This window comes from Nitrospirillum bahiense, assembly GCF_007828025.1.
GTDB classification, from domain to species: domain Bacteria; phylum Pseudomonadota; class Alphaproteobacteria; order Azospirillales; family Azospirillaceae; genus Nitrospirillum; species Nitrospirillum amazonense.
On record NZ_VITO01000019.1, the window covers coordinates 57672 to 114542 of the forward strand.

Genomic DNA, 56871 nt, shown 5'->3' on the forward strand with positions numbered 1-56871 from the left:
TCGGCAATGCCGTCACGGGCCTGGGCACCGGTCTGTCGATGGCCCTGCTGGGCGCCGGCTACCTGGTGGGTGCCACCGTGGGCTTCGCCATGTTCGTGGGCGTGGCCATCGCCTGGTTCGGCGCCGTGCCCATCCTGACCTGGCTGCACCCGCCGATCGACGGCATGGACCTTATCAAGTACGCCAACAGCGTCGTCTGGCGCCAGCAGGTCCGCCTGATCGGTGCCGGCGCCATCGCCGCCGCCGCCATCTGGACCCTGATCGTCCTGGCCAAGCCGATGACGGACGGCATCCGCGCCTCGCTGAACGCCATGAAGACCGTGCGCGCCGGCAACGCCCACTCCGTCCCCCGGGTGGAGCAGGACATCCCCTTCCACTACGTCATGGCCATCGCCGCCGTGCTGCTGGTGCCGCTGGCGGGCCTGTTCATCTCCTTCATCCTGGGCACGCCGCTGTCCACCCACCTGGTGGTGCTGGTCCTGGCCGGCGTCGTCTTCGCCGCCGTCATGGGCTTCATCGTCGCCGCCGCCTCGGGCTATATGGCGGGCCTGATCGGCAGTTCCAACAGCCCCATTTCCAGCATCGGCATCCTGGCGGCCATCGCCTCGTCCCTGCTGCTGGTCACCCTGCTGGGCAAGGACGGGGTGGCCGATCCGGTCATCCGCGGCGCCGCCGTGGCGCTGGCGCTGTTCACCACCTCGGTCGTGCTGACCATCGCCACCATCGCCAACGACAACCTGCAGGACCTGAAGACCGGCCAGCTGGTGGGTGCCACGCCCTGGCGCCAGCAGGTGGCCCTGGTGCTGGGCTGCATCGTCGGCGCCGCCGTCATCCCGCCGGTGTTGAACCTGCTGCAGCACGCCTACGGCTTCGCCGGGGCGCCGCTTGACCCCGGCATGGATCCGGCCAAGACCCTGGGCGCCCCGCAGGCGACGCTGATGGCCACCCTGGCCACCGGCATCCTCAGCGGCAAGCTGGACTGGTCCATGCTGGGCATCGGCGCCGTGGTCGGCATCTGCCTGGTGGTGGTGGACGAGGTGCTGAAGGCCACCACCCGCCGCTTCCGCCTGCCGCCGCTGGCCGTGGCCCTGGGCATCTACCTGCCCATGACGGTCACCGTGCCCGTCAGCCTGGGCGCCCTGCTGGCCTACATCGTCGACCGCGTGCTGGCCCAGCGGGCCAAGGCGGCCGGCGTGCCGTTCGGGAAGTTCGCCGACGTGCCCCAGCGCCGCGCCATGCTGCTGGCCTCGGGCATGATCGTGGGTGAAAGCCTGTTCGGCGTGGCCCAGGCGGCCATCATCTCGCTGACCGGCAACCAGGAACCGCTGGCGGTCATGGGCGACAGCTTCGCCGGGGCGGCCGAATGGCTGGGCGGCGCCGTCTTTCTGGTGGCCTGCCTGTGGAGCGTCCGCTGGGTGCTGGCCGAACGGAAGTAACCGGCACCCGATATCAAGTGGGGCGAAAAGTCCCATCCCGAAAGGGTTAGAAAGGGGGTCCCATTAGGGCCCCCTTTTTCTATCCATAGTTCCTACCGCTACTGGCGGACGCCGGGTTGGGACCGGAAATAGAGTAGCATGGGGGTCGGATCGATTGATCAAGGAGGGCCGGGAATGGTCGTCCCCACCCCAGTTGCGGCCGTTGGCGCCGCCCCGTCGCAGGAATGGATATTCCTGAACCGCTTCGCCTACGGCCCCCGGCCCGGCGACGCCCAGGCCCTGAAGCAGCAGGGTATTTCCCATTGGCTGGATGAACAGTTGCGCCTGGCCACCGCCGGCACCGGCCCGGGGCCGGAATGCCAGCAGAAGCTGGACAGCGCGGTCATGCGCATCAAGTACGATGCCGGCGAAGGCTGGGCCGCGCTGGATGAGATGCGGCCCTTGCGCACCCTGAACCAGCCGGTGGACGCGCTGTGGTCGCTGAACGATCCGAACCATAAAGCGCCTTACCAGGAACGGATACGCCCGCGTCTGGAGATGGCGGCGGCCACCGTTATCCACGCGGTCTACGACCCGGCCCAACTGCGCCAGGTCATGACCCTGTTCTGGCACGACCATTTCTCCGTAAACGCTGGCGACAGCTACACCGCCCCAGCCCTGCCGGCCTATGACGCCCTCCTGCGCACCCATGCGCTGGGCAATTTCCGCGATCTGCTGGAGGCGGTGGCGACCAGCCCTGCCATGCTGATCTACCTGAACAACCGCTCCTCGCGCGGCGGGGCGGCCAACGAGAACTACGCCCGCGAGCTGTTCGAACTGCACACCCTGGGCCGCGACGCTTATCTCAACACCCAGTACGACCGCTGGCGCGACGTGCCCGGCGCCCTGAAGGGCGCGCCCGAGGGCTACATCGACCAGGACGTCTACGAGGCCAGCCGCGCCTTCACGGGATGGAGCATCCAGAGCGGTCAGGATCTGGGCGGTTACAAGGCGCCCAACGACGGCCGCTTCACCTACATCGAATCCTGGCACGACAACTATCAGAAGCGCGTGCTGGCGACGGAGTTCGACAGCTATCAGCCGCCGCAGAACGACGGCCGCAAGGTGCTGGACCTGGTGGCCAACCACCCTGCCACCGCCCGCTTCGTCTGCGCCAAGCTGATCCGGTCGCTGGTGGGTGGCGACCCGTCGCCCGACCTGCTGAAGGCTGCCGCCGCGACCTGGCTGGACAACCGCCAGCGCCCGGACCAGATCGCCCGCGTGGTGCGGCTGATCGCCCTGTCGCCCCAGGCCACGGCCAACTGGGGCGCCCGGCCCAAGCGGCCGCTGGAGTTGGTGGCCAGCTTCGCGCGCGCCACCGGCATCCCCGTCACCGCCAGCGAGCCGCTGGTGGGGACCATGGATAGCGCCGGGCAGCGGCTGTATGCCTGGCCGAGCCCGGATGGCCACCCGGTAGCAGACGACTATTGGCTGGGCGCGCAGAACATGCGGATCCGCTGGACCCTGGTGCTGGGCCTGGCGGAGGGCTATTGGATGCCCCCCGGCCTGTCCGCCATGGCCCAGATGGGGCCGGCCGCCGCCCACAGCGGCCAGGCGGTGGCCTTTTGGTCCGACCGCCTGCTGGGCAGCCCCACGGCCATCGACGCCGCAGCACTGCTGGGCGGCCTGTCACTGGCCGCCGACGCGCCGCCCATGGTGGACAATAAAACCGGCGAATTCGCCAACCGCCGCCTGGCCGCTTACGTGGCCATGAGCCCCGCGTTCCAGCTGCGCTGAGCGGGAGGAGAGACGATCATGGCGTTCAATCGACGCGAGATATTGAAGACCCTAGCCGCCGCCGGCGCCCTGACGGCTGTGCCCGGCCTGGGCCAGCTGGCCTTCAGCACCCCAGGCCTGGCGGCGGATGGCAACGGCAAAATCCTGGTCGTGCTGTTCTTCCGCGGTGGCATGGACGTGTTGAATTTCATCGGTCCGGCCAATGACGCGGTCTATATCGACGCGCGGCCGGCCGACCTGCGCCTGCTGGACAGTGGCGACAAGGCCGGCATCGCGTTGGACAGCGGCCTGGCCCAAGGCGTGGACTTCCGCCTGCACCCCGAGGCCGCCGCCCTGCATGAGCTCTACCGCCAGGGCGACCTGGCCATCGTCCACGCCACCGGCCTGTCCAACGCCACCCGCAGCCATTTCGAGGCACAGGAACTGATGGAGCGCGGCCTGGCGGAGGAACCCAAGGGCAACGGCGTCCTCGGCACGGAGGGTGGCTGGCTCGCCCGCCTGCTTCGCCAGATGGGAAGCAATGGCGAGCTGGTGGCGGTCAGCACCGCCGGGGGCGTGCCCAAGCTGCTGCAAGGCTATCCCGAAGCCCTATCCATTCCCGATCTGCGCGGCGGCTTCGGCCTGCCCGGGGGGCCTAGCACCCAGGCGGTGCTGGAGCGGCTGTACCCCGCCGCCAGTCAGGCGGCGTCCTTCAACCCCAATGTCGCGCGCGGGGGCCGCGTGGCCCTGGACGCGGCCCTGCGCCTGAACGCCGCCCTGCCCAAAGGCCCGGACGGCAAGGTCCTGGCCTACCAGCCGGAGCATGGCGGCGCCTTCGAGGGCGAGATCGGCCGGTCGCTGGAGACGGTGGCCCGCCTGATCCGCATGGACGCCGGCCTGAAAGTCGCCTGCGTCGACATGGGGGGCTGGGACACGCACGAGGGCCAGGCCGGCCGGTTCAAGAATCTGGTGCACCAGCTGTCGGGCTCGCTGAGCACTTTCTGGAACGACCTGTCGGCCTATCACGACCGCATCACCCTGGTGACGGTCAGCGAGTTCGGCCGCCGCCTGCGGGCCAACCGCAGTGGCGGCACCGACCACGGCCATGGCTCGCTGATGATGGTGCTGGGCGGGGGCGTGGCGGGCGGCCGCCTGCTGGGCCGCTGGCCGGGCCTGCAGCCGCAAGATTTGGATGAGCGCGTGGACTTGGCCGTCACCACCGACTATCGCGACGTGCTGACCAGCGTGCTGAAGCATCGCATGGGCGTGGGCCAGGTGGACGCCGTCTTCCCCGGCTTCCATCCGGGCAGTGGCGATCCTGCCCTGTTCAGGGCGTAGTTGGGGCCTACAGCGGCGTGGGGGCACCTCCTCACGCCGCTGACCCCGGATTTCCATTACCGCGCCAGCACGTGCGCGGCCCGCTTGGTGGTGGTGACGGCCTCGCCAACTTGGCCGATGGCCGCGGCGATGCCGCCGAGGTTGTTGGTGACCGTCTCCACCGCCACCGCCGTGCGCTGCATGTTGGAGGACATGTCCCGGGTCACGGCGCTCTGTTCCTCCACGGCGCTGGCGGTGGAGGTCACATATTCCCGCACCGTGCCGATGGATAGGCGGATGGTGCCCAGGGCGCCCACCACCTCGCCGGAGACGGCCTGCATCCCCTCGATCTCATCGGAGATTTGCTGGGTAGCGTTGGCGGACTGGGTGGCCAGGTTCTTCACCTCCGTCGCCACCACGGCGAAGCCCTTGCCGGCGTCGCCGGCCCGCGCGGCCTCGATGGTGGCGTTCAGGGCCAGCAGGTTGATCTGTCCGGCGATGCCGCGGATGACCTCAACCACCCCTTCCATGGAGCGCGCCACCTCAGCCAGCCGCTGGGTGGAGGCATCGGCCTTGTCGGCCAGTTCGGCGGCACTTTCGGCCGCCGTCCGCGATTGCGCCATGCTCTGCGAAATTTCGCGGATGGATGCCGCCAGTTCCTCGGCACTGGACGCCATCATCTGAACGGCGCCGGAGGTTTCACCGGCGGCGGTCAGGGCGTCGGCCGACTGCCGCGTGGTCTGGTCCATGGCGTGGTCTATCTCCCCGAAGTTCTTGTCGATCAAGACCTTCAGGTCGGCCAGCATCTGCACCTGGCGGGTGATGTCGGTGGCGTACTTCACCACCTTGAACGGACGGCCGTTCAGATCGAAGATCGGGTTGTACGACGCCTCGATCCAGACCTCGCGCCCGCCCTTGCCCAGGCGGCGGAACTGGGCCGCCTTGTACTCGCCGCGGCGCAGCGCGTCCCAGAAGGCTCGGTAATCGGCGCTGTCGCGATAGGCCGGGTCCACGAACATGGCGTGCGGCTTGCCCTGCACCTCGGCCAGTGTATAGCCCAGGGTGTTGAGGAAACCGTCGTTGGCGGTCAGCACGGTGCCGTCCATGGTGAATTCGATCACCGCCTGCGACTTGCGGATGGCGTCCATCTGGCCCCGCAGGTCGGCATATTCCGTCTTTTGCGCCGTGACGTCGGTCGCGTACTTCACCACCTTCAGCGGTCGGCCCTTGGTGTCGAGGATGGGGTTGTAGGAGGCTTCGATCCAGACCTCCTTGCCGCCCTTGCCGATGCGCTTGAACTGTGCGGCCTGGTATTCCCCGCGCCGCAACGCCTCCCAGAAGGCCTTGTAGGCGGCGCCGTTCCGCTCCGCCTCTTCCACGAACATGCCGTGGGGCCTGCCCTGGATCTCGGCCAGGGTGTAGCCCATGGCCTTCAGGAAGTTCTTGTTCGCGGTCAGCACAGTGCCGTCCATGGCGAACTCGATCACCGCCTGGGACCGGTCCAGGGCCGTCAACGTGGCTGCCATGACCCGGAACTTCTGAAGGAAACCAGCCAGCATCATTTCATCACTCCAAAAAATCCAATATTCCAAGTCAGCCGTGATGGCAGATTCACAAGATTCAGAAAGGGCGCGCTTGCCAGAGCCAAGACCTGGAAGGCGCAGGAGGATTGGATATTTCATGAAGTATGATGAAAACCTTGCCGGCCTATTAATGTTCGCGCACCGTTAACACCACCAACGGGATATATACGCGAAAGGTCAGGTAGGCACCCAAGCCTCGGGGGACGCGGCGGACGGTAGGTTCAGGCACAGGACCAGGCGCGCCTGGCCGGTGCCGGCGATGGGGGGTGAGCGATGGACGACACCCTCCCCAGAGGCGTCGCCCGGTGTTTCGCCACAGCCCTTGAACAGCGCCACGGCATGGCGCGGCATCTCATACAAGGGTCCCTGGTAGCGCCGCTGCTCCGCCAGCGCATGGGCGGCATCGATGGGTGCGACCACTTGGGTGCCTGGACCCCGATAGGTCGTGATCAGGCGCAGCCGCACATGGTCGCGGTGGAATTTCCAACAGGCATCGCCTTCCACCACCTCCAGCCGAAGGTCCACCCATTCCCCGCCCGCCACATCCAGGAAGCGGCGGCTGAGATCCACGATGTCGGCGGCCAGCGCCAACGGCGCACCGGTTCCATCCAGCAGTGGCGCCAGGGCGGTATCCACGTCACCAAGGCGCGCCAGGAAACGGCCTCGGGGCAGGCGGTCCGCCGGCAGCGCGTCCAGCCAGGGGTCCAACGCGGCGCCAGGGAAGCGGTCCCGCCGCCACAGCGCCAATCCCACCGCCGGATCCGATACACGGCCCAGCACGGCGGGGCTGGCATCCTCGACAATGCCGGCGCCGGTCATTGCCGCGTCCGCCCGGCCACCAGGTCGTCCCCCACCACATCGCCACCGATATGGGCCGCCAGGGTGGCCAGCACATCGGCCACCCCTTCCGCCCCATAGACGGCGATCAGGCGGGGCAGCAGTTCCACCAGGCCGGCGGCCAACGCGCTGTGCGCGGGGATGCCCGCCGCCTCGCATCGCGACAGCGCCCCCTGGAAGGTGAGCAGGGCTTCGGCGAAGCGGGGCGGCACCACGCCGGGGGGCAGTCCAAGGGCGGCGGTGAGGGTGGGCATCGGGCTCGGGCTCCGGTATTGAAAGAGAAGCCCAAGAAATGTAACGTTATAACATTACATTTCAAGCGAGGAATGCCGTCGCGCCTTGGCCGTCACCAGCAGGGCCAGGGCCACCAGGCCGCCCGCCACCAGGAAGGTGACGCGCATGCCGGCGGCGACCGCGCCCGCCGGGGCGGTGGTGATGTCGGGCACGCCGGAGGCCAAGGCGAACACCGCCCCCAGGGCCGAGGCGCCGGTGATCAGGCCCAGGTTGCGGGCAAGGTTCAGGATGCCGGAGACGACACCCCGCCGGCCGGCAGGAACACCCGACATGACGGCGGTGTTGTTGGCCGCCTGGAACAGGGCGTAGCCGGCGGTCAGCACGGCGATGGACCCGACATAAGCGGCAACACCCCAGATGGGCCCTTGTGGACCCAGCCCGGCCAACGCCATCAGCACCGTCCCCGCGACCATGGCGGCCAGGCCGGCGACACTCGCACACGCCGCGCCGAAGCGATCGACCAGCCGGCCCGCCGGCACGCCGGCCAGGGCGGACATCAGAGGACCGGCCGACATCACCAGCCCCACGCCGGCGGGGCTCAGGCCCACGGCGCGGGCCAGGTAGAACGGCCCCACCACGAAGGTGGTCGCCATCACCGTCGCCACAGCGCCACTGCCCGCCAGGCCGGGCCCCACCACCGGGTCGCGCAGCAGGCCCAGGCGCACCAGGGGCGAGACCACTCGCGCCTCCACCAGCGCGAACAGCCCGGCGCCCACGACCGCCGCCGCCAGCAGCGCCAGGTTCAGCACGCCCCAGTGCCCCCGTCCTAACGTCATGGCCAGTGCATACAGCGCCAGGGTGCCGCCCAGCAGCACCGTGCCGGCCGCATCGAAGCGGGGCCGGTCCGAAGATGATGACATCCTATCCGCCGGCTCTCTGTTCGCCGGCCCCCTATCCGCCGGCCCCCTATCCGCCGGCAGGGCCCACCAAGCCAGCAACAGGGCCAGCCCGCCCAGCGGCAGGTTGACCAGGAAGATAGCCCGCCAGCCCCAGGCGGCGATCAGCGCGCCGCCCAAGGACGGGCCCAGCGCAGTGCCCACAGCCGACATGGTGCCCATCAAGCCCATGGCGCGGCCGATGCGATCCTTGGGTACCGTTCCGCCGACGAAGGCCAGGGCCAGCGCCGTCATGGCCGATGCGCCCAGCCCCTGCGCCGCCCGCGCGGCGACCAGGGCACCCAGGCCGGGCGCCAGCCCGCAAAATCCCGAGGCGCCAGTGAACAGGGCCAAGCCGATCAGCAACAGGCGGCGGCGCCCCGTCAGGTCCCCCAGCCGTCCGACGCTGACGATCAGGGTGGTCATGGCCAGCAGATAGGCCAGCACCACCCATTGCACCTGCTGGAAAGGTGCGCCCAGGGCCCGCGCCAGGGTGGGCAGCGCCACGTTGGCCACGCTGGTACCCAGGGAAGACAACAGTACGCACAGCGACAGCGTGGCCAGAACCCACCGGGCCCCCACCGGGGCCGCCTCCGCCACCGTGATTGGTTGATCCACACTCATTGAGGCCATGTCACCCTCCGCTCATTGGTTCGGGCGGACGGTAGCCGGCGCGATGACATGGCGGAACACGCACGGATTGCAGTATATTCGTGCACACCACGCGCTATATCGCGTCGCACCGCATGCTAGGGATACGTCATGGCCACCCTGCCCGACCTGAACCTACTGATCACCCTGGACGTGCTGCTGAGCGAGGGCAGCGTGGCCAAGGCCGCGCGCCGCCTGCGGCTGAGCCCCTCGGCCATGAGCCGGGCGCTGGCCCGCCTGCGGCAGGTAACGGGCGACCCGCTGCTGGTGCGGGCGGGCCGGGGCCTGGTGCCCACGCCCCATGCCCTGGAGCTGCGCGAGCGAGTAGCACCCCTGGTGCGGGAGGCGGAGGCTGTGCTGCGCCCGGCGGAGGGGCTGGATCTGGCGCGCCTCACCCGCACCTTCACCCTGCGCACACGGGAAGGATTCGTGGAAAGCTTCGGCGTTGCGCTCGTCAACCGGGTGGCGCGGGAAGCGCCGGGTGTGCGCCTGCGTTTCGCGCCCAAGCCGGACAAGGGCAGCACGCCCCTGCGCGACGGCGCCGTGGATCTGGAAACCGGGGTGGTGGGCGACAGCATGGGGCCGGAGGTCCGCGCCCAAGCCCTGTTCCGCGACCGCTTCGTCGGCGTGGCGCGGGCCGGGCACTCCTTGGGCCTAGGTACCCTCACCCCCGCCCGCTTCGCCGCCGCCCGCCACATCGCCGTGGCCCGCCGCGACCATGACCCGGACCGCCGCCATGCCCCGGTGGACGCGGCGCTGGAACCGCTGGGCCTGGCGCGCGACGTGGCCGTCATCGTCGGCGACTTCTCCGCCGCATTGACCCTGGCCCGCGCCACCGACCTGGTGGCGACAGTGCCGGAGCGGCATACCCTGACCTTGCGCGAGGGCCTGTTCAGCTTCACCCTGCCGGTCGATGTGCCGGAAATCACCGTGTCGTTGCTCTGGCACCCCCGCCTGGACGCTGACCCCGCCCACCGCTGGCTGCGCGGCTGCGTGCGGGAGGTCTGCGGGGAAAATTAGACCTCCAGCCTGAACCCCACTTCCATCACCTGTTCCGGCGGCAGGTGGAAGTAATCCGACGCCCGCAGGCCCAGGCGCTGCATCAGGTGATAGGCGGTCCAGATGGGGCCGGACAGGGCGGGGTTCCGCTCGGCGCGGATCAGCCGCTCATGCGAGATGTAGTAGGTCACCTCCTCCCGGCAGAAGGCCAGGCCCAGGCGGGCCAGGCCGCGCATGACCGTGGGCACGTCCGGTTTCTGCATGAAGCCGATGCGCACCGTCACCCGCCAGAAGCCGTTGCCCACCTGCTCCACCGAAAGGCGCTCACCGGCCGGCACGCGGGGCCGCTTGGTCGGCACCAGGGTCAGCAGGATGACATGCTCATGCAGCACCCGGTTGTGGGTGACGTGATGCACCAGCATGGGCGACACCCGGTCGGCCGTGCGGGTCACGAACACCGCCGTGCCGGGCAGGCGGTGCACCACCGTCTCCTCCACCTGGCGCATGAAGTCGGCGAAGGTGGTGCCGCCCTCGCTCAGCTTGATCTGCACGATGGCGGTGCCCTTGCGCCAGGCCACCATGAGAAAGGCGATGAAGCCGCCGATCGCCAGCGGCAGCCAGCCGCCCTCCAGCAGCTTGGTGCTGTTGGCCACCAGGAAGGCCAGGTCGATGGCGGCGAAGAAGCCCATCATCAGGTTGGTGGGGATGGCCGGCCAGTTCCACAGCTCGCGCATCACCCGGCGCAGCAGGATGGTGGTGATCAGCATGGTGGCCGACACGGCGATGCCGTAGGCGGCGGCCAGCGCCTCGGAATGGCGGAAGCCCAGCACGATCATCAGGGTGGCGATCATCAGCAGCCAGTTGACCACGCCGACGTAGATCTGGCCGTAGGACTTGCGCGAAGTGGGGGAGATGGACATGCGCGGCAGCAGGCGCAGGGTGATGGCCTGCCGCGTCATGGAAAACACGCCGGAGATCAGCGCCTGGCTGGCGATGACCGTGGCCATGGTCGCCAGGATGACCAAGGGCACCAGCGCCCAGTCCGGCGCCAGGCGGTAGAAGGGATTGTCCACCGCCTCCGGCTTGTCCAGCAGCAGGGCGCCCTGGCCCAAGTAATTCAGGATCAGGGCGGGGAAGACGACCACAAACCAGGCCCGGCGAATGGCGCCGGCGCCGAAGTGGCCCATGTCGGCGTACAGGGCCTCCGCCCCCGTCAGCGCCAGGAAGACGGCGCCGAACACGGCGAAGGCCACGCCCGGCGCATGCACCAGCAGGTGTTCCGCCGACAGCGGATTGAAAGCGATCAGAATGTCCGGCCGCTGCATCACATGGCTGAGGCCAGCCAGGGCCAGCACGCCGAACCACAGCGCCATGATGGGACCGAACAGGCGCCCGATGACGCCGGTGCCGCGGTACTGGATGGCGAACAGGGCCACCAGTACCGCCACGGTCAGAGGCAGGACGAAGGCGCCCAGGTGGCTGTCGGCCACGACCAGTCCTTCCATGGCCGACAGGACGGAGATGGCGGGGGTGATGGCGCCGTCGCCGAACAGCAAGGCGGCGCCGCAGATGCCCAGGAACACCACCATCGGCACCATCTCCTTGGCGCTGGGCGGATGCACCAGGGACAGGAGCGAGAGGATGCCGCCCTCGCCATCGTTGTCGGCACGCAGCACCAGGGCCACGTACTTCACCGCCACGATCAGGATCAGCGCCCAGATGATCAGGCTGACCACCCCCAGCACGTCGCCCTCGCTGGGCACACGGCCGTGATGGGTGACGGCGCCCAGTGCCGTCTGCATGGCATAGAGGGGGGAGGTGCCGATGTCGCCGAAGACCACCCCCAGCGCCCCCAGCATCAGCATGCCGCGGCTGCCGTGAACATGGCCATGGCCATGCTGTTCATGCAGGCCATCGGTCGCCGGGGCGGCACCGCCCTCGTCCTTCGCCATCGGTTCCGCGCTGGTCATCCGTCCGGTCCCCGCCCCAATCCCCGCAAAGAGTCGCCTACCCCAGGTGGGCCTACTGGAGATAAGCCACCCCGTCCGACCTTCTACCGCCGGTGCGGTCGGGGCGGCAATGCGGCGAATGGGGCTTCAAAAACCGGACGCCGGATCAGGAGGCCTTTTTAGTGAGGGGGCAGGCGCCCTTGTCCTGGGCCTGGTAGGCCTCCTCCCCCGGAATGGTGCGCAGCAGCTTGTAATAATCCCAGGGCTTCTTGCTTTCCTCCGGCTTCTTCACCTCGAACAGGTACATGTCGTGCACCATGGTGCCGTCCTCGCGCACCGTGCCCTTGGCGAACATGTCGTCCACCGGAAGCTCGCGCATCTTGGCCGCCACCGCCTTGGCGTCGGTGGTGCCCGCCGCCTTGACCGCCTTCAGGTAATGCAGGACCGAGGAATAGGTTCCGGCCTGGATCATGTTGGGCATGCGTTTCATCTTCTGGAAATAGCGCTCCGCCCACTGCCGGCTGGCGTCGTCGCGGTCCCAATAGAAGGCCTCGGTCAGCACCAGGCCCTGCGCCGTCTTCAGGCCCAGGGCGTGCACGTCGCTGAGGGTGAACAGCAGGCCGGCCAGCTTCTGCCCGCCCTTGGTGATGCCGAATTCCGCGGCCTGCTTGATGGCGTTGGTGGTGTCGGTGCCGGCGTTGGCCAGGCCGATGACCTGGGCCTTGGACGCCTGCGCCTGCAACAGGAAGGAAGAGAAGTCGCTGTTCTGGAAGGGTGCGTTGACCGCCCCCACCACCGTGCCGCCCTTCGCGGTCACGAAGTCGGTGGTGTCCTTTTCCAACTGGTGCCCGAAGGCGTAGTCGGCGGTGATGAAGAACCAGGACTTGCCGCCCGATTCCACCAGCGCCCCGCCCGTGCCCCGCGCCAGGGCATAGGTGTCGTAGGCCCAATGGAAACCGGTGGGCGAGCAGGCCTCATTGGTCAGCTTGGAGGTCGCCGCCCCCACCACGATGTCGATCTTGCCCTTGGCCTTGGCCAGGTCCTGCACCGCCAGGGCCACGGAAGAGGTGGTGAGCTCGCCGATCATGTCGACGGCATCGGCATCGAACCACTGACGGGCGATGGCGACGCCGGTGTCCGGCTTGTTCTGGTGGTCGGCGCTGAGCAGCACGATCTTGCGCCCCAGCACGCTGCCGCCGAAGTCGTCGATGGCCATTTGCGCCGCCACGACCGAACCGCGGCCGCCGAAATCGGCATAGGTGCCGGATTGGTCGTTCAGGATGCCGATGCGCACCGGCTTTGTCGTGTCCGACTCTGGAGCCGCCCGCGCCGCCCCCAGCGCCAGCAAGCCGAGCGCCGCGGCACCCAGCATTGCCCCGAGAACCACGCGGGCGCGCCGTGTCAGAGTTCCGCTCATCCGCTTCCTCCCGATATCGTTATGGTCGGCGCCCGACCCTGCCGATCCCGGCGCCGCTGCCCACCACTATGCCGCATCCCGGGCGATCCGGGAATGCAACACCTTGAAATATCTTGTTGCCCTGGGCCTAATGACCGCGGGAGACCAGATGCCCGGCGGACAATGCCGGCCAGGATGCGCGACAGGGCAGGCCCGATGACCGACCCCGCAATGACGGACACCCCAACGGTGGTTCCGATAACGGACGTGGTCCTGGAAACACGGGGGCTGACCAAGTCCTTCCGGGGCTTCACCGCCGTGCGCGACCTGGACTTCACCGTGCGCCGGGGAACCATCCATGCCCTGATCGGCCCCAATGGCGCCGGCAAGACCACCGTGTTCAACCTGCTGACCAAGTTCCTGGCGCCGACATCCGGCCATATCCTGCATGACGGCGTGGACATCACCGCCGCCAGCCCCGCCGCCATCGCCCGGCGGGGCATAGGCCGGTCCTTCCAGATATCCGCCACCTTCCCCCATCTGACGGCGCTGGAGAATGTGCGCGTGGCGCTGCAGCGGCGCACGCCCGGCCGCTTCCACTTCTGGCGGCCGGAATCCACCCTGGCCGCGCTGAACGACCGGGCATTGGCCCTGCTGGCCGAGGTCGGGCTGGAGGCGCGGGCCCAGGAACCGGCCGGCACCCTGCCCTACGGCGCCAAGAAGGCGCTGGAGATCGCCACCACCCTGGCGCTGGACCCCGACGTGCTGCTGCTGGACGAGCCGCTGGCCGGCATGGGGCGGGAGGATGTGGCGCGCACCGCCGCCCTGATCCGCCGCACGGCGCAAAAGGAAAACGGCCGGCGGACGGTGGTGATGGTGGAGCACAACCTGGGCGTGGTCGCCGACCTGTCGGACCGCATCACCGTGCTGCAGCGGGGGGAAATCCTGGCCGAGGGCAGCTACGCCGATATCGCCGCCGACCGCGCGGTGCGCGAGGCCTACATGGGGACCGGGCATGCCTGAGACGGTGCTGTCGGTCACCGGCCTGGACGGCCATTACGGCGAGAGCCACGTGCTGCACGGCGTGGACTTCAGCATCCGGGCGGGCGAGGTCGTGACCCTGGTGGGCCGCAATGGCGCGGGCAAGACCAGCACCTTGCGCGCCATCATGGGCATGCTGCCCCGCCGCAGCGGCTCCATCGAATTGAGAGGCCGGCAGTTGATCAGCCTGCCGCCGCACCGCATCGCCCGCGCCGGCATCGGCTACGTCCCCGACGACCGGGGCATCTTCGCCAGCCTGTCGGTGGCGGAGAACCTGGCCCTGCCGCCGCGCGCGCGGGCGGGCGCCTTGAGCGATGGTGAGATCGACGCGCTGTTCCCGCGCCTGAAGGAACGCCGCGCCAGCCCCGGCACCAAGCTGTCGGGCGGGGAGCAGCAAATGCTGGCCATCGCCCGCGCCCTTCGCACCGGTGCCGACCTGCTGTTGCTGGACGAACCGACGGAGGGCCTGGCCCCCGTCATCGTGCGGCAGATCGGCGCGATCCTTCGCGACCTGAAGGGCCGGGGCCACACCGTGCTGCTGGTGGAGCAGAACGTGCATTTCGCCGCCACGGTGGCCGACCGCCATATCGTCATGGAAAACGGCCGGGTGGTGGACAGTCTCGACAACGCCGAGCTGGCTGCCGACCCCGGCCGGCTGGACCGCTTCCTGGGGGTGTGAGATGTCCGTTCAGGTCCTGTCGGGACAGCTGCTGCTGGGCCTCATCAACGGCGCCTTCTACGCCCTGCTGAGCCTGGGCCTGGCCGTCATCTTCGGCGTTCTGGGCATCATCAACTTCGCCCATGGCGCCTTCTACATGGTGGGGGCCTTCGCCGCCTGGGGCCTGGCGACATATCTGGACATTGGTTATTGGCCGGCGCTGCTGCTGGTGCCCCTGGCCTTGGGCTTGGTGGGAATGGGGGTGGAGCGGCTGATGCTGAAGCGCCTGGCCGGCCTGGACCCGCTGTACGGCCTGCTGGCCACCTTCGGCCTGGCCCTGGTGCTGGAGGGCACCTTCCGGCAGGTTTACGGCTCCTCCGGCCAGCCTTATCCCGTGCCGGAGGCGCTGCAAGGGGGCGTCAACCTGGGCTTCATGTTCCTGCCGCTCTACCGCGGCTGGGTGGTCGCGGCCTCCATCGTCGTCTGCCTGGCCACCTGGCTGGCGATTGAGCGCACCGCGCTGGGCGCCCGCCTGCGCGCGGCGACGGAACGGCCGGACATGGCCCAGGCCCTGGGCCTGAACGTGCCCCTGCTGGTCACCGTCACCTTCGGCGTGGCGGTGGCGTTGGCGGCCTTCGCCGGTGTCATGGCCGCCCCCGTCTACCAGGCGAACCCCCTGATGGGCAGCAACCTGATCATCGTCGTCTTCGCCGTGGTGGTCATCGGCGGCATGGGGTCCCTGTCCGGCGCCATCCTCAGCGGCTATGGCCTGGGCTTGGCCGAGGGCCTGACCAAGGTGTTCTATCCCCCCGCCGCCAACATCGTGGTGTTCGTCATCATGGCACTGGTGCTGCTGGTCCGCCCCGCCGGGCTGTTTGGGCGGGTGACCTGATGCGCCTCTCTCCCCTGACCTTGCTGACCCTGGTCGCCCTGGCGCTGCTGGTGGCCGCCCCCTGGGTGGTCTATCCCGCCTTCCTGATGAAGGCGCTGTGCTTCGCCCTGTTCGCCGCCGCCTTCAACCTGCTGCTGGGCTATGCTGGCCTTCTGTCCTTTGGGCATGCCGCCTTCTTCGGCGGGGCGGCCTATGTCACCGCCCATGCCGCCAAGGTGTGGGGCTGGCCGCCGGAGCTGGCCATCCTGGGCGGCACGGCCGCCGCCGCCGCGTTGGGCCTGGCCATGGGCGCGCTGGCCATCCGCAGGCAGGGCATCTATTTCGCCATGACCACGCTGGCGCTGGCGCAGATGCTGTTCTTCCTGTACCTGCAAGCCCCCTTCACCGGCGGTGAGGACGGCATCCAGGGGGTACCCCAGGGCCGCTTGTTGGGCCTGGTCGACCTTGGCCAGCCCACCAGCGCCTATTACGCCGTGCTGGCCATCGCGGCCCTGGGCCACCTGGCGCTTTACCGCATCGTCCATTCGCCCTTCGGCCAGGTGCTGAAGGCGGTGCGCGACAACGAGGCCCGCGCCCGGTCGCTGGGCTATGAGGTCGACCGTTACAAGCTGGCCGCCTTCGTGCTGTCGGCCACGCTGGCGGGCCTGGCCGGCGGCACCAAGGCCCTGGTCTTCCAGATCGCCACCCTGACCGACGTCCAGTGGCAGATGTCGGGCGAGGTGGTGCTGATGACCCTGCTGGGCGGCATCGGCACCATGGCCGGCCCCGCCGTGGGCGCCTTCCTGTCCGTGGGCCTGGAAAGCGCGCTCGCCACCAGCGGCCTGCCCGTCCCCGCCGTCATCGGCGCGGTCTTCATCGCCTGCGTCCTCGTCTTCCGCCGGGGCCTGGTGGGGGAGATCGGGGCGCGACTGAAGATCAGGCTTTGACCCCCTCTCGCAAATGCACCCTAAAGCCGGTGGCGCCGCCGCCCAATCCCTCCCGCAGTTCCATGCTGGGGATCCGGTAGTCCCCGCCGTTCTGCTGCCGATAGGGGATGGGAGCCGTCTGCTCCAAGGTGCGCAGGCGTTCCCGCAAACGCTCGGCCTCGCGCTCGAAGCCCACCGCGTCCAGCCGATCCGCCTGGTACAGGACGAAGGGCGGCAGGACGGCGTAGCCCGGGAAGTAGAGGATGCCGTGGTGGATGGGGAACAGCAGGTCGTCGATGGGGCCATTGATGCCGCGCGGGCCATAGTGCGGCGCCCAGCCGCCGGCGGTGGTGATGACCATGGCGCGCTTGCCCTGGAAGACGCCCTCGCCATAGCGGTCGCCCCAGCGCCTGTCGCTATGTTCGCCCACGCCATAGGCGAATCCATAGGCGAACACGCGATCAACCCAGCCCTTCAGGATGGCCGGCATGGTGAACCACCAGAGGGGGAACTGCAGGATCAGCATGTCGGCCCAGCGCAGCTTTTCCTGCTCCGCCAGCACGTCGGCCGTCAGCCGACCGGCGGCGTAGCCGTCGCGCGACGCCAGCACCGGCACCAGGCGATCCTCAGGCTTAAGGTCGGGGAAGTCGGCGCGGTCGACCACGGCCTTCCAGCCCATGGCGTGGAGGTCGGATACCTGGACCGTGTGGCCCTGGGCCTGGAGTTCGGCCACCGCGACGTCACGCAACGCGCCGTTCAGGGACCGGGGATCGGGATGGGCGAAGACGATGAGGACGTTCATTTGGGTCAGTGCTCCGGATTAGCGAACCGACGCCTCAGGTAGACCTGATCCCATCCATGCGCTACAGATAGGCAATGCATAAGATCATGCCGAATTATGGATAAGTCCGGCGTCACGCTAGAGCGCATGCGCACTTTCGTCCGCGTGGCGGAGCGGGGCAATTTGTCGGCCGTGGCGCGGGAGCTGGGGGTGGGCCAGTCCACCGTCACCCGCCAGCTGCGCGAGCTGGAAGAGGCGGTGGGCGTGCCCCTCTTGAGCCGCACCACCCGGCGCGTCACACCGACGGAGGAAGGCGCGCGCTATCACGCCCAGTGCGTCCAGATCCTGCGACTGGTGGATCAGGCGTCGGATGAGGCGCGTGGTGGCCGGCAGGGCGCGGCCGGCACCATCCGCCTATCCTGCACGGCGGCCCTGGGCGTGCGCCATATCAGCCGCCTGCTGTTCGCCTTCCAGGATCGTCACCCGGACATCGGCATCGACCTGAACCTGACGGATGAGCGAGTAGATCTAGTGCGGGAAGGCGTGGACATCGCGCTGCGCCTCGGCCCACTGACCGACAGTACCCTGAAGCTGAAGCCCCTGGGCCGTTCACGCCGATCGCTGATGGCCTCGCCGGGCTATCTGGCGCGGCGGGGCCGGCCCACCCGGCCGCAGGACCTGGCAGGCCATGACATCGTCCGCATGTCCAACGTGTCCGGCAGCGACACCCTGGTGCTGCACGGACCCGATGGCCGCCTGACGGAGGTGCCGGCGGGCGGACGCTTCCGCGTCGACCATGGCCTGGGCGCGCGCGAGGCGCTGGCGGCCGGCCGGGGCATCGGCCCCACCCACCATTGGCTGGTGGATGACCTGCTGGCCGATGGCCGGGTGGAGATCGTCCTGCCCGGCCATAGTCCGCCGCCGGTGCCCTTCAACATGCTGATCGTGCCGGAACGGGCGGGCATCGCCCGCGTCCGCCTGCTGATCGACTTCCTGGCGGACGCCGTGCCGGGCATCCCGGGGATGGAGCATTAGCGCGCAGCCTTCACCAGCTTGGCCACCGCCGGCAGGATGGCGAACTCCAACTCGGCGCCAGGTTCAACCGCCTCCGCCAGCGCCTTGTCCGCCGCGGCGCGGTCGGCCAGGGGCTTGCCCGTGGCCACGGCGTCGGCGGCGGCCAGCCCCGCCGCGGCCAGGCGGGTCAGCTTGGCCGCCGGCCCGGCCAGTTCCGCCAGCAACGGCGTGGCCTGGCGGTAGGGGGCCAGCAATGTCTCCGCCGTCTGCCACCGCTCCAGCAGGCCCCGCACCTGCGTCCGGGCGATGGTGTCGCCGGGCTGGGCGATGAGACGGTCCACTGCCAGCCCAAACTCCCGCGCCACGGCGCTTTCCGCCGGGATCGCGTCCACCAGGCGGTTCAGGGGCGTGGACTGCACGGCGTCCGGCCGCTGGGTGGAGCGGTTATAGTCCTTCAGCGGCTCCACCGCCTGAGCCAGGGGCCACAGGGCGCCACCCCCCGCCGGCCCCGCCACCCGGGCCAGCATGGCCTCATTCGCCGCCCTGTGCCGCGAGCCGGCAAAGGCCAAGTCATCGGCCACACGGTCCAGACGCGCGTACATGGCCGGGACATCGGCCGTCATATCCTTGGGCGACCACAGCTTTTCCGCCACCACGGCGGCGCGGGGCCATAGGCGGATGTCCAGGTTCTCCGGTGACAGCCGCTCGCTCCAGGCGCAGGCCTCACCGCCCAGGATAAGGCCTTCCAACCCCGCCGGCAGGTTCTCCGGCATAGGATCGGCAGCGTAGTGGCGGCCGGCCGGCCAGCTCAAATCCAGGTAATAGGGGGCGGACAGGATGCCGGCGTGGCCGGCCAGCGCCGCCTTCTTCAGCGATTCCGTATCCCGCCAGGACTGCACCACCACGTCCTTGGGCATGTCGCCGTCCATGATCTCATCCCAGCCGATGGCATGTTTGCCGTGGCGGGCGACGATGGCCTGTACCTTGGTGGTGAACAGGGCCTGCAAGGCGGCAGTGTCCGTCAGGCCATGAGCCTTCATATAGGCCTGGACGGCGGGGCTGGCCTTCCACTGTTCGCCGTTCACCTCATCCCCGCCGATGTGGAAGTAAGGATCGGGGAACAACGCGGTCATTTCGCCAACGAGACGATCCAGGAACTGATACGTGCTGTCGCGCGTCGGGTCCAGCGCGGGATCGAAGACGCCCCAGTGCCGCTCGATGGCGTAGGGGCCGGGCGCGCTGGCCAGGTCCGGATAGCCCACCAGCCAGGCGGTGGTGTGGCCGGGCATGTCGAATTCCGGCACCACGCGGATGCCCCGATCGGCGGCGTAGCGGACGACCTGGCGCACCTGGTCCTGGGTGTAGAAGTCGCCGTCCGACCCCAACTGGTGCAGCTTGGGGAAGACCTTGCTTTCCACGCGGAAGCCCTGGTTGTCGCTGAGGTGCCAGTGCAGCACGTTCAGCTTCACCGCCTGCATCAGGTCGATGGTGCGTTCCACCGTGGCGATGGGCACGAAGTGGCGCGATACGTCCAGCAGCAGGCCGCGCCAGGGGAAACGCGGCTGGTCATGGATGGTCACCGCCGGCACGGCCCAGCCCTGGGGCCCGTTGACCACCAGCTGGGCGAAGGTGGCAATGCCCCGGTTGATGCCGATGGATGTCGCGGCCGTGATGCTGGCGCCGGTTGGCGTCACCGTCAGGGTGTAGGCCTCATCCTCCTGGGGCGCCGGCACGGCGGCGCTGACGCCCGTGACGGTCAGCGTCAGGGTGGCGCCTTTCGCCACCGGCGCGCCGGCCAGGAACTGCCCGGTCTTGGCCGACAGGCGCTGGATCAGGGTGTGGGCCGCCACGGTCAAGTGCGGGTCGGCGGGCCCCGCCAGCGCCACGGTGAAGCCGCCATCCACCAACAACTGCCCCGTGCCCGCGCTCATGGCCGCCGGCAGGGGCATGAGCGCCGCCTGCTGGGCGTAGGCGGCGGAACCGACGCTGGCGGCCATCAGGGTCACGCCGGAGACAAGCAAGGCCTTCAATCGCATGGGTAAGTGCCCCTGAGGAAAGCGGAACCGTGGATGGGGTTGGGCCGTCAGCCCCTGGCCATGGCGTGGGTCAGGGCATCAGCCAGCGGGGCGGCGGGGCCCCCCAGCAGCAGGTGCAGGCGGCCGGCGCCGACCCGGGCCACACCGCGCAGGCCCAGGGACAGCAAGCGCCCCTCGTCCACACCGGCGGCGTCGGCGATACCCAGCAACAGGCGGGTGGCGCGGGCCTCCACCGCCTGGACGTTGGCCGTGCCGCCCAGGGCCGCCAGCACGGCGGCGACATCGGGCAAGGGGGCCGGAGCGGCGACCGGCACCGGTTCCTTCACCGCAACGGCGACGGCAAGCGCGCCGCCCGCCGGCAGATGGGTCAGGGCCTTGCGGATCTCGCCCGCCACCTGGTCGGCCACGGGGCCCAGCACCACCTGCAAGGCGGTGGCGTTGGGGCGGACCACACCGCGGGAACCCAGGGCCGTCAGCGCCGCCTCATCCACCGCGCGGTTGTCGGCCAGCACCAGGCGCAGGCGGGTGGTGCAGGCGTCCACGGTGCGGATGTTGCCGGCGCCGCCCAAGGCGACGACGAAGCCGCCGCCCCGGCCCTGCTCGGCCAGCGCTTGGGTGGATACGACCGCCACCGGCGCGTCCTCCCGCCCCAGGGTCTTCAGGTTGAAGCGGCGGATGACGAAGGCGAAGGCGGCGTAATAGACGGCGAAGTAGGCAGCGCCCACGGGCAGCAGCAGCAGGGGCCGCGTCGCCTTGCCGAAATTGACGATGTAGTCGACCAGCCCGGCGGAGAAGGTGAAGCCCAGCTTCACCCCCAGCACGTCCATCACCACCATGGCCAGGCCCGTCAGCACGGCGTGCAGGGCGTACAGCGGCGGCGCCACGAACATAAAGGTGAACTCGATGGGCTCGGTCACGCCGGTCAGGAAGGCGGTCAGCGCCATGGACAGCAGCATGCCGCCGATGGCCGCTCGCCGTTCCGGCTTTGCCGCGCGATACATGGCCAGGCAGGCCGCCGGCAGGCCGAACATCATGACGGGGAAATAGCCGGCCATGAAACCGCCGGCCGTGGGGTCGCCGGCGAAGAAGCGCTTCAGATCGCCCGTGGCCCCGTGATAGTCGCCCAGGATGAACCAGGCGACATTGTTCAGGATGTGGTGCAGGCCGGTGATGATCAGCACCCGGTTCAGCAGGCCATAGAGGAACAGGCCGACGTCGCCGGCCGACAGCACGGCGCGGCTGAGCCCGTCCAGGCCCGCCTCCAGCACCGGCCAGCCGAAACCGAAGATGAGCGCCAGGCCCAGCCCGGCGAAGCCGGTGGCGATGGGCACGAAGCGCCGGCCGCCGAAGAAGGACAGGAACTCCGGCAGCTTCAATTCGCTGTAGCGGTTGTAGAGGCCCCCGGCCAGCAGGCCGGACAGGATGCCGGCCGGAACGCCGATCTTGGCCACCGCCTTGATCTTGTAGCTGGTGGCGGCGGCGTCCAGCGCCGTTCCGGTGAGGCCGGCCACCACCTCCGGCGGCACGCGCACCAGGGCCTGCGCCCCCTGGGTCGCCACCAGGAAGCCCACCACGCCGGCCAGGCCGGCGGCGCCGTTGTTCTCCCGCGCCAGGCCCACCGCCACGCCGATGGCGAAGACCAGGCCCAGGTTGGTGAAGATGGCCTCGCCGGCGGCGGCGATGAAGGGAATGCCCAGCAGATCGGGCTGCCCCATGCGCAGCAGCAGGCCGGCCACCGGCAGCACGGCGATGGGCAGCATGAGGGCGCGGCCCAGTTGCTGTATCAGGGCGAAGCGGTCGCGCATCAGGCGGCTCCCTCGGTGATGGCGACGGTAAGACCGGCGCGGGCCAGCAGGCTGCGCACGGCGGCGGCGGACTCCTGCGCCAGGGCCTCGGTGGCGAGCGCCACGCAGGCGGCCTTGTCCAGCGGGCGCAGGGCCGCCTTGATGTCCGGGATGGTGGGCGGGGTGGCCGACAGCTCCGTCACGCCCAGGCCCACCAGCAGCGGCGCGGCGGCGGGGTCGGAGGCCAGGGCGCCGCACACACCCACCCAGCGGCCATGCTTGGCCGCCCCCTCCGCCGTCTGGCGGATGAGGCGCAGCACGGCGGGGTGCAGGGCGTCCAGCCGGGCGGCCAGGTCGGGGTTGCCCCGGTCCATGGCCAGCACGTACTGCGTCAGGTCGTTGGTGCCGATGGACAGGAAATCGGCCTCGGTGGCCAGCTGGTCGGCAGTCACCGCCGCCGCCGGCGTTTCCACCATGACGCCCAGCTGCACCGGCGGGGCGTGGCCCAGGGCCTCGCGCTCATGGTCCAGCATGTCGCGCACGGCCCGCACCTCATCCAGGGTGGCGACCATGGGCACCATGATGCGGCACTGGCCCACCGGGCGGACACGCAGGATGGCGCGCAACTGGGTGCGCAAAATCTCCGGCCGGCGCAGGCCGATGCGCACGCCGCGCAGGCCCAGGATGGGGTTCTCCTCCCGCGGCAGGGGGAGGTAGGGCAAGGGCTTGTCCCCGCCCACGTCCAGGGTGCGGATGATCAACGGCCGGCCCTGCAGCGCCGTGGCCACCGCCTGGTACTGGGCCGCCTGCTCATCCTCATCGGGCGCCGTCTGCCGGTCCAGGAACAGGAACTCGGTGCGCAGCAGGCCGCAGCCTTCCGCCCCCTTGGCCACCCCCTTCACCGCGTCGGCCACCTTGCCGACATTGGTGTAGACTTCGATGCGGGTGCCATCGGCCATGACGCAGTCGGCGGCCGCCGCCTTCAGGTTGGCCTCGGCCAGCACCTTGCGCCGTGCCGTCTCGCGCTCCAGCTTGGCCAGGTCGTCGGCCGGCGGCTGCACATGCAGCAGGCCGCGATCGGCGTCCAGGATCAGCGGGGCGTCATCGGGGATGCGCAGCACGGCCGCCCCGCCCGCCACCAGGGCCGGCACGCCCATGGAGGCCGCCAGGATGGCCACATGGCTGGTGGGTCCGCCGCGCGCGGTGCAGAAGCCGGCCAGGCGGCCGGCGTCCAGGTTGCTGAGCTGGCTGGGCATCAGCTCTTCCGCCACCAGGATGGCGCCTTGGGGCAGGATCACCGGCTGCGGCTCCCGCCCGGCCAGGGCCAGCATGACCTGGCGGCGCAGGTCGATCAGGTCGGCCGCGCGCTCCGCCATGCGCGGGTTGCCCAGGGCGCGCAGGGCAGCGGCGGACCGGTCGGTGGCACCGCGCCAGGCACTCCCCGCGGCTTCGCCACCGGCAATGGCAGCCTGCGCCTCGTCCAAAAGGTCGGGATCATCCAGGATGGCCAGGTGCGCCTGGAAGATGTCGCGGCGCTGGGTCTGGCGCATCTCTTCCGCGTGGGCCACGGCGGCGGCCAGACGGGCGCGCACGCGATCCAGGGCGTTGGCAAGGGCCTGCCGCTCGGCATCGGCGCCCAGGCCGCTGGCAGGCACCTCCACTTCCTCTTCCTGCAAGCGGAAGGCGCGGCCCAGCGCCAGGCCCGGGGCGGCGGTGACGGCGCGGATGACGGCCGTCTCACCCGGGGCGAAGGGCGGCTGGGCCTCCAGCACCGGCGGTTCGTCGTGCGGCGGCACAGCGGCGCTGGGCAGCGAGGGCACGGGCAGCGCTTCGGCAAGGGGAACCGGTGCCTCGCCCAGGCCGGCGGATATCGCGGCGGCGACGGCGGCGACGGCGGCGGCGGCGTCCTCCCCCTCCGCCAGCACGGTCAGGGCGTCGCCATGGCGCAGGCCCAGCGACATGGCGGCTACGGCACTCTTGGCATTGGCGCGGCGGCCTTGCGCCGCCAGGAAGACGCTGGCGGCATAAGGCTTGGCGGCGGCGGCCAGCACGGCGGAGGGCCGGGCGTGCAGGCCATGCACCAGGGGCAGCACCACTGATTGTTCCGCACTCTGGGTGCGTTCCCCGGTGGCGGCACTGGCAGCGCCGTCGCCCTGCACCAGCAGGGTCAGCAGCACCTCGCCCGCGCGCACCGGCGCGCCGGTCCTGACCTCCACCACCGTGGCGGCGGGGCCGCCGGCGACGATCAGCGGGGTCAGCAGGCTTTTGGCTTCCCTGGCCAGCAGGTCCATGTCGAAGTCGATCAGGGCATCGCCGGCCCGCACCAGCGCGCCCTCGGCCACATGGACGGTGAAGCCCCGGCCGCCCAGGGCCACGGTCTCCAGCCCCACATGCATCAGGATTTCCACGCCGCAGTCGGCGCGCAAGGTCACGGCGTGGCGCGCGCGGTGGACGGTCAGCACCACGCCGTCGCACGGGGCCCGCAGCGTGGCGCCCGTCGGGTCCAGCGCCAGCCCCTCCCCCATCATGCGCTGGGCGAAGACGGGATCGGGCACCTCGTCCAGCGGGGTCGCCCATCCGTCCAGCGGGGCCAGCAAGGTGAGCCGCGTCACGTTTGCCGTTCCCGGCGTCGCACCGGCTGGCGCCCCATTTCCCACCATCGAACCGCCCACGCCTCTTCCTCATTTCCCGGCACCCTGGGGCACCGTTTCGGCATTCAACCCGACTAAAGCACGCCGCCCCCGGTAGCGGGCAAGCGGCGGGACGCCTCATCCCGCGAAACTCCAACCCCGGGAAAAAGGGGCCCGGACGGACGCCCGGGCCTTTCCAAGTTCGGGGAGATCGAGAGCACAATCCAAAGAAAGTACGCCCTCACGGAAACAACCCGCCGTCCGTGACGAACCAGCCGACGGGGCACTGGCGGCGGCCAGGGATCAGGGGAACGTCCCCTGGGCCGGCCGCCACACACTCATGAACCTCAGTACTTGAAGTGGGCGCCGAAGTAGTACTGACGGCCGTTGTCGTAGATGGCACGCGGCTGGTCAGTGTTGTTGGCGTAGTACTTCATCAGCTCGTCCGTGATGTTCAGGGCCGAGAAGGTCAGGCTGAGGTAGTCATTGACCGGTATGTTGACCGACGCGTCCAGGGTGCCGAAGTCATCCTGGTTTTCCAGGGTGCTGCGATCCAAGCCCACCACGAAGTGCGAGCGGAAGGTGTAGGACAGGTGGGCGCTGATCCAGTCGTTCTCGTAATAACCCGTCAGGTTGTAGGTGTGACGGGAGTTGCCGATCATGGGCGCGCCACTCTCCTCGGTGCCGTAGGCGTAGGTGTAGTTGGCCTGGACGCCGAAGCCGCCGTAGATCGGCTGCTGGATCGCCAGTTCAAAGCCGCGGTTCTTGGCCGAGGTGTTGAACGGATGGGTCACCTGGTAGGTGTGGTTGGCCTTGTAGAAGTCGGAATAGAAGGTCTGCGGCGTGACGCCGTAGGTCACGTACGAGTTCATGTCGTTGTAGAACACGGCGAACGACAGCAGGGACTGCGGGCCGTAGTACCATTCCAGCGACGCGTCGTAGTTGGTGGACTCGATGGGCTTCAGGTCGGGGTTGCCACCCGAGCCGGAGGAGGCCACGTCGTTCAGGCTGACCGAACCGCCCAGCGCGCTGTAGTCGGGCCGCGCCATGGTCTTGGCCACCGCCAGGTGGGCCACCACGTCGTCCGTCACCTCCAGCTTCAGATTGGCGCTGGGCAGCACGTTGACGTAGTCGTGGCTGATGTTGGTCGGCACGTAGGGGCCGAAGGCGGAGGTGTTGATGGCCCCCGGCGCCCCGGCGGTGGAGGCGAAGTACACCAGGCTGGTCAGGTTGGTATCGACGAAGCGGACGCCGAAGTTGCCCGACCAGCCGGCGCCGCCGACATTGGCCATGACATAGGCGGCGCTGTCGGTCTCCGACACCTTGAACGAACCCGGCCAGTAATAGCGTGAGGTGCCGTCGGCGCCGTTGATGGGGTCGGCGTTGCCGATGCCGTAGGAATTGAAGAAGGCGGCGATCTGGTCGTTCGACAGGGTCCAGATGTTGGTGAGGACGGGACCGCCCAGGTTGGAACCGAAGCCGGCGGGATAGGTGCCGCTGGACGAGGGCGTGGCCACGCCCCAGCCACCGTTGGCGCAGCAGCCGCCATCGACCTTGAACTGGGTGTTGCGCTGGTGGGCGCTGACGCGCACGCCGGCCTTCACCGAGTCCCATATGCCGGACTTGACGTCGTACTTGGCGTCCAGCTGGCCGTAATACTCCTGGTCCACGGCGGTCAGCACGTCGGTCCAGGCCCAGCCGGTGGCGTAATTGCCGTTCTGGGTGCCGGTGGGAATGCCGAAATTGACGGTGGCGGGGGCCGACAGGCCGTTCAGGGCGTAGCTGGCGGACGAGGCGGCCACCGCCTCATACGCCGGCTCGCTGGGCGTGTCGCCCAGGCCATAGGTGTAGCCGACCTTGCCGGTGAAGCTCAGGCGGTCGGTCGCCTGGTAGGTCACATCGGCGTCGATGTAGGACGTCTCGGCCGAGGCGCCGGGGCGAGAGATCTGGTCGTAGACGATGGCGTTGGTCACCGACGGCGTGGTGGCCGAGGTCAGGGTGTTGTTCTTGACGGTGTAGGCGGTGGGCACCGCCTGCTGCGTCGAGAAGATGCTGGACCCCCAGTACATGAAGTTGCGGTTGGAGTTATCGGCGTCCATGTGCGAGTAGAAGCCGTTGATGTCCACCGTCAGCTTGTCGGTCGGCGTGAACTCCACGTCGATGTCGCCGCCCATGCGCTTGCGCTTCTGCTGGAACAGGGCGGAACCGATCAGGGTAGGGTAATAGACGCCGTTCAGTTCCGGGTGCGCCTTGACGGCGGCGTCGGTGGCGGCGAACTGCGAATAGCCCAGGACTTCCTGGCCCTCGCGCTGGACGTCGCGTTCCTCATAGAAGGCCTGCGCCAGGACGCCAAAGGTGTTGGACTTGTTCTTCCAGGACACCAGGCCATTGAACTGCGGCGACACCTTCTCGGCCATGTCACCGTAGACGCCCTCGATATCGGCGGCGGCGGTGAAGTTGTCCTTAAAGTCCAGCGGCTTGCGGGTCAGGATGTCGATGGAGCCGGCGACGCCGCCCTCGACCAGGTCGGCCTGCTGGCTCTTGTAGACCAGGGTCTTATCGACGATTTCCGACGGCAGCAGCGAGAAGCTGACCGAGCGGCCAACGGTGGAGAACTGGTCCAGCAGGAACCAGTCGCCGGTGGCCACGCCATGGCCGTTGATGGTGGTGTTGGTCAGCGAGGGGCTGGAGCCGCGAATGCTGACGCGGTCGGCCTCGTCGAAGCCGCCTTCGCCCGAGGCGGCGGACTGGATCATGACGCCGGGCACGCGCTGCAGCGCGTCGGCCACGTTCTTGTCGGGCAGCTTGCCGATGTCTTCCGCGCTGACCACATCGACCACGGCTGTCTTGTCGCGCTTCACATCGATGCTGTCCTGAATGGACTTGCGGAAGCCCGTCACCACGATTTCATCAAGGCTGGAGTCCGCCGCCGGGGCGGGCGCGTCGGCCGCATAGGCCGTGGCCGACATGGCCAGCACCGCCACCACGCTGGCGGAACCGCGCAGCATCTTTCTCCCAAAACCCATCAAACCCTCCTCTGGCCCACTTTTGTGTTTACCGGCGCGGCCAACCATCGGACCCAACCGACGGCGCCACGCCTGGAACCAGACACCGCCAACCCCCTCTTGCCCGATTGGGGAGCCCACCGGGGCAACCCGGGGTGACCGTGCGTTCCGGCATATCAGGCATGAGAGGGGGGCGGGGGCGAAAGGCTGGTTCCGGCAGAATGTCGAAAATGACGGCAAAATCGGGGATTTTGACTGTCGGCGCCGGCGAAATCTGTAACATTACAATGTATTACTTATGGACTGGGCGGCGGATTGGGCGACGCTATATGCGCTCGGCATGCCGCAGGTGCTGTTTCAGCCGGCCCAGGGCCTCGCGCACCCCCTCCCGCTCCACACCCGCGTCGGGACAATGCCGCAGCACGAATTCCGCCGTGCGCACCACGTCGCGCCAGCGGGGGTTGCGGGGCAGCGTTTCCACCAGCAGATATTTGTCCAGCGTGCGGGTCTGCAGCGAGCTGCGATCCATGTAGACGCGCCACAGCCCGCTTTCCTCCGCCAGCTCGATCTTCCCCTTGCGCTTGGCGTGGTGCCAGAAGTCCAGCGCCAGGGTCATGACGTCGACGATGCAGCGGCGGAACTCCTCATTGGCGTCCAGGTCGTTGGCAGGCTCGACCTCCAGCACCGGGGCGGGCGCCGGCATTGCCGCCTCCAGCACCGGTTCGGGGACCGGCGCGACGGCGGCGACCACGGGCGGCGGGGTGACGGGGGCTGGCACCACGACGGGCGGCGTCACGGGAACCAGCGCCTGAGTCACCGCAGGGGCCTTGGGCACGGCGCGGCGGGACTGGCGCCAGGTCCAGCCACCGGCGGCGGCGCTCACCAGGGTCAGGCCCCAGGTCCACCAGCCCAGCCAGCCCGACAGGGCCCAGCCGCTGGACAGCACCTGGAACTGCCACGGCGATCCGGGCACGCCGTACACACCATAAGGAGACAGGCCACGGGCCGACGCCGGCTGGTCCGCCGGGTGCCCGCCGGCATCGATCAGCGTAAAGCCGACACCCTGGCGCGCCAGGGTGCCCAGGCGGCGGTCCACCGTGGCCAGCGGCAGACGGAAGGCCACGACACCCTCCACCGAGCCATGGCGCACCACCGGCCGGGCCACCAGCATGCCTATTCCCTCCGGACCATCGCTGGCGGTGGCGCCATCCAGATCCTTGGGCGGCGTCACCACCAGCACCTGGGTGGGGTCGTCCACCTTCTGCAGCCGGGCCATGATCTCGCGGAACACCTCGCCCAGCGGGGTGTCGCGGGCGCGGGCGTCGTTCAGGTCCTGGCCGAATGCGCCGTCCTTGCGCAGGCTGTAGACCACGCGGCCCAGGCGGTCGATGAGGTAGAGGTCGTTGAAGACGGACGAGCCGATCATGTCCACGAAGCTGGCGTGGAAGCGGTCGTGCACAGCCATATAGGGGGCGAGCGCGGAAGAGGCGCCCTGCTGCTGCGCGTCGCCCTGCGCGAAGGCGGTACGCAATAGGGCGGCGGCCCGCTCGGGATTGGGGGAAATCTGCGCGAAGGCGGAGGCGAAGCCGTAATAACGGCCCACGCTGTAGCCGATGAAGCTGGTGCTGGAGAAGGCGGCACTCTGGTCGCGCGCGGATTCGTACAGGATGCCGAGATCATGGGCGGCCATGTCGCGGGCGGTGGCCACGGCCGTGTCGGTGCGATCCATGACGGCGTACAGCGCCGTCATCAGCGACAGGCAGAGCAGCACCGCAAGCGTGACGAGGCTGGCCGGCGCCTTGATAGCCCACCTCTCAAACCCGACCACCCCGATCACCCCCTGTTTTTTGATGGGGACAGGAATACATCCAAATCCACCGACATCACTGTTTTTAAATCGGCTTTACCGGCGCACGGCTGCGAGCATACCGTCAATTTCGTCAATCCGCAAAGCGGGCCTTGATCGCCAGGGCCTGCCCGGGCTCCCCTGCCAGGGACCGCGACCGGCCCGCCGAGGCGCGGATTTCCTCGATTTTCCGCCCCCCACCGCTTCCGGCGCCCCGCCCGCGCCGCGGGCCCGGCCACACCCGCGCCCAGCATCAGAACCAGCATCAGAAAAGGTGACGTCCCATGACCGTAAGCATCCGCCAACCGCCGCTCGCCGTCGTCTTCGGGGTGCCGGGGCTGGAGATGACGGCCGACCAGAAGGCCTTCTTCCGCGATGCCGACCCGCTGGGCCTGATCCTGTTCAAGCGCAACTGCGGTACACCCGATCAGCTGCGCCGCCTGTGCGACGATTTCCGCGACGCCGTGGGCCGCGCCGACGCCCCTATCCTGATCGACCATGAGGGCGGGCAGCACCAGCGCATGGACCCGCCGGTGTGGCCGGCCTTCCCCCCACCCGCCCGTATCGGCGCCCTGTATCGCCGCGACCGCGCGGCCGGGCTGGCGGCGGCCCATCTGGATGGCGCGGCCATCGGCAGCCTGTTGCGCCAGCATGGCATATCCGTCGATTGCGCCCCCCTGGCCGACGTGCCCGTGCCGGGCAGCCATGAGGTCATCGGCGACCGCGCCTTCAGCGACAAGCCGGGCGAGGTGGCGGAACTGGCCGGCGCCTTCATGGCCGGCATGATCGCCGCCGGCGTCACCCCCATCATCAAGCACATCCCCGGCCACGGCCGCGCCATGGTGGACAGCCACGAGCGCCTGCCGGTGGTGGATACCGACCTGGACACCCTGGCCGACAGCGACTTCCTGCCCTTCCGCCGGCTGGCCCAAGGGGCGATACAGGGTCCGGGCCCCTGGGCCATGGTGGCGCACATCGTGTTCAGCGCGGTGGACACCGCCCGCCCCGCCTCCATCTCCCCTTTGGTGGTGGAGCAGGTGATCCGCGGCCGCATCGGCTTCGGCGGCGTGCTGATTTCCGACTGCATCTATATGGAGGCGCTGGCCGGCACCCTGGCCCAGCGCTGCGCCGCCGTGCTGGCCTCGGGCATCGACATCTGCCTGTCCAGCCATGGCGATGTGGACGAGTGGCGGCCCATCGCGGCTGCCGCCCGCCCCCTGACGCCCGACAGCCTGGCGCGCCTGACCCGCACGGCCGTGCCCGCCCACGGCACCCCCGGCGGCCTGATCGACGACGTGGCCGCGGCCGCCCGCGACCTGGCAGCCCAGCTGGCGTAAACGGCGCTCTGACGAAACTGACGAGTTTGCGCCCTGGCCTGGGGCGGCCCGGGCGGCGACAGTGAAAGGCGGGACGGGGCGCCAGAGACCGATTAGAGTCCAGCGGCGCTCCAGTCCGGGAGCTTCAGTACCTTTGGGGACGGCCTTGATCCGACGTTTCGTTTCCATCACGGGGGTTGCCCTGGCCCTGGCCGCCACGGCGCTGGCGGCGCCGACAGCGACCGCGCCCATCGCGGCGCCGGAAGGCCAGGCTGCACCGGCGACGCTGACGGTGCTGGCTGCCATGTCCAGCGGCTGGGTGCGCAACTTCAATCCGTTCAATGAGACGAGCCGCCTGCCCAGCGTGCGCGAGTTCATCTATGAGCCGCTGGTGGTCTTCAATTCCATGTACGGCGGGCGCCCCGAATACCGCCTGGCCACGGACTACGCCTTCTCCCCCGACCTGTTGAAGCTGACCTTCAAGCTGCGCGACGGGGTGCAGTGGTCGGACGGCCAGCCCTTCACCGCCGCCGATGTCGCCTACACCTTCGACCTGCTGCGCCGGTTCCGGGCGCTGGACACGCTGGACATGGGCAACCGCGTCGCGGCGGTGGAGGCGGTCGATGCCCACACCGTGGTCTTCACCCTGAAGAAGGTGAACACCAGCATCGTGTTCGAGATTGTGCGCGTGCCGGTGGTGCCCCGCCATGTCTGGTCCAAGGTCGCGGATCCCGTGACCTTCACCAACGACACGCCGGTGGGCACCGGCCCGATGACGGAGGTGAAGCGCTTCACCCCCCAGGTCTACGTGCAGTGCCGCAACCCCAACTACTGGGACGGCGCCGACCTGAAGGTCGACTGCATGAGCTTCCCCCAGGTGCGCAACAACGAGCAGCTGCTGACCGCCGCCGCCGAAGGGCGGCTGGACTGGTTCGGCGCCTTCCTGCCGGATATCGAGCGCACCTATGTGGCGGCCGATCCCAAGCACCACCGCTATTGGTTCCCGCCGGGCGGCACGGTCGCCATCGACATCAACCTGAACAGCCCTTCGCGCGGCAACCGCGCCGCCTTCCGCAACGTCAATTTCCGCCGTGCCGTCAGCATGGCGGTGGACCGGCGCGCCATCGTGGACATCGCCGGCTATGGCTATCCCGAGGTCAACGAGTATGCCAGCGGCATCGGCCGCACCTATCAGGACTGGGTGAACCCGGAAGCCGAGCGCCAGTACGGCCGCTATGCCCATTTCGACAAGAACGGCGCCCAGGCCCTGCTGGCGGAGAGCGGTTTCCGCGACGTCAACGGTGACGGCTATATCGACAATGCCGACGGCAGCCCCATCGCCTTCGACATCCTGGTGCCCACCGGCTGGACCGACTGGGTCAATTCCACCCAGCTGGTGGCGGAAAGCCTGAACGCCCTGGGCCTGAACGTGCGCGTTTCCACCGTGGAGCCGGCGTCCTGGGCGCAGAAGCTGATCAGCGGCGATTACGACATGGCCATCAATGGCCTGTTCCCGGGGGAAACGCCCTACCGCAGCTTCGACACCGGCTTCCATTCCCGCTACAGCGGCAAGACGCGCTTCGCCCCCACCCGCTTCACCGACCCCGACCTGGACAGCGCGCTGGACGCCTTCGTGGCCACCATCGACCCGACGGAGCAGCGCCGCGCCATGGACAAGGTGCAGATGATCGTGGCGGCCAACAGCCCCTACGTGCCGCTGTTCAGCAACCCCACCTGGTACGAATACAACACCCGCCGCTTCAAGGGCTGGTTCAATGCCGACAACCCCGTGGCCCGACCCGACGTCTTCGACGGCACACCCGAACGCCTGCTGCACCTGCTGGCGCTGGAACCGGTGAAGGGCCAGGCCGCAGCGGCGGCACCGCCCATCCCCTCCGCCGGCGGCGGGTGATCCCGCCGCCCCTCGTCAGATGACTGGACGCTTTCGGGCGGTCCCTCAGACACTCAAGGCCAAGGCTGATATCCCATGTCCTTCCTGCTCCGCCGGGCCGGGTTCTATGTCGTTGCCTTCGTCGTGGCCGCGATCTTCAACTTCCTGCTGCCGCGGCTCATGCCCGGCAACCCGGTCGACATCATGTTCGCCCAGGCGGGGACCGTGCTGCCGCCGGAAAGCCTGGAGGCGCTGAAGGCCACCTTCGGCTTCGTCGACGGGCCCTGGCCGGTGCAGTTCGGCCGGTATCTGGCCAGCGTCTTCACCTTCGACCTGGGCCTGTCGGTGCGCTTCCACCCGCTGACAGTCAACGCCGTGCTGATGCAAGCCCTGCCCTGGACGCTGCTGCTGGTCCTGACATCCTCCCTCATCGCCTTCCTGCTGGGGTCGGCGCTGGGCATCCGCGCCGCCTGGCGGCGGGGCGGGGCCTTCGACAGTTTCGGCGCGCCGGCGGCGCTGATGATCCAGGCGGTGCCGCCGCTGGTGACCTCGCTGGTCGCGCTGTTCGTGCTGAGCATCCGGCTGAAGTGGCTGCCCACCGGCTACGCCTGGGCGCCGGAGCTGGACCCCGGCTTCACCCTGGCCTTCATCGGCAGCGTGCTGGTGCACGCGGCCCTGCCCATCCTGACCCTGGTGGTGGCCCAGATCGGCGGCTACTTGGTCACCATGCGCAACAGCATGATCAACCTGCTGGGCGAGGACTACATCACCCTGGCCACGGCCAAGGGCCTGTCGGACGGGCGCGTGCGCACCGCCTATGCCGCGCGCAACGCCCTGCTGCCCACCGTCACCAGTTTCGCCATGACCCTGGGCGCCACCTTCGGTGGGGCGCTGATCACCGAAATCGTCTTCAACTATCCGGGCTTGGGCTACACCCTGTACCAGGGCATCACCGCCCGCGACTATCCCCTGATCCAGGGCCAGCTCATGCTCATGACGCTGGCCATGCTGACGGCGAACTTCGCGGCGGATCTGCTGTGCCTGGCCCTGGATCCCCGCCTGCGGAGGGCCTGAGCGCCATGCGCGCCTTCTTCACCTCGCTTCTCGCCAACCGCAAGGCCAGCATCGGCGCCGGCATCGTGGCGTTCTTCCTGGCGCTGGCGGTGTTCGGGCCGCTGGTGGCGCCCGCCGGCCCCAACCAGCGCGTGGGCCGCCCGCATGAGGCGCCCAGCGCCACGCACCTCATGGGCACCACCCGCATGGGCCGCGACGTGCTGGCCCAGACCATCCACGGCACCCGCACCTCGCTGCTGGTGGGCCTGTCGGCCGGCCTGATGATCACCGCCATCGGCACCGTCGTGGGGGTGACCGCCGGCTACCTGGGCGGCCGGGTGGATGAGGCGCTGAACCTGATCACCAATGTGGTGCTGGTCATCCCCAACCTGCCCCTGATGCTGGTGCTGGCGGCCTTCATCGGGGCCGCCAGCCCCGCCACCATTGCCCTGATCATCGCCGGCACCGCCTGGGGCTGGGGTGCGCGCGTCACCCGCGCCCAGACCCAGGGCCTGCGCAGCCGCGACTACATCCACGCCGCCGAGCTGCTGGGTGAGCCCACCTGGCGCATCCTGGCCTGCGAACTGCTGCCCAACCTGGTATCCATCATCGGCTTCAACCTCATCGGCAGCGTGCTGTACGCCGTGGTGACGGAGGCGACCCTGGAGTTCTTGGGGTTGGGCGACGCGCTGAAAGTCTCCTGGGGCACCATGCTGTACAACGCCCAAACCACGTCGGCCCTGCAGGTGGGCGCCTGGTGGGAGGTCGCCTGCCCCTGCCTGGCCCTGGTGCTGTTCGGCAGCGGCCTGTCGCTGATCAACTTCGCCATGGATGAGGTCGCCAACCCCCGCCTGCGCACCCTGCGCCTAAAGCTGCGGGCGATGGCATGAGCGCGCCCCTGCTTCAGGTTCGCGGCCTGACGGTCGATTACGCGACACCGCAAGGCGCCACCCGCGCCGTGGACGGCGTGTCCTTCGACCTGGGCGCCGGCGAGGTCATGGGGCTGGCCGGCGAGTCCGGATCGGGCAAGAGCACGCTGGCCTTCGCCATCGCCCGCCTGCACCGCCCGCCGGCCCACGTCACCGGCGGCAGCGTCACCCTGGCCGACACCGACGTGCTGGCGCTGACGCCGAAGGAGTTGCGGCAGTGGCGCTGGCGCGAGGTCAGCGTGGTGCTGCAGAGCGCCATGAACGCCCTGAACCCCGTGCTGCGCCTGTCCGACCAGTTCCGCGACATGTTCCGCGCCCACGGCATCACCAACAGGGCCGAGGTGGCGGAGCGCAGCGCCGGCCTGTTGCGCCTGGTGGGTATCTCCCCCGATCGGCTGCGCGATTATCCCCACCAGTTCTCCGGCGGCATGCGCCAGCGCCTGGTGATCGCCCTGGCCCTGGCGCTGAAGCCCAAGCTGGTCATCATGGATGAGCCGACGACCGCCCTGGACGTGGTGGTGCAGCGGGAGATCCTGGAACAGGTGGCCGACCTGCGCCGCCGCCTGGGCTTCTCCGTCCTGTTCATCACCCATGACCTGGCGCTGATGAGCCAGTTCTGCGACCGGGTGGGTGTGATGCTGCAGGGCCGGCTGGTGGAACTGACCACGCCCGCCGCCATCGCGGCCGGAGAAGGGAAAGAGGGTGCGAACCATCCCTATACCCGCCGCCTGTGGGACAGCATTCCGCCGCTGCACCCGGCCCAACCCGTCCGCGCCCAGCCCGACCTGGTGATGCCATGACCACGCCCGTGCTTCAGACCGAAAGGCTTTCCATGGTTTTCGCCAACGGGACCAAGGCCCTGGATGGCGTGGATCTGACCTTGCACCCTGGCCGCGCCCTGGCCCTGGTGGGCGAGTCCGGATCGGGCAAGAGCACCTGCGCCAAGCTGCTGACCCACATGCTGCGGCCCACGTCCGGCCGCATCCTGTTCCAGGGCCGCGACGTCACCGGCCTGTCCGGCCGGCGGGAGCTGCTGGAATACCGCCGCGTCGTGCAGATGGTGTTCCAGGATCCCTTCGCCGCCCTGAACCCCGCCCACACCGTGGCCCATCACCTGGCCCGCCCCCTGGCCCTGCACCGGCCGGATCTGGACCGTGCCGGCCGGGGCGCCGAGGTGCGCGCCCTGCTGACCCAGGTGGAGCTGGACGCGGACTCCCTGCTGCACCGCTTCCCGCATGAGCTGTCCGGCGGGCAGCGCCAGCGGGTGAGCCTGGCCCGTGCCCTGGCGGTGAAGCCGGCCGTGATCATCGCCGACGAGCCCACCAGCATGCTGGACGTCTCGATCCGCCTCAGCGTGCTGGATACCTTGCAGCGCCTGAAGGCCGAACGGGGCATCGCCCTGCTGTACATCACCCACGACATCGCCACTGCCCGCTATGTGGCGGAGGAGACGGCGGTGCTGTTCCGGGGCCGTGTCGTGGAATCCGGGCCCACCGCGGCCGTGATCGACGGCCCCCGGCATCCCTACACCCGCCTGCTGCTGTCGGCCGTGCCCGACGCCGACCGGCCGTTCGACACGGGAGGGTCGCTGATCAGCCGCGCCGACGCCGTGCGGCGCCTGAGCGAAGGGCCGGGAAACCTAGTTTACGTGGGTCCGGGGCACCAGGCCCGGACTGTGGATGAAAGGGTTGCCGCATGAGTGCCGGGGCCATCCTGACGCAATCCGGCGGCGGCTGCGACTGGCCCCTTTCGGCAGCGCCATCCCGATGTGGTCTTTTCCTGGCCTTATACAGCTGAGTCTCGCGGCTCGACGAATGGCCATCGGGACGATCTGCGTTAGTGCATTGTTTCTTATGATATCAGTACGCCATTTTTGACGGTTTCAGCGTTATTTTGCGGATGAGATCAGGCAGCTGAATGCGAATAGCGAAAGCTCGATCTTCTGATCTGGTCCACATCTGGTATCATACCATCAGCAAACGAACGGGTCTGGGCATGGGCGACTTTCTCTATATGGGCGTGGATGGCGGCGGCACGGGTTGCCGCGCGCGGCTGACCAACGCCGCCGGCGACCGGCTGGGCGAGGGCCGGGGCGGCCCCGCCAACATCCGGCTGGGCCTGGGCGTCAGCTGGGCCGCCATCCTGGCCGCATGCGACCAGGCGCTGGCCCAGGCCGGCCTGGACCGTGATGCCCTGTCCTACACCCATGTCGGCCTGGGCCTGGCCGGCATCTGCCGGGTGGAGGATGAACGCGCGGTCGAGGCTGGCGCGCCCGTCCGCTGCGCCGGCGTGACCGCCCGCAACGATGCCCACACCGCCTGCCTGGGCGCCTTCGACGGAGCGGACGGCGCCATCCTGATCGCCGGCACCGGCAGCATCGGCTACGCCCTGGTGGGCGGCGTCGGCCGGCCGGTGGGCGGCTGGGGCTTCGAGGTGTCGGATGAGGGCAGCGGCGCCCATCTGGGGCGGGAGGCGGCGCGCGCCGCCCTGCGCGGACATGACGGCCTGGCCCCCCACACGCCCTTCACCCTGCATGTGCTGACGCGGTTGGGAGGTGATCCCGCCGCCGTGGTCGCCTGGGCCGGCACGGCCAAGCCCGCCGACTACGGCACCCTGGCGCCCCTGACCCTGGATTTCGCCGCCGCCGGCGATCCCGTGGCCACTCAACTGGTGGAGGTCGCCGCCGGCCAGTTGACCGCCCACGTCCGCCGCCTGGTGGACCTGGGCGCCCCCAAGGTCTGCCTGATGGGCGGCCTGGCCCCGGTGATCGAGCCGTGGATGGCCCCCTGGGCCCGGCGCCTGCTGGTGCCGGCGCGGGGCGACGCCCTGGATGGCGGCCTGCATCTGGCCCGCGCCGCCGCCCGGCACCCGGCGGAGCGCGCCGCATGACGACACACACCGATATCGCCACACAGGAACCATCATGACCGCCGCCGCCAAACCCACCCCGCTGATGGCCCTTGAGGCCGCCGAGTCCGGTGCCGCCAGCGCCCGCCAGATCGACCGTGCCGCCCCCCTGTTCCGCGACCTGGGCGCCCGCCTGCGCGCGCTGAAGCCCAAGGTGGTCATCACCTGCGCCCGGGGCAGCAGCGACCACGCCGCCGCCTACGGCAAGTACCTGATCGAAACCCGGGTGGGCGTGCCGGTCGCCTCCGTCGGGCCGTCCGTCATCTCGCTCTACAACGCGCCGCTGCAGATGGAGGGCGCGCTGTTCGTTGCGGTGTCCCAGTCCGGCCGCAGCCCCGACCTGCTGCGCCTGGCGGAGGCGGCCAAGGCCGGCGGCGCCCTGGTGGTGGGCTTCGTGAATGACGAGACCTCCCCCCTGGCCGAACTGGCCGACGTCTTCATCCCGCTGTGCGCCGGGCCGGAGAAGAGTGTCGCCGCCACCAAATCCTACCTGACCGCCTGCGTCGCCTTCCTGCAGCTGGTGGCCCATTGGCGGGAGGATGCCGGCCTGATGGATACCGTGGCCAGGGTCCCCGGCTGGCTGGACGCCGCGGTGGCCCTGGACTGGTATCCGGCCTTGCGCCAGCTCGAGCTCGCCACGGGCCTGTATGTCCTGGGCCGGGGCATCGGCAGCGGTGCGGCGGCCGAAATCGCGCTGAAGTGCAAGGAGACCTCGCGCCTGCATGCCGAGGCATTCAGCGCCGCCGAGGTGGTGCACGGCCCCTTCGCCCTGGTGGGGCCCGGCTTCCCCATCCTGGCGCTGACCCAGGACGACGTGACGGCGGAGGTGACGCGCGGCACCCTGGCCAAGGCGGCAGGCCTGGGCGCCCCCATCCTAGCCACCGAGACCGGCATCGACGGTGTCGAGGCCTTGCCCGTGGTGCCCGGCCTGCCGGCCGAGGTGGGTCCCCTGGCGGCGGTCGCCAGCTTCTACATGGCCATCCACAAGGTGGCGCGCGCCCGGGGCCTGGACCCCGACGTGCCGCCCAACCTGCGCAAGGTGACGGAGACGGTGTGATGCGAACTTTCTTCCACGGGTGCCCGGTTTTCACCGGCGATCAGACACTGGAGGGCATCGGCGTCCTGGTGGAGGACGGACGTGTGCTGGACCTGCTGCCCCAGCCACCGGCGTCCGTGGAAGAGGTGGCGCTGGAGCCCGACAGCCTGCTGGCGCCGGGCTTCGTCGACACCCAGGTGAACGGCGGCGGTGGCGTGCTGTTCAATGAGACGCCGACGGTCGAGGCCGCCCTGGCCATCGCCAGCGCCCACCGCCGCTTCGGCACCACGTCGCTGCTGCCCACCTTCATCACGGATGCCGCCGGCAAGTGGCGCCTGGCGGTGGATGCGGCCGCCGAGGCAGCACAAGTACCGGGTGGCGGCGTGGTCGGCATCCACCTGGAAGGCCCCTTCCTGAACATGGAACGCCGGGGCGTGCACGAGGCCGCCTATGTCCGCGCGCCCACCGACGAGGACATCGATTTCCTGCTGGGCCTGCCGGCGCGCTTCCCCCAGGGCCGCGTGCTGCTGACCCTGGCGCCCGAGGTGGTCAGCGACGGGACCCTGGCACAGCTGGCGGAAGCCGGCCTCATCCTGGCCGGCGGCCATTCCGCCGCCACCTACGCCCGCACCGACAGCGCGCTGGACCACGGCCTGACCGGCTTCACCCATCTGTTCAACGCCATGCCCCCTCTGATGAATCGGGAACCGGGCATCGCCGGGGCGGCCCTGTCCAGCCCGCGCGGCTGGTGCGGCATCATCGCCGATGGCGTGCACGTCCACGGCGCCGTGCTGCGCCTGGCCTTGGCGGCCAAGGGACCCGACCGGCTGTTCCTGGTGACCGACGCCATGTCGCCCACCGGCACCGACGTCGACAGCTTCGAACTCTACGGCCACACCATCTACCGCCGCGACGGCCGGCTGGTGACGGCGGACGGCGTGCTGGCCGGGGCCGACATCGACATGGCGGCGGCCGTGCGCGGGGCCGTGCGCCTGATGGGTGTTGCGCCGGAGATGGCGCTGGCCATGGCGGCGCGCGTGCCCGCCACCTTCCTGGGGCTGGACGATCTGGGCCGCATCAAGCCGGGTGCGCGGGCGGACTTCGTGGAGCTGTCGCAGGCCCTGACCGTGCGGCGGGTGTGGAGCGCCGGCACGGAACGATAGCGCTTGAGAGGACGGACAGGGCCAATAGCGGGAGAGGGGCAATGAAACGGAATCATTCCGCCGAGGAGATCGCACAGTGCCTGGCCAAGGCCGATGGCCTGCTGGAGCAGGGCGTGAAGGTGGTGGACGTGGCGCGCATCCTGGGCGTCAGCCGCATGACCTATTATCGCTGGCGGCGCGACCAAGCCGGCGCGCCCGATGAATCCGACCTACGCCGCCGCCTGACGCGGCTGGAGGAGGAGAACGCCGCCCTGCGGCGGCAACTGGCGCAACTGACGGCGGGCACCACCGACGCCCAATCATTGGGCATTCTCGCCTTCGCCTAAAACACGGGCAAATCCCCCTCCCCCACACCGAGGTTTCCTGGGCATACTGGTCCGGAAAACGACATTGGGGGCAGGTGACATGGCGGCGGACGGGGCCGGGCTGAGCAAGAGCCTGGGCGGGTGGCATCTCTGGGGCATCGCCGTCGGGCTGGTGATCTCCGGCGAGTATTTCGGGTGGAGCTATGGCTGGGCCCAGGCCGGCACGCTGGGCTTCCTCGCCACCACCATCCTGGTGGCGGTGCTGTACACCACCTTCATCTTCAGCTTCACCGAGCTGACCACCGCCATCCCGCACGCCGGTGGCCCCTTCGCCTACAGCCACCGCGCCTTCGGGCCGCTGGGCGGCTTCATCGCCGGCTACGCCACGCTGATCGAGTTCGTCTTCGCCCCGCCGGCCATCGCGCTCGCCATCGGCGCCTACCTCAATGTCCAGTTCCCCGGCCTCAGCCCCAAGCTGGCGGCCGTGGGCGCCTATGTCGTCTTCGCCGCGCTGAACATCGCCGGCGTCACCATCGCTGCCACGTTCGAGTTGTGCGTCACCCTGCTGGCCATCGCCGAACTGCTGGTGTTCATGGGCGTGGTGTCGCCGGGTTTCACCTGGGGCAACTTTGCCGCCCACGGCTGGTCGGGTGAGGCCGGCCCCCTGTCGGCCACGGCCCTGGGTGGCATCTTCGCCGCCATCCCCTTCGCCATCTGGTTCTTCCTGGCGATCGAGGGCGCGGCCATGGCGGCGGAAGAGGCCAAGGACCCCGCCCGCACCATCCCCCGCGCCTATATCGCCGGCGTCCTGACGCTGGTGGTCCTGGCCTTCGGCACCATGGTGCTGGCCGGCGGGGTGGGCGACTGGCGCGACCTGGCCAACATCAACGATCCCCTGCCCCAGGCCATGAAGGCGGTGGTGGGGGCGGACAGCGGGTGGCTGCACATGCTGGTGTGGATCGGCCTGTTCGGTCTGGTGGCCAGCTTCCACGGCATCATCATGGGCTATTCCCGCCAGATCTTCGCGCTGGCCCGGGCGGGCTTCCTACCGGCGGGTTTGAGCCACCTGCATCCCACGCGACGCACGCCACACCGGGCCATCCTCGCGGGCGCCGTGGTGGGCATCGCCGCCATCTTTTCCGACGAGGTGCTGGCCTTCGGCGGCCAGCCGCTGACGGCCAACATCGTCACCTTGTCGGTGTTCGGCGCCATCGTCATGTACATCATCAGCATGGCCAGCCTGTTTCGCCTGCGCCATACCGCGGCGGACATGCAGCGCCCCTTCCGGGCACCGGGATATCCCCTGGCGCCGGCCGTGGCGCTGGGCCTGGCCTGCCTGTGCCTGGCGGCCATGGTCTATTACAACCTGCTGCTGTTCGGGGTGTTCGTGGCCCTGCTGGCCTTGGGCTGGCTGTACTGCCGCCTGACCGTCTTGCGCCAGCCGGCCGGCGGGGTACTGCCGGAGGCGGGCCCGTAAGAAGGCGAACGGCCCGGGCGAAGGCGTCCGGGCCGCTTCCTCGTGCCAGACGACACGCCGACGGCGATCAGCGCGCCAGCATGCTGTTGGTGATGCCCGGGGTGGGCACCTCCAGGTCCGGGCGGCCCAGGCGACCGGCCATCTCCGCGCGCACCACCTTCAGCCGTTCCAGATATTCCTCGGCCTCGTCACCGGCGGTGTCGGTCAGGATCAGGCTGTCGCTGCTCCACCGTTCGATCAGGGGATCCAGGTCGGCGATGCGCTCCTGCAGGATGCGGGCGTACGCGGCGCTCTGGTTCGTGCTCATGGCTTTCCTCCTGCTGTGATGCGTCCCTCAAGCCTTTCAAACGCCGGAAAGATCGGCAACGGGGCAATGGTTCAAGGCCCCTACGCCGAAAGCCCGTAACCTCCCCCGGCCCCTATGCGGTCCGACTAGGTGCGGCCGGCTACGTCCGGCGGACGATCCTGGCCAGGGGAGCGATGACCTACGGCGGACAACCCGCGCGCCCGGCGATCCCTCCCGGCCAAATGATCTGCCGTGTGATTATTGAAGACCACACTATAAAACATTTCAATATAAGATAGGATATTCATAGTATTCGTCGGTTTATAAATGATGAATTCAATCAATCAACAACACCACAAATCTTATGAGGACCTGGCGGCGCTGGGCATCGGCACGCTGCTCGTCTCGCTGGGCACCGTGCTATATGCCAAGGCGACGCTGCTGGTGGGCAGTATCGCCGGCCTGGCCCTGCTGTTGCACTATGTGACCGACCAGGGATTCTGGCTGTTCTTCTTCGTGCTGAACCTGCCCTTCTACATCCTGGCCTGGCGGCGCATGGGCTGGCGCTTCACGGCGCGCACCTTCGCCGCCGTCTGCCTGGTCACGGTGGAAACGCGGCTGACGCCGGGCTGGGTGGATTTCGCCGTGCTGAACCCGGTCTATGCCGCACTGGCTGGCGGCGGGCTGATCGGCACGGGGCTGCTGATCCTGTTCCGCCACCGCATCGGGCTGGGCGGCATCAATATCCTGGCGCTGTACCTGCAGGAACGGTTCGGCATACGCGCCGGCTATGTCCAGCTGGGCCTGGACGCGGCCATCCTGACGGCCGCCTGCTTCGTGCTGACGCCGCAGCGCCTGGCCCTGTCGGTCATGGGCGCGGTTGTCGCCAACATGATCGTGGCCATGAACCACCGCGCCGACCGCTACCTGGGCCTGACCGCCGACCCGGCGCGCTGAGGATCGGACACCGTGCGGCACAAAACCACCCGCCCCCGCGTCCGCCGCCGGGGGCGGAGCGCGGGTGAGGGGAATTCCTGAGCCGCCGCTAGCGGACCGTCATGCCGTCGGCGACCTGGGTCGCTGTGCGGCCGTCCAGATCCGGCCGGCTCATGCGGCTGACCAGTTCGGCCCGCAAATCCTTGAGACGATCCACGAATTCCTCGGCCTCGTCATGGGCGGCGCCGGTCAGCCGGAAATGCCCGCTGGTCCACCGGTCGATGAGGGGATCGAGATCCGCGATGTGCTCCCTCAAGACGAGGGAATAGGTGCTGTACTGGGTCATGGGACACCTCCACCTTTGTGCCCCCATGAAAATCCCGCGCCGGCTTCTTCGCAACTGTTCTCTCGTATTGGTCACCCTATTTGACGCACATCAAGTAATCGGCGCGAATATTATCTGATAAAGCAGATCGATCACCAAACCGTGGCCTCAGCCGCCGGCGTCGATCACCGTGGGCCGCCAGCCTGAGGGGCGGCTCAGGGGACGCAAATCCACATCCATCCGCTGCGGTCGCTTCAGCGCCCTGGAGAACAGCCAGCCCTGGCCCAGGGCGCACCCCAGGCCGCGCAGGCGCAGCATCGTTCCGGGGTCTCCACATGCTCGGCGATGGCGGTGACGCCCAAGCCCCGGCATAGGGCCAGCATGCCGGTCACGATGGCCTCCTCCCGCTTGTTCACGCACATTTTGGCGATGAAGCTGCCATCCAGCTTCACATGGTCGAAGTCCAGCGCGCGAATGTAGGTGAACGATGCCATGCCCACGCCGAAATCATCCAGGCAGAGGGGATGGCCCAGGCGGCGCACGGCGCCCAGGACGTTCCGCGCCCTTTCCAGATCCCCCAGGTTGCCGGTCTCCGTCACCTCGAACATCAGGCGGCCCGACAGGCCGGGCTGGGCCTTCAGTTGCGCCAGCAGCGACTGCATGAACAGGTCCGAGCCGACGGACACGGCGGACAGGTTCACCGCCAGGATGATGTCCGGGGGGGCCGTCTCCAGCTCGCGCATCGCCAGGCTGCACACCAGCATGTCCACGTCGTTGATGACGCCCAGCTCTTCCGCCAGGGTGATGACGGAACCGGGGCGGTCGCCATTGAAGCGGCTCAGCACCTCCAGATGGTGCATGCGCCCGGTCTTCAGGTCGACGATGGGTTCAAAGACCAGGGACAGGCGGTTGCCGCCCAGGTCGTCCCGCAGGCGGGCCAGGCATCCCACGGCGTCCTGGACGAAACCGGCGGCGGCTGACTGGCCCGACAGCATGTCCACCGCGCCCGCCCCCGCCTCGGCGAAGCGCCGCAGGGCGTGCAGCAACAGGCGCGACCGGTCGGCGCGGCTGAGGCCGAAGCTGTTGCTGTCCAGGGTGCGGGCGTCGACTTCCAACGGCTGGTCCAGGCCCAAATCGGCGGCGATGCGGGCGATGTCGCAGGTGATCTGCTCCGCCAGGCTGGCGGGGGCCATGACGCCGAAGCGGTTGTCGGCCACCCGGCCGGCCACCGCCCCGCCATGCTGGCGGAAAACGGCGCCGATCTCGGTCATCAGCTGGCCGTCCGCCTCCGCCGTCAGGCGGGTGCGGATCTCGGCCAGGTTGTTCATCTCCAGCAGGGTCAAGGCGGCACAGGCCGGCGGCTCAACGCCGCCGGGGGCGAAGTTGACGGCCGCCGCCTGGGCGAAGGCGGCCGGGGTCAACAACTCGGTCGCGGGATCCACATCATGGGGCGCCGGCAATGCCGCCGCGCCGGCGGCCAGCTGGCAGAAGGTGACGCTCAACAGGGGGCTGCCCTGCATGCGATAGGCGGCCAGGGCGCAGACCACCACGCGTCCGTCCCGCCGTCGCAGGCGCACCGGCCGGGGGCTGCTGCGGTCGTTGTCACCCAGGGCGTCCAGCACCCGGCGCACCAGGGCGCGGTCGGCCGGCACCAGCAGGTCCGCCAACGCGCGGCCCGTCAGTTCGGCGTCGCTGTAACCGGTCAGCGCCAGGGCGGCACCGGCGGCGAAGTGCAAAGCGCCGTCGCCGTCCACCTCCATCAGCAGGTCGGCATTGGCGAACGCGAATCCCAGATACCGCTGAACCGGCTTCATTCTGACTGTTCTTCCCGGGCGAACGGCCGCGACGGTGGCCCCATGCCCGGCATTCTGGTCCCGGCATGCTTAACATCGCGTGAAGGGTGGCAACGACGCCCCACCCCGGCGGCTCCCACTTGGCACCGCCGCGCCGGATCTTCGCGTCCGTCAGGTGAGGATGGCCCCGTGGGGTCAGTGCCCGACCGCCTGGTTCACCACCCAGGCCAGGCGCACGCCGGCCATTTCCAGGCGCATGCGGACCAGCGGCCAGGCGGCGGTCTCATAACCTTGGGCCAGGCGCTCGACCCCATCGGATTCCGGCGCCTGCAGCAGACCGTAGACCACGTCGCGGGCCAGGCCATGGCTTTCCTCGCCCCAGGCCTGTACCGCCTTGTCCAGGCCGGCACCCTTGAAGGGGGGCCTGGTGGACGGCGTCTTGGGCGTCCAGGCCTTGACGTCATAAGCGGTTATACCGGGCTCCAGCGTGGCGGCCGCCGACTTGGCCTTGGCCAGGTCGATGGAATAGTCCTTGTTCACCGACAGGCCCAGCTCGCGGTCGACGATGGAGCCGTCCCAGACCGAATGCAGGTTCAGGTGGCCGTTCCGGTCCTCATCGAAATAGCGGACCTTGACGTCGTTGCCGCCCTTGTCGTGGTTGCGCTCGGCGGCGTGCAGGGGCTGGTGCAGGTCGCCCACCAGATGGACCACCCATTTCAGCGCCGCCAGGCGGGCCTCCGGCGCCGCCTTGGTATCGGCCAGGATGCGGGCCTGCTCCGGCAGGCGGGCGAGCACGCAGTTATCCTCGGCGCAGTCGCGCGCCGGATCATAGGCCGGCTGGTCGGTGGGCACATCGACATAGTGCCACGGCAGCGTGTCCGGCAGGCCGCCCTTGTCCTTGGGCAAATGGCCCACGGTGTCCGGCCAGCTCGCCACCTCATCCAGGGTGTGATGCCCCTCCAGCGACAGCAGCTGATCCACCACCGCCTTGGCCTTGGGCGTCAGCCGGTCCTGAGCGATGTCACCGACGATGGCATGCCCGTTCGGCCCCCAGGCCAGCGCCGGCCCGGCGGTGAGCGCGATGGCGGCGGTGGACATAATGGCGGCGATGGCGAGGCGGCGGAAGGCGGTCATGGAGTGTCCCGATCTGGAGAAGGCCGCCAAATTAACCGCTTAACATTGCGCTGTCATGTCGGGTGCGACAGCGGGGCACGGGCTGCGGACACAAAAAATGGCCCGGGAAGGGCCATCTTTGGCAGTCAGCGATTTCAAAGGATGGAAGTGGTGCCCCCGGTCGGACTCGAACCAACACGACCTTGCGGCCAACAGATTTTGAGTCTGCCGCCACATAGGCTATGTCCTTGTAAAATATAAGATTTCCTCCGAGCGCCAAGGCGCTGTGTAAGAATATGTGTAAGTCCTTCGGCAAAAATGTGCAAGCGAAACCGCCAGATGGAAAGCATCCGCTTTTGGACGTTAAACTGCGTGATTTGAGTGGATTCCAACTGGCATAACGGCCCCTAAGCGTCGCCATGTGAACGATACGGTATCAAAATAGACCCGGGCCAAATGTCACGACTGTCCCAGCCGATATCGAGTAGGGGCCACTCATGGCGGTGGCTCTATATGGAAGTGAATACACTTGATCGTTGCATAAATATCGACGCCCGCTATAATTGCAGCCCCGTTATTATCCGGCCCCGAATCATATGCTTGACCTCTTTGATACCTTGCTTACAAAACCACAAAGAGAAAAAGCGGGAAGCCTCGCTCAGGATCGCTTCGACTTTCAGACCTGTTGGGGCATTCATCATCTAATTGAATTGCATGAAAAAGGTAATGACTACGCTATCGGATTCGAATTCCATGACGACATTTTTGTGGTCCGGTATGAGAAAGATCAGCCAAAGGTTAGTTTTTATCAGATAAAGACAAAATCTTTAGGTTCATGGGACATCAAGGAAATAATAAAGCAACCAAAATCCAAAAAGTCAGTCGCTCGGTCGATTGCTGGCAAGCTTTTTGATAATAAGGAGAAATTTCCGGACGTTACAGAGCATCTCGGATTTGTCAGCAATGCTCCCGCTTCATTCATAAAGGTAGCATATCCCTGTCGGTTCTCGCAGGGAGATCAAGCTGCATTCAAAGCTTTAATCGCCGCCCTCAAAATCGAGTTCCCCTCCGCAGTTGCCGATCAAGATGGCGAGCTTTTTCACTTTCATAAGACGGCCATGCCACTTGAGGCTTACGAGACTCATCTGAGAGGGAAGATATCGGAATTTATCATCAAGACGTGCAACGTTGATGCTGGCCACGATGCTTTTCGGCTTGCGCTACTTGATCAATGCAGAAGCCGTTCCAAACATATGCGAGATGTTAAATCCGTTCCGGAATTGCTGGCTGCGAAGTTCATTCGACGGAGCGACCTCGAAGGATGGATTAAGAGTTTTGAAGAGGCTCATAAACGTCGCCCATCGTGGGATCAAGCTCAACACCACCTTGAGCCGATCTCCGCAGCAGATTTACGTGGCATCCGTCAACAATGGGAAAAATATGAAGCAGATCGCTTTAACGTCACAAACATAGTCCTGCATCATATGCGTTCATCTATTAGATTGGAAATAGATAAATATCTTGATCAGAATCCTCACTCGTCGGTGAAAGACTGCATATTTAACGTTGCCGATACTATCGCAGAGGTTTACGAAACTGAGCACAAATTATATTCAATTAACTACATTCGAGCCGCGACGCTACATGAGTATCAATCATCATGAGACGGGAAGAGAGCTATAAACTCCTAATCAGGCATTTACGGAAAAAGAACCATGAAAATATTGCGCTTAAAGAACTTGTATCTAATCTCGATGACAGAAAGGAAGGCAAAGAAAATTCCCTTCCACGAGAAAGTGACGGTGATCAAGGGCGAGAATGATACTGGAAAATCATCTATCATTAAATCGATATATTGGTGCTTAGGTGCCGAACCAGCCGTTATTAGCGATAGATGGAAAGAACTTTCTCCCACTGGTGTTCTTGAATTTTCTGTAGACGGCGAAGAATACAGCGTCATACGCACTGGAAATCTATTCGGAATTTTTAACGCGTATGGCAGCCTTCTCCTGAAAACGGCCAGTGTAGCCGAAGGCATTACGCCGTTTATAAGTCGGCTACTCGATTTCGGACTCCATCTCACAAACCGAGAGGGCGATCCTGAAATCCCGCCCCCAGCCTATTGCTTCCTACCGTTTTATATTGATCAAGATCAGGGCTGGGTGGCGCAGTGGAATTCATTCCAGAATTTGGGCCAATACAGCAGTTGGAAAAAGTCAATTATCCCATACCATTCCGGGATAAAGCCGAATGAATTTTTTATTATCAATGCTCAGCTTACCCAGGAGCGCCAGAGAAAATTAGAAAAAGAGAGTGAGAGGCGAACCATTAATTCCGCCGCACTACGGATCAAAGACCGGCAAAAAGCAATATCTATCGATATTGATGCAGAGTCTTACAAAAAAGCTATCGCGGACCTTCTTAAAGAACTTTCCGCTCTTCAAGGACAACGAAGCATATTAATGGCGCAATTGAGTGATCATCACAACCAGAAAGCCATGTTGGAAGAGCAAATGGGCATTGTACGCGCCGCCCTCTCTGAGTTTGACAAAGATTATAAATTCATCCAAGGGCATGATCATGATGCCATATCATGTCCAACATGCGGCGCTGAATACGAGAATTCGTTCTTTCATCGCTTTTCTTTAATTGAAGACCGTGAGGCGTGCCGCCAATTTCTGTCCAAGAATTCCTCGAATTTAGAGGCGATTTCCACGAAAATTAGTAAATCTAACGCTAAGATCAATCATGGTAATTTTCGAATCACGAAAATAAACTCCATCCTCGACCAAAAGAAAAAGAAGCTGAGACTTCGAGATGTCATCGATGCTGAAGCTGAAAAGAAGGCACACCAGCTAATGGTAGCGGAGATAGAGGGAATTGAACGCGATTTGCAAAAATGCAACTTGCGAATTGCGCGACTGCAGGACGATATAAAGAAATATGATGATCCCGATAGGAAAAGTAATATTCAGGGATTTTACCATGAGAAAATTATCAAATTCTCGCGTTCTCTGAATCTGAACTTAGACTTTCCGCCCTTCATCGATTATAAAATTAAAGAAACGGGCAATGATCGTCCACGGGCAATGTTGGCATATTTTTATGCCTACCTTCATACTGTACGAGAATTCACAACATCCTGTTTTTGTCCGGTCGTTATAGATTCGCCAAAACAACAGGATCCAGATCCTAATAACACTAACGCGACATTCAATCTGATATTTTCACAGATGCCCGATGACACTCAGCTGATATTGGGAACAGTTTCCCTTCCAGATGTAACATTTGAAGGGCACTCAATAACATTGAGCGATAAGTACTCACTTCTCCAAGAAGGAGAATTTGAGGAAGTCTCAAGCCATATAAATCCTAGAATAGACCTCCTTTATTCATGAGGATTCACGCAAGAACATACCGCACTATCCACTATGCTCTTGAGCTATCACTTAGTCTGTTACGGAGAATTGCCTACCATTAGTCTTATTTTAATTCTACCACCGGTATAATTCCTTCCTGTCGGCAGAACAGGAGGGTGTTATGCTGTACGATCTTCTTTCTCTTCTCAAATCGACATCGCCTTATCTCTCAATCCCGACGCTCGGCGGTGCGGCGGCGTTTGCGGCGAGCGAACTGCGGCAGGATTTGCGGGCGCGCGTCGATGAAACCGCTTCCGCCCACGGCTCGGCCCGCTGGGCGACGTTCAACCATCTGCGGCGTGCGGGCCTGCTCGGCAATGACGGGCTGGTGTTGGGGCGGTGGCCGGGAAGGCTCATATCGCCCCTCCTGCGCGTCGCCACCGACCGGCATCTGCTGACCATCGCCCCGACCCGCTCGGGCAAGGGCGTCAGCGCGGTCATCCCCAATCTGCTGACCTATCCCGGCTCGGCGCTGGTCATCGATCCCAAGGGCGAGAACGCGAAGGCGACCGCCCTGCGCCGGGCGGCGATGGGGCAAGAGGTGCATATCCTCGACCCGTGGGGCATCACCCATCTGCCAGCGTCGGCCCTCAACCCGCTCGATCCGCTCGATGGCAACAGCGCCGATGTCGCGGAAGACGTGATGCTGATCGCCGACGCGCTGGTGCCCGCCAAGGGCGCATCCGGCCTCGATCCCTTTTGGGATACGGAGGCCAAGGCGCTGATCGGCGGGCTGCTGCTCCATATCCTCGCCCGCGAACCGCCCGCCCGGCGGACGCTGCCGCGCCTGCGGCAATTGCTGACGCTCGACCCCGCCGCCTTCGCCGCACTGCTCGACGATATGGCGGGCAACGGCGCGATTGGCGGCCTCGTCGCCCGCGCCGCCAACCGCATCAAGCAGAAGCCGGACAAGGAGCGCGCCTCCGTCCTCTCGGCGGCCCAGGCGCACACGCATTTCCTCGACAGCCCGCGCATGGCGGACGTTCTCAGCCGGTCGGATTTCGATCTCGCCGATCTGAAGCGGCGCGCGATGACGATCTATCTGGTGCTGCCGTCAAGTCGCCTGACAAGCTATGCGCGATGGCTGCGGCTGCTGGTCAGCCTGGCGCTGGCCGAACTCTCCGGCCTGGCCGGGCGGCCCGCGCATCCGGTGCTGTTCCTGCTGGACGAGTTCGCGGCGCTCGGGCGGCTCGACATGATCGAAACCGCCCTCGGGCTGCTGGCGGGCTACGGCGTCCAGCTTTGGCCCATCGTGCAAGACCTCTCACAGCTTCGCGACCTTTACCGCGAGCGCTGGTCCAGCTTCATCGCCAATGCGGGCGTGATCCAGGTCTTCGGTGTCAACGATCCCGCCACCGCCGAAACCGTCTCGCGCATGCTGGGCGCGCGCACCGCCTCGGTGCGCAGCGAGTCCCACAACGCGCGGCGCCAGGGGAAGGACAGCGGCGTCAATTACAGCACCGTCGCGCGCCCGCTGCTCTATGCGGCGGAAGTGGCGCGGCTGCCGGAAACGGACGAACTGCTGTTCGTGAACGGCCTGCCGCCGATCCGCGCGCGCAAACTGGTCTATTACAAGGATCGCCGCTTCCGCGATCTCGTGGCTCATCCCGAGGGCGCTTGACCATGTTCCGCGCAGCGCCGCCCGCGCGCCTGTCGCCGCCGGTCGAAACCATCCTGATCTATGCCGCCTATGGCTGGGCCGATCTCAACGGCTTCAAGTCCGCATCGGGCAGGCCGCGCCTGCCCGAACGGGCCATATGGCTGCCGCTGTTCCACAGGCTCGCCGCAGCGAAGAATGGATTGAGCGCGCTGAAGCGCTACGCCAAGCGCGGCTGCGCCGCCTGGCGGGTGCCGGTCAGCATCGCGGCCTGTCTCGACGACGCTTTCGCCGACCGGCAATTCCCAGCGCTGCTGCAAATCGAATTCGAGCATCTCGCGGCGACGGCCTCGCCGCCGATGCGGCTGGCACAGTGGTCAACTCATGCCGCGAGCGCAGCAACGCCGCCAGCGCCGCCAACCCTGCCGCGTCCCCCGGCGGCGGCGAGCGGCCCGGCCTCCAAGCGGAAGCCGGGCGGCCCTTCTCACGGCTGACCGGCCTTCGCTTCCTCGAAGCCCGCGAACCAAAGGCGCAAGTCCTGCGGCACGATGTCGAAGCCCATCTGGTCGGCGAGGTTGACGTAAAGAAGCGCGTCCATCGTCAAGGTGAACCGCCCTTCTTCATTTCCGGCGAACCCGGCGAAATCCGCGCCACGGTCGTAAAAGCGGCGATGCGCCTTGTCCATCGGCAAGATGCCGTCCGGCGGCACCGGTCCCTCGGTATATTGATTGCCTGTCGTCTCGTCGGAAACGCGCGGGATGCGCGTCAACGCCATAGGTGCGCCGCCGCCGAGGGCGGCTGACGTCGCGTCGCGCGGATAGCACCAGTCGAACTGCTTGACGTCCGATACGGTACGCGAGCGCCAGACGCGAACGCGCAGCGTCCAGCAACCCGACAAGGAGGAGCTGCCGGACGTCGCGTCATGGAAATGGAACGGCGGCGCATGAACCACCGTCACGGCTACATGCGGCCATTGCTGCATGATCGGCAGTTGGGAATTATAGTTTGGGAAAATGTCCGCCAGCCCATAGGGCGCGAGAGGGTTTGTTATCGGCGGCCCCTTGTAGACAGGGGCCGTATCGCCCTGGGCGTTATGAAGCATTTGCCGCAGCCCGTCGCTGTCGGGGAGCTTCCCGCAAGAGCCAAGGAAAAGCGCGGCGATACCAATCGCAAGAACTCCACGCGCACGCATGCACGTCTCCATTAGGTAGGGGGCGCTATGAATTTGTCTCAAGATCGCGCAGGCTAACGCGCGTTGTTATCGCCACCAGCGGAGCGGGCTGGCGACACGGCCCAACGCCATGCCTCCGAAAAGCAGAATAAGCATCACAAACAGCGTCGTGGCGGCGGGTCCGTCGCCTTCGAACGCCGGAACCGTGCAAATGATGGCAACGAGGATGACGGGCGTCAGCAAGGCATAAATCAGCCGCGCCAGCGGGCCGGGATGCCGCCGGTACATCGCGCCGCAAGCGGCGCAGGTGGTGAAGCCTTCTTTGACCAAATTTCCGCAATGACCGCAGATCATCTGAATAACCTCGGTTTGGAGTGAACGGGCGCGCGCTATTGCGCCGCCTTGCGATAGGTCGCAGCGCCCATCATCGGCAGTTGGATTTGCAGCCGGTCGCCCGAGACCTGGGCCACAATCGCCGGTCCCTGCGCGACGACGACGAACCATTTATCGCCTTCATGCTTGTATTGGACGGCCATCGAGGGCCACACGCCGCCAGAGGGCGTCATCATGCCGGAGGTGAACTCGACCTGCTTGCCGAGCGCCTCCTGCGCGGCGCTGGCCTGCCCTGTCGCCTGCCATTTGCCGAGAACAGGGTTCCGGTCGCAGGCCGTCAGCACGGTCAAACCGATGAAGGCCGCTGCCAGGCCGGAATGCTGAAAAATGGACCGCTTGATCATCGTCACAAGACTCCGTGACCCGTTCGGAAGGAAGACGGCGCATGCAAGCGGGCGGGATGCCGACGCTCCCGCGCACCGCCGCAGGCAGAATAAGCGAAGGGACTCTGCACTGCCAGTTGAAAAGCTACAAATTTACGCCTTCGCGCTTATTTTTACGCGATGGCTGGTCAAATCCCGCTTTGGGATGCCGTGATCCGCCCATGATCGTATCGCCTCGCCAAATCCGCGCCGCGCGCGGCCTGCTCGGCTGGACCCGCACCGAGCTTGCGGATCGCGCCGTTCTGTCCGTGACCACGGTCGCCGACATCGAGCGCAATGACGTCAATCCGCGCGCCTCGACCCTCTCGGCGGTGATCCTCACGCTCGAAAAAGCCGGGATCGAATTTCTCCGCGCCGACGCCTCCGGCAAAGGCGAAGGCGTGCGGCTGACGCGGCACGATCTCTGACAGTTGATTTCGGGCCTTTGCAGCCGACGCGCCACGCGCCGCGCAAAATGTCGGTAGTGCCTCCCCGATACATCATCCCTCCCGGCCAAGCGCAAAACCTGGGCGATGATTGCCGTGAGCCTTTTCAGCCGCATCACCCACCTGGGTGATAAGATCCTCCCGTGAGCCGTGCGAATGGACGATAGTTACTCGCCGCGTCGAATTCCGGGCCATGACGGACGATATCGAAAGGCTGCTCGACCTCATCTATGACGCGCCCTGGCAGCCGGACGGCTGGGCGGTCGTGCTGCGCGAAGTGCGTAGCGCCGTCGGCGCGGTGGGCGGCCATATCCTCGATTCGGACTTCTCCGGCGCGGCTCCGGTGCGCCGCTACCTCGTCCAGCAGGGCGTGCCGAAAGAGGCACAGGAAGACTATGACGCCAACTGGTACGCCGACGATCCGCGCTGGGCCTATGGCGTGCCGAATGTCGGCCATGTGATCGCCGACCATGAGCAACTGCCGCCCGAGATGCGCCGGACGCACGGCTTTTATCGCAGCTATCTCCCGGCCTATGATTTCGGGCCGCTGCTGTCGGTGCCGTTCGAGACCGGCCCCCGGCGCGTCGTCGGCTTTCAACTGCTGCGCCCCAACAAGGCCGAAGTCTATGGCCCGGAAGAAAAGCGCTTGCTGACCTTCCTCCTGCCGCATCTGCGGCGGGCCATGGCGGCAACCGCCAGGCTCGGCGCGGTCTTGTCGCAGCAGGATGCCGCGCATGCCGCCCTGGAGCGGATCGACAGCGCCGTCATCCTCGCCGCACCCGACGGCAAGGTAATCTTCGCCAACAGCCGCGCCAGCCGGATCGCCGCTCTGGGCGACGGGCTGCATCTGCGCGCGGGCCGCCTGGTGCTGGACGACCGGGCGGCGCAACGGCAACTCGACCGCCACATCACCGGGGCCGCGCCGCAATTGCTGCTGCGCGCCAAGCGCCCCTCGGGCCTGCCGGATTTCGTGCTACATGCGACGCTGACGCGCCCTGGCGAAAGCATCGGCGGGCCGCTCTTCCTCGAACCGCGCATCTGCATCTTCATCAGCGACCCGGTGCTGATGCCGCTGGCGGCGGAAGAGACGCTGCGGCAGGCATTCCGCCTGACGCCTGCCGAGGCGCGGCTGGCGCAGGGACTGCTCAACGGCCTCAACCGCGCCGATTATGCGCGGGCACAAGGCGTCAGCATCAATACCGTCAAACGCCAGCTTGATAACGTCTTCGCCAAGACGCAGACCGCCAGCCAGCAAGAGCTGATCGCCGTCATGACGCGCTGCCTTGCGGCCATGGCCGCACCCGCTTTTTAGTAGATAGAGCATCCATATACGCACGCAAACGGCGCAGATTCGACTCCAACCGCTACCCCGACAGTGATACGCTTCGCGTAAACATCGAAGCGGGGGCGGCGATGTCGGACACTCCCTGGCCTTACTCCACAGCGTTTTCGCAAATCACCGCCGTCAAACAGCCGATCCGGCCCCAATGGCGGCGCGGCGGGCTGATCGCGCCAAGCGTGGCGATTGTCTTCCTGGCGCTGGCGCTCGCCCTGACCTTCGGCGTCTCCGGCTACCGATTGATCCTCGGCCTCATGGGGGCCGGTCAGAGCTATTCGCGCCATCCTTGATATCCGGCGGGGGGCGGTCATGGGTCTGCGCGAGTTCTATGTCGGTTATCTCTGGCAAGACGCCAGACGCCTCGACGCGCTGGTGCTGCATCCGCCGCTCGCAGCGCCTGACGACGACGCCACCTTCGCCCGCGAGCTTTATCACCGGCATCTCGCCCATCTCATGGCAACACGCCTGTGGCAGACCGAATGGCAAGCGCTGCTCGCGGCAGGCGTGGCCGCACTGCTGCTGCACTGGCTCTCGAAGCCTACACTGCCCGGCCTGCCCCTCTTCGCCTTCTGCCTGCTGCTGGTGATCGTCCTTGCGGGCGGCGCGCGCTATCTCGTCGGCTGGCTGTTCGGAACGAGCAAAGCCGAACACGAGGCAGCCATGGCGCTCACCTCAAGAGTCTGCCTGCGCCCGCATCTGACCAGCACGCCCAGCGACCTCGCCGACCCCTGGCGTCATGGCTGGCTTCTCGCCGATGGCCGTCCCGTCGCCTCGGAAATCGCCGAAACCGATCTGCGCTCGACGGATGCCGCGCAACGCGCCGGGGCCTGGCTGTGGCTGGCGCTCGTTATCGGCCTGCTGCCGCTGGCGACAACGCTGCTGGCCTTCGTGCCGCTGGCGGCGCTGCTGATCCTCGCGCTCGTCAAATCGAAGCTCGACCCCAACCCCGCCGCCGTGCGGGCGCGGCTGCTGGATGTCGCCGCCGCGCACAGCGCCGAAGCGGCGGCCTGGTCCACCGGCGGCGCGTCGAAATGGGCGCGTCAGGCTGAAGCCGCGCGCGAAGCGCAGATCGAAGAAGCGATCCGCGACACCTCGCCGATCCTCAACATCGGCTCGGCCCTCGGCATCCTCGCCGCGCGTGGCGACGCGCTGGCCCCGAGCAAGGGCCTGCCGATGGTCCTCAGCCTCAAAGACCTGATGCAACACGTCATCGTCTTCGGCGGCACGGGCTCGGGCAAGACGGCGGGCGTCCTGCGCCCGCTCTGCAAGCAAATCGCCGCGTTGAGCGGCGTCGGCTTGATCGTGATGGACGGCAAAGGCTCGTTGCCGGGTGAGGTGGCCGCAATGATCCCCGGCTTCACGGTCATCGATCCGGCCAGCACAGCGATTTCGCTGGTCGAGGGCCTGACCCCGACCGAAATCGCCAGCACCATCCGCGATATCCTCGCCAGCAAGGACGCCAAAGACAAGTTTTTCGACGACAGCGCGATGGCGCTGCTGCGTTTCGCCGCCGTCCTGGCCCAACTCGATGACGAGGCGGGGTTCAGCCTCGCCAGCATCTGGCAGATCGCGCGTGACGGCGCACCCTCGCACCTCCTGGATAAGGTCAACCCCTCCATCCCCGAACAGGATGAAGCGGCGACATTCTTCACGTCCGAATGGCCTGCGCTGGAAGCGAAAACCCGCGCCTCGATCCTCGCGACCCTGCGCACCTGGTACATGACGATCACCGGCCACCCGGCGACGCTGCAATGGGCGATGACGGCGGCGGGCGGCAGCGATGCCGATATCAAGAGCGCGCTCACCGGCGGGCGCGTCGGCATCCTCGCCCCCGCGCACCGCTACGGCGCGGCGGGCCGGGTCGTGATGGCGCTGATCAAGGCGCGCCTCTACGCCGCCATCCGCGACCGAGCCGACAAGGGCCTTACGG

Annotated in this window: 48 protein-coding genes (2 of these 48 running past the window's edge); 29 read left to right on the forward strand and 19 right to left on the reverse strand. The window is 67.4% G+C overall.

The window, feature by feature from the left end; genetic code table 11:
• The 3 genes from FBZ88_RS22960 to FBZ88_RS22970 all read left to right on the forward strand — a co-directional run.
• Positions 1–1436, forward strand: partial view of an OPT family oligopeptide transporter gene (locus FBZ88_RS22960; RefSeq protein WP_145619422.1) — the 3' portion only. It extends 592 nt beyond the left edge of the window; 1436 of the gene's 2028 nt are visible here — the last part of the coding sequence; its start codon lies off the left edge, out of view; the stop codon is at positions 1434–1436.
• A gap of 174 nt (positions 1437–1610) precedes the next feature.
• Entirely contained in the window at positions 1611–3212 is a 1602-nt protein-coding gene (locus tag FBZ88_RS22965) for a DUF1800 domain-containing protein (protein WP_145619423.1), read from the forward strand.
• An 18-nt stretch (positions 3213–3230) separates the two neighbouring features.
• On the forward strand, positions 3231–4529 hold the full coding sequence (locus FBZ88_RS22970; RefSeq protein ID WP_145619424.1) for a DUF1501 domain-containing protein: 1299 nt from the start codon (positions 3231–3233) through the stop codon (positions 4527–4529).
• Positions 4530–4585: 56 nt separating this feature from the next.
• Here the strand turns inward: FBZ88_RS22970 and FBZ88_RS22975 are convergent, their stop codons facing one another.
• The 4 genes from FBZ88_RS22975 to FBZ88_RS22985 all read right to left on the reverse strand — a co-directional run bounded on the left by FBZ88_RS22975 (position 4586) and on the right by FBZ88_RS22985 (position 8730).
• A complete protein-coding gene (locus tag FBZ88_RS22975; RefSeq protein WP_246138816.1) occupies positions 4586–6034 on the reverse strand; it encodes a methyl-accepting chemotaxis protein in 1449 nt (482 codons plus the stop codon).
• Positions 6035–6268: 234 nt separating this feature from the next.
• A complete protein-coding gene (locus tag FBZ88_RS22980; protein WP_186464566.1) occupies positions 6269–6910 on the reverse strand; it encodes a DUF1826 domain-containing protein in 642 nt (213 codons plus the stop codon).
• Positions 6907–7182, reverse strand: coding sequence for a hypothetical protein (locus tag FBZ88_RS30390; RefSeq protein WP_186464567.1), 276 nt, complete (start codon positions 7180–7182; stop codon positions 6907–6909). Before FBZ88_RS30390 ends, FBZ88_RS22980 begins: the two co-directional genes overlap by 4 nt.
• A gap of 54 nt (positions 7183–7236) precedes the next feature.
• The gene (locus FBZ88_RS22985; protein WP_145619426.1) at positions 7237–8730 is read right to left on the reverse strand and encodes an MFS transporter; all 1494 of its coding nucleotides are present in this window, start codon (positions 8728–8730) and stop codon (positions 7237–7239) included.
• Positions 8731–8859: 129 nt separating this feature from the next.
• Here FBZ88_RS22985 and FBZ88_RS22990 point away from each other — a divergent pair, with 129 nt between their 5' ends.
• On the forward strand, positions 8860–9768 hold the full coding sequence (locus FBZ88_RS22990) for a LysR family transcriptional regulator (RefSeq protein WP_145619427.1): 909 nt from the start codon (positions 8860–8862) through the stop codon (positions 9766–9768).
• Here FBZ88_RS22990 and FBZ88_RS22995 read toward each other — a convergent pair.
• On the reverse strand, positions 9765–11717 hold the full coding sequence (locus FBZ88_RS22995; protein ID WP_211102777.1) for a potassium transporter Kup: 1953 nt from the start codon (positions 11715–11717) through the stop codon (positions 9765–9767). The genes FBZ88_RS22990 and FBZ88_RS22995 overlap by 4 nt on opposite strands.
• A 145-nt stretch (positions 11718–11862) precedes the next feature.
• Positions 11863–13113: an ABC transporter substrate-binding protein gene (locus FBZ88_RS23000; protein WP_211102778.1), complete on the reverse strand. Its 1251-nt coding sequence runs from the start codon at positions 13111–13113 to the stop codon at positions 11863–11865.
• Positions 13114–13308: 195 nt separating this feature from the next.
• Here FBZ88_RS23000 and FBZ88_RS23005 point away from each other — a divergent pair, with 195 nt between their 5' ends.
• Genes FBZ88_RS23005 through FBZ88_RS23020 form a run of 4 tightly spaced genes read left to right on the forward strand, consistent with a single transcriptional unit; the run spans position 13309 to position 16609 of the window.
• Positions 13309–14115 carry an ABC transporter ATP-binding protein gene (locus tag FBZ88_RS23005; RefSeq protein ID WP_246138817.1) on the forward strand — a complete coding sequence of 269 codons (807 nt, stop codon included), beginning with the start codon at positions 13309–13311 and terminating at the stop codon, positions 14113–14115.
• Positions 14108–14812, forward strand: coding sequence for an ABC transporter ATP-binding protein (locus FBZ88_RS23010; protein ID WP_145619428.1), 705 nt, complete (start codon positions 14108–14110; stop codon positions 14810–14812). The genes FBZ88_RS23005 and FBZ88_RS23010 overlap by 8 nt, the downstream gene beginning before the upstream one ends.
• A 1-nt stretch (position 14813) precedes the next feature.
• Positions 14814–15683 (forward strand): branched-chain amino acid ABC transporter permease, encoded by an 870-nt coding sequence (locus FBZ88_RS23015; RefSeq protein ID WP_145619429.1) that lies wholly within the window; start codon positions 14814–14816, stop codon positions 15681–15683.
• Positions 15683–16609 (forward strand): branched-chain amino acid ABC transporter permease, encoded by a 927-nt coding sequence (locus FBZ88_RS23020; RefSeq protein ID WP_145619430.1) that lies wholly within the window; start codon positions 15683–15685, stop codon positions 16607–16609. Before FBZ88_RS23015 ends, FBZ88_RS23020 begins: the two co-directional genes overlap by 1 nt.
• Here FBZ88_RS23020 and FBZ88_RS23025 read toward each other — a convergent pair.
• Positions 16599–17390 carry an NAD(P)H-dependent oxidoreductase gene (locus tag FBZ88_RS23025; protein ID WP_145619431.1) on the reverse strand — a complete coding sequence of 264 codons (792 nt, stop codon included), beginning with the start codon at positions 17388–17390 and terminating at the stop codon, positions 16599–16601. The two genes, FBZ88_RS23020 and FBZ88_RS23025, sit on opposite strands and share 11 nt — an antisense overlap.
• A 126-nt stretch (positions 17391–17516) precedes the next feature.
• Here FBZ88_RS23025 and FBZ88_RS23030 point away from each other — a divergent pair, with 126 nt between their 5' ends.
• Positions 17517–18404: a LysR family transcriptional regulator gene (locus FBZ88_RS23030; RefSeq protein WP_411861175.1), complete on the forward strand. Its 888-nt coding sequence runs from the start codon at positions 17517–17519 to the stop codon at positions 18402–18404.
• On the opposite strand, the gene FBZ88_RS23035 is transcribed toward FBZ88_RS23030, so the two are convergent.
• From FBZ88_RS23035 to FBZ88_RS23055, 5 genes are all read right to left on the reverse strand, one after another.
• Positions 18401–20419, reverse strand: a complete 2019-nt coding sequence (locus tag FBZ88_RS23035) for a beta-N-acetylhexosaminidase (protein WP_145619433.1) — start codon at positions 20417–20419, stop codon at positions 18401–18403. The two genes, FBZ88_RS23030 and FBZ88_RS23035, sit on opposite strands and share 4 nt — an antisense overlap.
• Positions 20420–20466: 47 nt before the next feature.
• Positions 20467–22224, reverse strand: a complete 1758-nt coding sequence (nagE, locus tag FBZ88_RS23040; protein ID WP_145619434.1) for an N-acetylglucosamine-specific PTS transporter subunit IIBC — start codon at positions 22222–22224, stop codon at positions 20467–20469.
• A complete protein-coding gene (ptsP, locus tag FBZ88_RS23045) occupies positions 22224–24815 on the reverse strand; it encodes a phosphoenolpyruvate--protein phosphotransferase (RefSeq protein WP_186464568.1) in 2592 nt (863 codons plus the stop codon). The genes nagE and ptsP overlap by 1 nt, the downstream gene beginning before the upstream one ends.
• A 365-nt stretch (positions 24816–25180) precedes the next feature.
• Positions 25181–27841: a TonB-dependent receptor gene (locus tag FBZ88_RS23050; RefSeq protein ID WP_186464569.1), complete on the reverse strand. Its 2661-nt coding sequence runs from the start codon at positions 27839–27841 to the stop codon at positions 25181–25183.
• 322 nt (positions 27842–28163) lie between these two features.
• Complete coding sequence (locus FBZ88_RS23055) at positions 28164–29666, reverse strand: hypothetical protein (protein WP_145619436.1); 1503 nt, start codon at positions 29664–29666, stop codon at positions 28164–28166.
• 302 nt (positions 29667–29968) lie between these two features.
• Here FBZ88_RS23055 and FBZ88_RS23060 point away from each other — a divergent pair, with 302 nt between their 5' ends.
• From FBZ88_RS23060 to eat, 11 genes are all read left to right on the forward strand, one after another.
• Positions 29969–31021: a glycoside hydrolase family 3 N-terminal domain-containing protein gene (locus tag FBZ88_RS23060; RefSeq protein WP_145619437.1), complete on the forward strand. Its 1053-nt coding sequence runs from the start codon at positions 29969–29971 to the stop codon at positions 31019–31021.
• 145 nt (positions 31022–31166) lie between these two features.
• A complete protein-coding gene (locus tag FBZ88_RS23065) occupies positions 31167–32912 on the forward strand; it encodes an ABC transporter substrate-binding protein (RefSeq protein ID WP_246138818.1) in 1746 nt (581 codons plus the stop codon).
• 75 nt (positions 32913–32987) lie between these two features.
• Positions 32988–33965, forward strand: a complete 978-nt coding sequence (locus tag FBZ88_RS23070) for an ABC transporter permease (protein WP_145619438.1) — start codon at positions 32988–32990, stop codon at positions 33963–33965.
• A 5-nt stretch (positions 33966–33970) separates the two neighbouring features.
• Positions 33971–34834 (forward strand): ABC transporter permease, encoded by an 864-nt coding sequence (locus FBZ88_RS23075; RefSeq protein WP_145619439.1) that lies wholly within the window; start codon positions 33971–33973, stop codon positions 34832–34834.
• Positions 34831–35673 (forward strand): ABC transporter ATP-binding protein, encoded by an 843-nt coding sequence (locus FBZ88_RS23080; RefSeq protein WP_145619440.1) that lies wholly within the window; start codon positions 34831–34833, stop codon positions 35671–35673. Before FBZ88_RS23075 ends, FBZ88_RS23080 begins: the two co-directional genes overlap by 4 nt.
• The gene (locus FBZ88_RS23085) at positions 35670–36572 is read left to right on the forward strand and encodes an ABC transporter ATP-binding protein (RefSeq protein WP_145619441.1); all 903 of its coding nucleotides are present in this window, start codon (positions 35670–35672) and stop codon (positions 36570–36572) included. Before FBZ88_RS23080 ends, FBZ88_RS23085 begins: the two co-directional genes overlap by 4 nt.
• Positions 36573–36868: 296 nt before the next feature.
• A complete protein-coding gene (locus FBZ88_RS23090) occupies positions 36869–37762 on the forward strand; it encodes a glucosamine kinase nucleotide-binding domain-containing protein (RefSeq protein WP_145619442.1) in 894 nt (297 codons plus the stop codon).
• A 34-nt stretch (positions 37763–37796) separates the two neighbouring features.
• A complete protein-coding gene (locus FBZ88_RS23095) occupies positions 37797–38837 on the forward strand; it encodes an SIS domain-containing protein (protein ID WP_145619443.1) in 1041 nt (346 codons plus the stop codon).
• Positions 38837–39979, forward strand: coding sequence for an N-acetylglucosamine-6-phosphate deacetylase (gene nagA / locus FBZ88_RS23100; protein WP_246138819.1), 1143 nt, complete (start codon positions 38837–38839; stop codon positions 39977–39979). The genes FBZ88_RS23095 and nagA overlap by 1 nt, the downstream gene beginning before the upstream one ends.
• A 41-nt stretch (positions 39980–40020) precedes the next feature.
• Positions 40021–40305 (forward strand): transposase, encoded by a 285-nt coding sequence (locus FBZ88_RS23105; RefSeq protein ID WP_145619445.1) that lies wholly within the window; start codon positions 40021–40023, stop codon positions 40303–40305.
• A gap of 79 nt (positions 40306–40384) precedes the next feature.
• Positions 40385–41761, forward strand: coding sequence for an ethanolamine permease (eat, locus tag FBZ88_RS23110; RefSeq protein WP_145619446.1), 1377 nt, complete (start codon positions 40385–40387; stop codon positions 41759–41761).
• A gap of 67 nt (positions 41762–41828) precedes the next feature.
• Here eat and FBZ88_RS23115 read toward each other — a convergent pair whose 3' ends face one another.
• Positions 41829–42068 (reverse strand): hypothetical protein, encoded by a 240-nt coding sequence (locus FBZ88_RS23115; protein ID WP_040846647.1) that lies wholly within the window; start codon positions 42066–42068, stop codon positions 41829–41831.
• Between the two features lie 306 nt (positions 42069–42374).
• Here FBZ88_RS23115 and FBZ88_RS23120 point away from each other — a divergent pair, with 306 nt between their 5' ends.
• On the forward strand, positions 42375–43004 hold the full coding sequence (locus FBZ88_RS23120) for a YitT family protein (RefSeq protein WP_145619447.1): 630 nt from the start codon (positions 42375–42377) through the stop codon (positions 43002–43004).
• Between the two features lie 88 nt (positions 43005–43092).
• On the opposite strand, the gene FBZ88_RS23125 is transcribed toward FBZ88_RS23120, so the two are convergent.
• From FBZ88_RS23125 to FBZ88_RS23135, 3 genes are all read right to left on the reverse strand, one after another.
• Positions 43093–43329, reverse strand: coding sequence for a hypothetical protein (locus tag FBZ88_RS23125; protein WP_145619448.1), 237 nt, complete (start codon positions 43327–43329; stop codon positions 43093–43095).
• Between the two features lie 233 nt (positions 43330–43562).
• Positions 43563–45122 (reverse strand): EAL domain-containing protein, encoded by a 1560-nt coding sequence (locus tag FBZ88_RS23130; RefSeq protein ID WP_145619449.1) that lies wholly within the window; start codon positions 45120–45122, stop codon positions 43563–43565.
• A gap of 174 nt (positions 45123–45296) precedes the next feature.
• Entirely contained in the window at positions 45297–46235 is a 939-nt protein-coding gene (locus FBZ88_RS23135) for a S1/P1 nuclease (RefSeq protein WP_145619450.1), read from the reverse strand.
• A 575-nt stretch (positions 46236–46810) separates the two neighbouring features.
• Here FBZ88_RS23135 and FBZ88_RS23140 point away from each other — a divergent pair.
• From FBZ88_RS23140 to FBZ88_RS23155, 4 genes are all read left to right on the forward strand, one after another.
• Positions 46811–47878: a dsDNA nuclease domain-containing protein gene (locus FBZ88_RS23140; RefSeq protein WP_145619451.1), complete on the forward strand. Its 1068-nt coding sequence runs from the start codon at positions 46811–46813 to the stop codon at positions 47876–47878.
• A 51-nt stretch (positions 47879–47929) separates the two neighbouring features.
• Complete coding sequence (locus FBZ88_RS23145; RefSeq protein WP_145619452.1) at positions 47930–49612, forward strand: AAA family ATPase; 1683 nt, start codon at positions 47930–47932, stop codon at positions 49610–49612.
• A gap of 142 nt (positions 49613–49754) precedes the next feature.
• Positions 49755–51254, forward strand: a complete 1500-nt coding sequence (locus FBZ88_RS23150) for a type IV secretory system conjugative DNA transfer family protein (protein WP_145619453.1) — start codon at positions 49755–49757, stop codon at positions 51252–51254.
• A 2-nt stretch (positions 51255–51256) separates the two neighbouring features.
• Positions 51257–51724: a hypothetical protein gene (locus FBZ88_RS23155; RefSeq protein WP_145619454.1), complete on the forward strand. Its 468-nt coding sequence runs from the start codon at positions 51257–51259 to the stop codon at positions 51722–51724.
• Here the strand turns inward: FBZ88_RS23155 and FBZ88_RS23160 are convergent.
• From FBZ88_RS23160 to FBZ88_RS23170, 3 genes are all read right to left on the reverse strand, one after another.
• On the reverse strand, positions 51715–52422 hold the full coding sequence (locus tag FBZ88_RS23160; RefSeq protein ID WP_145619455.1) for a hypothetical protein: 708 nt from the start codon (positions 52420–52422) through the stop codon (positions 51715–51717). The genes FBZ88_RS23155 and FBZ88_RS23160 overlap by 10 nt on opposite strands.
• Positions 52423–52488: 66 nt before the next feature.
• Positions 52489–52755, reverse strand: a complete 267-nt coding sequence (locus FBZ88_RS23165; RefSeq protein ID WP_145619456.1) for a hypothetical protein — start codon at positions 52753–52755, stop codon at positions 52489–52491.
• 35 nt (positions 52756–52790) lie between these two features.
• Positions 52791–53138 carry a hypothetical protein gene (locus tag FBZ88_RS23170; protein WP_145619457.1) on the reverse strand — a complete coding sequence of 116 codons (348 nt, stop codon included), beginning with the start codon at positions 53136–53138 and terminating at the stop codon, positions 52791–52793.
• Between the two features lie 41 nt (positions 53139–53179).
• On the opposite strand from FBZ88_RS23170, the gene FBZ88_RS31090 reads away from it, so the two are divergent.
• The 4 genes from FBZ88_RS31090 to FBZ88_RS23190 all read left to right on the forward strand — a co-directional run.
• Complete coding sequence (locus tag FBZ88_RS31090; RefSeq protein WP_246138820.1) at positions 53180–53584, forward strand: helix-turn-helix domain-containing protein; 405 nt, start codon at positions 53180–53182, stop codon at positions 53582–53584.
• A gap of 211 nt (positions 53585–53795) precedes the next feature.
• On the forward strand, positions 53796–54914 hold the full coding sequence (locus tag FBZ88_RS23180) for a helix-turn-helix transcriptional regulator (protein WP_145619458.1): 1119 nt from the start codon (positions 53796–53798) through the stop codon (positions 54912–54914).
• A gap of 101 nt (positions 54915–55015) precedes the next feature.
• Complete coding sequence (locus tag FBZ88_RS23185; protein ID WP_145619459.1) at positions 55016–55231, forward strand: hypothetical protein; 216 nt, start codon at positions 55016–55018, stop codon at positions 55229–55231.
• Between the two features lie 19 nt (positions 55232–55250).
• Positions 55251–56871, forward strand: partial view of a type IV secretory system conjugative DNA transfer family protein gene (locus FBZ88_RS23190; protein WP_145619460.1) — the 5' portion only. Its footprint extends 608 nt past the window's final position; only the first 1621 of its 2229 coding nucleotides appear in the window; it begins with the start codon at positions 55251–55253; its stop codon lies beyond the right edge, outside the window.

What these genes read in the sequence shown, in the direction of transcription:
- FBZ88_RS22965 (WP_145619423.1), top strand. Translation starts at nt 1,611, where the DNA reads ATGGTCGTCCCCACCCCAGTTGCGGCCGTTGGCGCCGCCCCGTCGCAG.
- FBZ88_RS22970 (WP_145619424.1), top strand. Translation starts at nt 3,231, where the DNA reads ATGGCGTTCAATCGACGCGAGATATTGAAGACCCTAGCCGCCGCCGGC.
- FBZ88_RS22975 (WP_246138816.1), bottom strand. Translation starts at nt 6,034, where the DNA reads ATGGCAGCCACGTTGACGGCCCTGGACCGGTCCCAGGCGGTGATCGAG.
- FBZ88_RS22980 (WP_186464566.1), bottom strand. Translation starts at nt 6,910, where the DNA reads ATGACCGGCGCCGGCATTGTCGAGGATGCCAGCCCCGCCGTGCTGGGC.
- FBZ88_RS30390 (WP_186464567.1), bottom strand. Translation starts at nt 7,182, where the DNA reads ATGCCCACCCTCACCGCCGCCCTTGGACTGCCCCCCGGCGTGGTGCCG.
- FBZ88_RS22985 (WP_145619426.1), bottom strand. Translation starts at nt 8,730, where the DNA reads ATGGCCTCAATGAGTGTGGATCAACCAATCACGGTGGCGGAGGCGGCC.
- FBZ88_RS22990 (WP_145619427.1), top strand. Translation starts at nt 8,860, where the DNA reads ATGGCCACCCTGCCCGACCTGAACCTACTGATCACCCTGGACGTGCTG.
- FBZ88_RS22995 (WP_211102777.1), bottom strand. Translation starts at nt 11,717, where the DNA reads ATGACCAGCGCGGAACCGATGGCGAAGGACGAGGGCGGTGCCGCCCCG.
- FBZ88_RS23000 (WP_211102778.1), bottom strand. Translation starts at nt 13,113, where the DNA reads ATGAGCGGAACTCTGACACGGCGCGCCCGCGTGGTTCTCGGGGCAATG.
- FBZ88_RS23005 (WP_246138817.1), top strand. Translation starts at nt 13,309, where the DNA reads ATGACCGACCCCGCAATGACGGACACCCCAACGGTGGTTCCGATAACG.
- FBZ88_RS23010 (WP_145619428.1), top strand. Translation starts at nt 14,108, where the DNA reads ATGCCTGAGACGGTGCTGTCGGTCACCGGCCTGGACGGCCATTACGGC.
- FBZ88_RS23015 (WP_145619429.1), top strand. Translation starts at nt 14,814, where the DNA reads ATGTCCGTTCAGGTCCTGTCGGGACAGCTGCTGCTGGGCCTCATCAAC.
- FBZ88_RS23020 (WP_145619430.1), top strand. Translation starts at nt 15,683, where the DNA reads ATGCGCCTCTCTCCCCTGACCTTGCTGACCCTGGTCGCCCTGGCGCTG.
- FBZ88_RS23025 (WP_145619431.1), bottom strand. Translation starts at nt 17,390, where the DNA reads ATGAACGTCCTCATCGTCTTCGCCCATCCCGATCCCCGGTCCCTGAAC.
- FBZ88_RS23030 (WP_411861175.1), top strand. Translation starts at nt 17,517, where the DNA reads ATGCGCACTTTCGTCCGCGTGGCGGAGCGGGGCAATTTGTCGGCCGTG.
- FBZ88_RS23035 (WP_145619433.1), bottom strand. Translation starts at nt 20,419, where the DNA reads ATGCGATTGAAGGCCTTGCTTGTCTCCGGCGTGACCCTGATGGCCGCC.
- nagE (WP_145619434.1), bottom strand. Translation starts at nt 22,224, where the DNA reads ATGCGCGACCGCTTCGCCCTGATACAGCAACTGGGCCGCGCCCTCATG.
- FBZ88_RS23050 (WP_186464569.1), bottom strand. Translation starts at nt 27,841, where the DNA reads ATGCTGCGCGGTTCCGCCAGCGTGGTGGCGGTGCTGGCCATGTCGGCC.
- FBZ88_RS23060 (WP_145619437.1), top strand. Translation starts at nt 29,969, where the DNA reads ATGACCGTAAGCATCCGCCAACCGCCGCTCGCCGTCGTCTTCGGGGTG.
- FBZ88_RS23070 (WP_145619438.1), top strand. Translation starts at nt 32,988, where the DNA reads ATGTCCTTCCTGCTCCGCCGGGCCGGGTTCTATGTCGTTGCCTTCGTC.
- FBZ88_RS23075 (WP_145619439.1), top strand. Translation starts at nt 33,971, where the DNA reads ATGCGCGCCTTCTTCACCTCGCTTCTCGCCAACCGCAAGGCCAGCATC.
- FBZ88_RS23080 (WP_145619440.1), top strand. Translation starts at nt 34,831, where the DNA reads ATGAGCGCGCCCCTGCTTCAGGTTCGCGGCCTGACGGTCGATTACGCG.
- FBZ88_RS23085 (WP_145619441.1), top strand. Translation starts at nt 35,670, where the DNA reads ATGACCACGCCCGTGCTTCAGACCGAAAGGCTTTCCATGGTTTTCGCC.
- FBZ88_RS23090 (WP_145619442.1), top strand. Translation starts at nt 36,869, where the DNA reads ATGGGCGACTTTCTCTATATGGGCGTGGATGGCGGCGGCACGGGTTGC.
- FBZ88_RS23095 (WP_145619443.1), top strand. Translation starts at nt 37,797, where the DNA reads ATGACCGCCGCCGCCAAACCCACCCCGCTGATGGCCCTTGAGGCCGCC.
- nagA (WP_246138819.1), top strand. Translation starts at nt 38,837, where the DNA reads ATGCGAACTTTCTTCCACGGGTGCCCGGTTTTCACCGGCGATCAGACA.
- FBZ88_RS23105 (WP_145619445.1), top strand. Translation starts at nt 40,021, where the DNA reads ATGAAACGGAATCATTCCGCCGAGGAGATCGCACAGTGCCTGGCCAAG.
- eat (WP_145619446.1), top strand. Translation starts at nt 40,385, where the DNA reads ATGGCGGCGGACGGGGCCGGGCTGAGCAAGAGCCTGGGCGGGTGGCAT.
- FBZ88_RS23115 (WP_040846647.1), bottom strand. Translation starts at nt 42,068, where the DNA reads ATGAGCACGAACCAGAGCGCCGCGTACGCCCGCATCCTGCAGGAGCGC.
- FBZ88_RS23120 (WP_145619447.1), top strand. Translation starts at nt 42,375, where the DNA reads ATGATGAATTCAATCAATCAACAACACCACAAATCTTATGAGGACCTG.
- FBZ88_RS23125 (WP_145619448.1), bottom strand. Translation starts at nt 43,329, where the DNA reads ATGACCCAGTACAGCACCTATTCCCTCGTCTTGAGGGAGCACATCGCG.
- FBZ88_RS23130 (WP_145619449.1), bottom strand. Translation starts at nt 45,122, where the DNA reads ATGAAGCCGGTTCAGCGGTATCTGGGATTCGCGTTCGCCAATGCCGAC.
- FBZ88_RS23135 (WP_145619450.1), bottom strand. Translation starts at nt 46,235, where the DNA reads ATGACCGCCTTCCGCCGCCTCGCCATCGCCGCCATTATGTCCACCGCC.
- FBZ88_RS23140 (WP_145619451.1), top strand. Translation starts at nt 46,811, where the DNA reads ATGCTTGACCTCTTTGATACCTTGCTTACAAAACCACAAAGAGAAAAA.
- FBZ88_RS23145 (WP_145619452.1), top strand. Translation starts at nt 47,930, where the DNA reads ATGAAAATATTGCGCTTAAAGAACTTGTATCTAATCTCGATGACAGAA.
- FBZ88_RS23150 (WP_145619453.1), top strand. Translation starts at nt 49,755, where the DNA reads ATGCTGTACGATCTTCTTTCTCTTCTCAAATCGACATCGCCTTATCTC.
- FBZ88_RS23155 (WP_145619454.1), top strand. Translation starts at nt 51,257, where the DNA reads ATGTTCCGCGCAGCGCCGCCCGCGCGCCTGTCGCCGCCGGTCGAAACC.
- FBZ88_RS23160 (WP_145619455.1), bottom strand. Translation starts at nt 52,422, where the DNA reads ATGCGTGCGCGTGGAGTTCTTGCGATTGGTATCGCCGCGCTTTTCCTT.
- FBZ88_RS23165 (WP_145619456.1), bottom strand. Translation starts at nt 52,755, where the DNA reads ATGATCTGCGGTCATTGCGGAAATTTGGTCAAAGAAGGCTTCACCACC.
- FBZ88_RS23170 (WP_145619457.1), bottom strand. Translation starts at nt 53,138, where the DNA reads ATGATCAAGCGGTCCATTTTTCAGCATTCCGGCCTGGCAGCGGCCTTC.
- FBZ88_RS31090 (WP_246138820.1), top strand. Translation starts at nt 53,180, where the DNA reads ATGCAAGCGGGCGGGATGCCGACGCTCCCGCGCACCGCCGCAGGCAGA.
- FBZ88_RS23180 (WP_145619458.1), top strand. Translation starts at nt 53,796, where the DNA reads ATGACGGACGATATCGAAAGGCTGCTCGACCTCATCTATGACGCGCCC.
- FBZ88_RS23185 (WP_145619459.1), top strand. Translation starts at nt 55,016, where the DNA reads ATGTCGGACACTCCCTGGCCTTACTCCACAGCGTTTTCGCAAATCACC.